We start from the raw sequence: 55,563 nt of genomic DNA, 5'->3' as shown, positions 1-55,563 counted from the left end.
GAACCGGCTTCGCCTGCAGATGGAGCAGTTGCAGCGATAGCTGGGCTGGCTCAGGTCCAGGCCGACTTCAACCTGAACCCGGCTGCAATGGCAGCTGGCACGATAGGATTTCAGCATCTGGCGACCCCCTGTGTTGAGACGGGCTGCCATCGGGATGTCAGCCTTGATCGAAGCTTAGATAGTTCAGATGCTCCTGGCTACGCCAGACCGCACACCATGCATTGATATCGCTGCCGTGGGAGAAAAAGATCTCCCAGCGATGATCGACCTGGTCCTGAAAAACCTGTCTCGCCGCATTGATGAAGCGATGACAATGGACTTGGAGCGGGCCTTGGGCATCTTGCGCATCGATCAGCCAGAGGAAATCCTCTTGCCAGTCGGCGTCGCACGGTACTTCATGCACGGATTTCAGACGCAGCCTGCTGACCACATCGGGCCAATGGGCGAGATCGATCCGGCAGCGCACAGCCAGGCGGTCGTCAATGCCGCTGCCTCCGGCATAAAAGCCCAGCGCATAGTGCAAGTCTTCCTCTGCGGGCGCAAAGCCGATCAGATTGGCAATGAGTGACATGGGCTTTTCCACGCACATGTCTTTGCTGCTGTGTCGATGAGCCAGGCTGTCGTAGTCGCGCATGTCTTTGGCAACCGTCTAGGCAAGAGCAGGCATGAAGAGGTGTGTCTCCTCATGCAGCATGGGTTCGTCCTCCCAGGGAGGACAGCACGGCAGGAGCGATCAGCCTGTGCATGGGTTTGACGGGCAGCATGTAGAGGCGGCCTAGTGCGTTCTTGACATGCACGACGGTGGTGACGGTGATGATGGTGTCCGGGGAACTGATGTCGCTCTTGCGGTGAATGCTGAGCACGACTTTCAGATGCTTGTCGTCGTCGCCGATCAGGGCTTCATCAAAGGTGTTCTCGAACACCGTGAAGATGCCGACCCTATCGCCCGGGCCGTAGCTGGCTGCTGGTTTTCCGGGCTTCAGGGCCGACAAGGTGCCCAGGTTCTTGAGCCCCGCCAGGCTGCCGACCAGATTGCGCGCACGCATGCAGATTTCAATCCAGCGCGGCGTTTTGCGCGCGGCAAGAATGAAGTGCTCCAGTGCAGACAGGCCTGTGGCGTCCGAGACGATGCTCCAGGAGTCGTGAAAGCTGGCTCCGGCCAGTCGATCTGCGATGCGGCTGCCGGGCGGAACGGCGGATTCAACGGGATGATGGTGCATGCTATCTCTGTCAGGATTGAACGGCCCGCGTGCCTGAAAGCCGCAGAGGCTGATGCAGCATATCGAAGAATCCGCCACTCGGCTTGTACAGTCATGGCGTGCAGACCGATTTAGCTCCTGAATTCATAGCTATAGCGCAATGCACTGAAAGCGCAGCAGCTGGAAGTGACTTTGGCTTTCAGGCGCTGCCGCCTTCTCGTCCGCGCAAAAAGGTCTGGCTCATCAGCGCCCGCAGCGCCGGCGGCCTGACCGGCTTGGCCAGAAAGCCCCAACCGCGTTCAGCAGCCTGGCGGCGCAGGGTGCTATCGCCTTCAGCGGTCAGCAGGATGACCGGAGGCTGCTGCCCCCAGCGCTCGCAGAGCTGGGCATAGATATCGGGGCCGTAGAGCTGGCCCAGATGCACATCGAGCAGCACCAGTTGCGGGGCATTGCCGGGCGCTGCATAGGCCAGGGCTTCGGGGGCGTTGGCGGCCAGCGGCACATCGCAGCCCCAGCGCTCGAGCAGGGCGCAGGTGGCGTCGCGGGTGGCGGGGTCGTCCTCCACATACCAGACGGTGCCGCCCTGCAGCGGACTGTCCACACGAGCGCTGGGAGAAGGCTGCTGCGATACCGGCGTCAATGCTGCAGCCTGCCCTAATGGAACCTTGACCCAGAAGACGCTGCCCTTGCCCAGGGTGGAGCGCAGGCCGATCTCATGGTCCAGCAATCTGCCCAGGCGTTCCACGATGGCCAGGCCCAGGCCGGTGCCGCGGTCGTCGGCATGGCCTTCGTCGAGGCGGCGGAACTCTTCGAAGATCTCCTTTTGCAGGCTCTGGGGAATGCCCGGTCCCTGGTCATGCACCTCGATGCGCACCTGGTCGCCCTGGCGGCGACAGCCCACGACGATACGGCCCTTGCGCGTGTAGCGGATGGCGTTGGAGACAAAGTTCTGCAGTATGCGGCGCAGCAGGGCTTCGTCGCTGCGCACGATCAGCCGGCTGGGCATGCAGTGAAGGCTCAGGCCCTCGCTTTCGGCCTGCAGCGCAAAATTGTTGTGCACTACTTCCAGCAAGGAGCTGAGCGCGAAGTCACGTACGCGGACTTCGAGCTGGCCCGATTCCATGCGCGAGATGTCGAGCAGGCTGGTGAGGATGGCGTCCTGAGAGGCCAGTGCCTTGTCCACCCGCTGGGCCAGTTGGCGGCCGGCCTCATCGTGCAGATAGGTGGGCAGCAGGCTGGTGAAAATGCGCGCCGCATTCAGCGGCTGCAGCAGGTCATGCACGGCCGAGGCGACAAAGCGGGTCTTGTAGCGGTTGGCGCGCTCGGCCTCCTGTTTGGCCTGGGCCAGGTCCCGGGTGCGATCGGCAATGCGCTTTTCCAGCGTATCGGCGAGATTGCGCAGCTCGCGCGCCGTGTTCTTGTAGCTGGTGATGTCGGCATAGCTGGTGACAAAGCCGCCATCGGGCAGGGGGTTGCCGCGAATCTCCAGCACCGTGCCGTCGCCCTTGGCGCTTTCGTGCAGATGGGGGCTGCCGCTGCGCAGATGCTGGAGCCGGCGTTGGATCGCAGACTCCACATCGCCCTTGCCCAGCAGGCCGCGCCTGGCGTTGTGGCGTATCAGCGCCTCGATGGGCTGGCCCACATGCATGAGCTCGGGCGGGTAGCGGAACAGCTCCACATAGCGCGAGTTCCAGGCCACCAGCCGCAGCTGTGGATCCACCACCACCACGCCTTGCGGCAGATGCTGCAGGCTGCGCGAGAGTCCGGTGTCGGCCTGCTTGGCGGCCTGGACAATGCCGTCCTGGGCCGTGCGCAGCTCCTGCGCATGCTGGTGCAGCACGGTCTCCAGCTCCTTGCGACTGCGCTGGCGCAGGGCCGCCAGGCGCTGGCGCTGGCGGATGTAGAGCACCAGCAGCGATGCGGCCAGCCACAGGCCGCCGGCGGCCACTGCCGCCCAGTGGCTGGCCGTCTGGCTGTGGACGATGTCGTGCAGCAGGTGTAGCTGCCATTGGCTTTCGGGGAGTTCCATGCGCAGCCAGAGCATGGGGTCGACCAGCGGAGGCTGGCTGAAATGGGCCAGCATTCCGATGCCCGCAGGCTGCCGGCTGGTGCGATAGCCGAGCGGAATCAGGGCCTGGCCCGCGTATTGATGGGTGTCCCGTACCTCCTGCTGGTCGCTGCTGGACAGCGGCTCCAGCAGGCGGTAGCGCCATTCGTCGCGGTTGGAGAGAAAGACCACGCCATGCTCGTCCGAGGCAAAGACGATGTCGGGCGACTGGCTCCACTCGCCTTCGAGCTCCTGAAACAGGATCTTGATGGCGATAAGCCCAAGCACCGAGCCGTCATCATCATGAATGGCCTGGGAGAGAAAGTAGCCGGGCAGTCCCGTGGTCATGCCGATGCCGTAGAAGCGGCCACTGCCCTGGCTCAGCGCCTGGGTCACATAGGGGCGAAAGCTGTAGTCCTCGCCCACATTGCTGTGCGAGTCGCGCCAGTTGCTGGCGGCCAGGGCCTTGCCGCTTTTGTCGATGAGGGTCAGCGTGGAAGCTCGGCTGGCGCCGTTGGCCTGCTCCAGCTTGTGGTTGAGCCTGTCCACCTCGGTGGCGCTGAGCGGGTGGCTGAGCGCGTTCTTGAGTTCGGCATCGAGCGCCAGCACCTCGGGCAGGGTGCGGTAGCGGTCCACGCGCTGCACCATGGCCTGGGCATAGAGCGTGAGCTGGCGTTGCACGCTTTCGCTCTCATCGTGCAAAGAGGTTTGCAGCGCGACGCGACTGGCGACCCACATGCTCAGCAGCATGCCGCTGAGCACGATGACAAGGGTCAGAAACAGTCGGTTTCGGGCAAGGTTTCGCGCAAGACGCATGACGAGAGTGGGTGATCAAGGTGCCCAGTGTGGCTCTGGAGCAGGTTCAGTGCGGATTCTGAAGCCTAGGGATTTCCCTAAGTTGGTGCATGCTCTCCCAGGGAGCGCGTACGGACCTAATACCAATGGGTTATCGGCACAAAAAGGGCGCGGGAGTACAAACGGCAGCAATTCGGCGCACCACGGTGGTGCGCCCGCAATTTTGGAGATGCAGCGTGCACACTCTGCCCACAGAATCTGCTCCGCGCGAGCACTTGCCGTTCTACCGTCAGCTCTACTTCCAGGTGGTGTTCGCCATCATCGTGGGCGTGCTGCTGGGGCATTTCGAGCCCGCCTACGGCGAGGCCATGAAGCCCTTTGGCGATGCCTTCATCAAGCTCATCAAGATGATCATCGCGCCGGTGATCTTCCTGACCATCGTCACCGGCATCGCCAGCATGACGCACCTGAGCGCCGTGGGGCGTGTGTTCGGCAAGGCCATGGCGTATTTCCTGACCTTCTCCACGCTGGCGCTGGTCGTGGGCCTGATCGTGGCCAATGTCATGCAGCCCGGTGCCGGCATGCATATCAACCCCGCCGATCTGGACCAGACCGCCGTCAAGGGCTATGTGGCCAAGTCGCACGAGATGACGCTGACCGGCTTTGTGATGGACATCATCCCCAAGACGCTGATCAGTCCGTTTGTGGGCGACAACATCCTGCAGGTGCTGCTGGTGGCCGTGCTGTTCGGCGTGTCGCTGGCCATGGTCGGCGAGGCCGGCAAGCCCGTGCTGAACTTCTTTGAAGCCCTGACCAAGCCCGTGTTCAAGCTGGTCAACATCGTGATGAAGTTCGCTCCCATCGGTGCCTTTGGCGCCATGGCCTTCACCATCGGCAAGTTCGGTCTGGGTTCGCTGGTCAACCTGGCAGAGCTGGTGCTGACCTTCTACATCACCTCGGCCCTGTTCGTGCTGGTGATCCTGGGTGCCGTGGCGCGCTTTTGCGGCTTCTCCGTGATCAAGCTGATCAAGTACCTCAAGGACGAGCTGCTGCTGGTGCTGGGCACATCGTCTTCCGAATCGGCTCTGCCTTCGCTGATGCACAAGATGGAAAAGGCTGGCTGCAGCAAGTCCGTCGTCGGTCTGGTCGTGCCTACCGGCTACTCCTTCAACCTGGACGGCACCAATATCTACATGACGCTGGCTGCGCTGTTCATTGCCCAGGCGACCGACACGCATCTGACCCTGGGCCACCAGATCGCGCTGCTGCTGGTTGCCATGCTGTCGTCCAAGGGCGCGGCGGGTGTGACGGGGGCTGGCTTCATCACCCTGGCAGCGACCCTGGCTGTGGTGCCCGAGGTGCCCGTGGCCGGCATGGCACTGATTCTGGGTGTGGACCGCTTCATGTCCGAATGCCGTTCGCTGACCAACTTCATCGGTAACGCCGTCGCCACCGTGGTGGTCTCCAAGTGGGAAAACGCGCTGGACTACGAAAAGCTGGATGCTGCTCTGGCAGGCAAGGAAGAAAACGAGGCGGTGTCCGCTCACGCCTGAGCGCGCGCATAGGCCTCAATCCAAAAAGCCCCGATCTGATGGTCGGGGCTTTTTTCATGGGTTTCAGGCTTTAGTCCAAATCGGGGAGAGTGCTGGTAGCTATTGATTTGATTGCATTCAGGCGGAGAGCGGGGACGCTGTCAGCAAGTCATGGGCAGCCAGCACGCGCAGGGTGTCGCGCCCCAGGCTCTTGCTGCGGGGCAGAAAGCGCACCCAGCTCAGTTTGTTGACGGTGCGCTCCAGCACCTGCCGGGCCTCGGCGGGAAGCTGCTGCACAAACTGCTGCCAGGCCTCCCGGGCCTGCTCCAGCGCACCAGCCTGCTGCAGAAACAGCGCTGTGGACTGGGCATAGTTGAGCGCATCGCGCGCCATGCAGACAGCTTGCGGTAAATGGGCTGCAGGGTCGTCTTCAAAGTCAATGAAGCCTATGACTCCGTCGGCGCAGACCACCATATTGCGCGCCACGGCCTGACTCAGCACCTCGCCGCGGGCATGAGCCTGCTGGATGGCCTCCAGGCCTTTTCGCCAGAGCTCCAGCGCGGGCTGCGCGCCCCGGGCAATCGCTTCTTCGATGGCATTGCTCAGCGATGGAGCTTCTTCGCCCGGGCGGCCCAGATGGCGCATCACAAAGGCCTGGTCGTCCGTGGCCAGCACTTGCGGCACGCGCAGCCCCTTGGCCTTGAAACTGCGCAGGCGGCGCACCTCGGTTTGCAGGGACTCGGTCCCTCCGGGGTTGGGCACGGGCTGCAGCACGGCGGCCCTGAACAGCTTGGCCAGCGTGCTCAGCAGCCAGTAGTTGAGGGCCGGGTTGCCTTTGTTGGCGCGCTTGACCCAAAGGGTTTCATGCGCCAGTTCATAGCGCATGATGCTGTAAGGCTGGTCCAGATGCTCGCGCAGAAATGCCTGGTAATCGATGGCGTTCTGCGCAGAGGGCATCTGCTCTTGGGCGGAAATATCCTGAGATGGCACGGCGTGGGATCTGTCGGGCGCGAGGCTCTGGCTTCTCAGGTCCAGATACCGTTGCGTTGGGGAAAAGCTTGCGATTGTGCCGTGTTGTCGGTGCCGCCCGCAGCTGATGGTCGCAATACAGGCTCATGCAGGGGCTGAAAGCTCCGTGCCGTGGCCAGCGGCCAGTAGTTCTGGAAGACCTTGTGCTGGCGCTCCAGGTTCTGGAGCAGGCAGCCTGGTTCCACGCGCAGTATCAGGTTGGACAGCAGACTGACCTGGGTGTCGTCCAGCCGGCGCACGATATGGTGGGCTGTGATCTCGTTGGGATGCCTGAGGCCGGCGGCTTGAACCAGCTCCTGCAGCGCATGCAGGGTGTTGCGGTGGAAGTTGGCGACGCGCGTGGCCTTGTCGGGCACGACCAGCGCCTGCTGGCGCACGGTGTCTTGCGTCGTGACGCCCGTGGGGCAGGTGCCGGTGTGGCAGCTCTGTGCCTGAATGCAGCCCAGCGCCATCATGAAGCCACGCCCCGAATTGCACCAGTCGGCACCCAGGGCCATCATGCGGGCAATGTCAAATGCCGTGATGACCTTGCCTGCCGCACCGATCTTGATGCGTTGGCGCAGGTTCACGCCCAGCAGGGTGTTGTGCACCAGCAGCAGGCCTTCCTGCAGCGGCACGCCCACATGGTCGACAAACTCCACAGGCGCAGCGCCCGTGCCGCCCTCGGCACCGTCGACGACGATGAAGTCGGGCGTGATATCGGTTTCCAGCATGGCCTTGACCATGGCAAACCATTCCCAGGGGTGACCGACGCAGAACTTGAAGCCCGTGGGCTTGCCGCCTGAAAGACGGCGCAGCCTGGCAATGAACTGCATCAGCTCCACAGGGGTGGAAAATGCGCTGTGGCTTGAGGGCGAAATACAGTCCACGCCAATCGGTATGCCGCGTGCTGCTGCAATTTCGGGAGTGACCTTGGCGCCGGGAAGCATGCCGCCATGGCCGGGCTTGGCGCCCTGGCTTAGCTTGATCTCGATCATCTTGACCTGCGGATCGGTGGCGTTGGCGACGAATCTTTCTTCGCTGAACGTGCCGTCCGCATTGCGGCAACCGAAATAGCCCGAAGCCACTTCCCAGATCAGATCGCCGCCATGCATGCGGTGGTACTGGCTGATCGAGCCTTCGCCCGTGTCGTGGATGAAGCCGCCCATCTTTGCGCCCTGGTTCAGCGCCTGGATGGCGTTGCCCGACAACGCGCCAAAGCTCATGGCCGAGATGTTGAAGACGCTGGCGTGATAGGGGCGGGTGCAGGGATCCACTCCTTCAGCTGGTTGCTCCTGCGTGCCGCCAATCCAGAGGCGGAAGTCATGCGAACTGAGCTTGGTGGGTTGCAGGGAGTGGTTGACCCACTCATAGCCCTGCTGACTCACGTCGAGCTGGGTGCCGAACGGCCGGTTGTCGACCTGACCCTTGGCACGCTGATAAACCAGTGAGCGCTGGGCGCGCGAGAACGGCTGGGCCTCGGTATCGCCTTCGATGAAGTACTGACGGATCTCGGGGCGTATGAATTCGAAGATGAAGCGCATATGTCCCATGACGGGATAGTTGCGCAGTATGGCGTGCTGCTTTTGCAGCAGATCCCAGATGCCGAGAAGCACCAGCAGCAAAGACGCAATCAACCACCCAAGCCCCTTGCCTGCCGTGGTCAGCGTGTAGAGCGAGGTGCCCAGCACGAGCGCGGAAATGAAGAGGGCGCCATAGCGCAGAGGCAGACAATTGAAGAAGCGATGCACTGCAGATACTCCCATGGCAGGGTGTGTTGATGGCGGCCCGCTAAAATTCAGCCTGTACGGGGGCATCCATCCTGGATGCTTTGTCCCCTTGATCCATCGCCCGGCCCTGCACTTCGATAGTGATGAAATGATTCGGGCCATCATAAAAGCCTTTCCCTATGCAAGAACAAGCACCTAACTCCGCCGCAGAAGACGCGGCTCTCGCCGACATGCCCGAGGGCGCACTGAGCAATGATCAGCTCGAAGAGCTGGACGCGCTGCTCGACGAGTTGCGCACCCGCGGCGACGAAATTCCCCAGTGGGAATTCTGTGACGGTTTCCTGACCGCTCTGGTCTGCACACGCCGCCCCATCGCCGCTGCCGAATACATGCCCATGTTGCTGGGCGATGGCGAAGCCCTGCAAGTGGCCGAAGGCCAGCCGCTGCCCAAGCTGGAAGCCTTCAAGGACGAGGCCCAGCAGGCACGCTTCATGGAGCTGTTCGAGCTGCGCCTGGCTGAAGTGCGCGAGCAGCTGGACGCCGACATCAAGTCCCTGGCCGACGACGCGGCCTTCCAGCCCGAAGCGCTGGACACGCGTGGTGCCATCGCCATCCTGCCCGAAGCCGAACAGGCCGAGCTGGCTGGCGAAGAAGTGCCCTCGTTCTCGCAAGTGTGGGCGCTGGGCTTCATGTTCGTGGTGGAGAACTGGGCCGACGAATGGGCTGCGCCACGCGACAAGGAAGCAGCCCAGTTGCTGGACGCGGCCATGGAGTTCATCGTCAACCTGACCGAGGACGACACGGACGAGCCGGCTCTGAATCTATACGACGAAGCCGGCCCTGCCTCGACCAGCCAGGAACGTGTGGATGCCTTTGGCGAAGCCATCTGGGCCGTGTATGACCTGTACCGCTTGTGGAAGAGCATGGGCCCACGCCAGGAAACCATCGTCAAGGGCGAGCAGCCCGGCCGTAACGACCCTTGCCCCTGCGGTAGCGGCAAGAAGTTCAAGAAGTGCCACGGAGCCTGACCAGAGCCATCGCCTGAGGCGCTTTGCGCTTTCCCCAAGGGGCGCAGGGCGGTCTTTGCTTGCTGCCACCGAGTTAGGGACAGTGGCGTTGCAAAGGCCTTTTATAAAGCGTCTCGGTTGTTGGGGTGCTCAAAAAGCCGCGCGATATTTGCGCAGGCATTTGCGTGCAGTGTGAGTTAGTGGGATAGATGACGCATTTAGGTGAACGCATACGCGCCCAGCGACAGGCGCTGGGTTTGAGTCAGGGACGCCTGGCGCAGATGGCGGATGTCACCGCATCCGCCATCTCGCAGATCGAGTCGGGAGCCATTCGCACTCTCAAGAATGACACGCTGGCAAGACTGGCCGTCGCGCTGCAGACCACGGCGCTGGAATTGATGGCTGGCCTGCATTCCGAGACCGCATCGCTACCCAGCGATGAGCAGCGCTTGCTCGACTCCTATAGAAAACTGCAGCCACCGCTGCAGGACATTGCTCTCAAATTGATTAAAGCTCTGCAGTGATTTCCGAATCACTTTATTGAGCAATCTCTTTTGTTTCAGAAAGGCCTGCTATCTGCAGGCCTTTTTGTTTTTTCATTTAAAAACAAGGGTTAACCCGATTATTGAATGTAGGACGAAATCTATTAATCTGTAGGAAATAAATGAATATTGCGTAGATTGAACCGGAAGACATATGTGAGGGAAGAGTCAAGAAAATTGCAGATGCGTCTCGGTGTTTTTTGAAGTCTTTGTTTTTATTGGGTTTTTTTTGTGGGAGTACTCGCTTGCACATTGATTGAAATTGCCGAGAACTATGCTGCATAGTTGTTGATAGCTATTTCAAATATTTCAAGATGTTTCTGGCTTCGTAAGATTGGTTCCGCGGTGGTCGAAAACAGCCACAGCGATCTACAAACCTAATTGTTGAAGGAGCTAGTCATGAAAGACCAAATCATCAAATTCTGGCGTGATGAAGAAGGTGCAACGGCGATTGAATACGGTCTGATCGCTGGGCTGATTGCTGTAGGACTTTTAGCTGCTGTAACTGATATTGGGAAATACTTGCAGGTGGTTTTTGAAAAAATAGCAACCTCATTGGAAAAAGTAGGTACAAAAGCTCCTGCATAATAAATTCAAATAGAAATGGGGTTGAGAGATTATTTGAGACTGCTCTTTTTGCTGTGGCTTTGTGTAGCTGCAGTTTCTGATGCTAGATGGCGAAAGGTAAATAATTGGCTGATCGTTTCAGGTTTTGGATTGGGTATTTTTATACTCTCTCTGATTCCTGAAGCTCAACCTTTTGAAATTAATTTAACTGATGGGGTTTTGGGTTTTTGCGCTGTGTTCTTTATATTTCTTATCTTTTATTTCTTTGGGTTGATGGGGGCTGGGGATGTGAAGTTTGCAGCCGCACTTGGCACATGGGTTGGTTGGGAGCTATTGCTTCCAATATGGGCTTTGAGCTGCGGATTCTCAGTGATCCATGGTCTAGTAGTTAGAAATGGTTTGATATATTTACATATACCTTTCATGATTTTTAGTGAAGGTTATCAAAAAAATAAGAAGAGATTCATTCCTTATGTCGCCTATCTTTCGTTATCAACTGTGATTGTTTTGATACTGAATACATAGAAAATGAGAAAAGAGGGGGTCATGCAACTCAAAAAGCAGCAAGGTGCAGCCGCAATTGAATTTGCCATTCTCTTTCCCATCTTCTTTCTGATCTTCTACGCCATCATCACTTATGGCCTGATCTTTGCTGCACAGCAGACTCTGACTTTGGCTGCCGCCGAAGGAGCAAGAGCCGCAGTGCGCTATCCAGCACCGTCCTCTGGCAGTTCGGCGACTAAGGAGAAGCAGTTGCTGGATCGTCTTGCTGCGGCCTGCGCTAGTGCGGCTATAGCGACTGATTGGCTTTCCCAAATCGGTGCAGGCCTTGGCTCTACGACCTGTGGCTCAGGTCTCAGCAATGCAGCGGGCTTGTATGCCACCTCTGGTCTGTGTGGTACCGGATCTGCGTCCTTCACAGCTAGCAGCAATACCAGTCAGGTGAACTGTGTGACCATGCAGGTGAACTACAACTACGCCTCTGCTCCGCTGATTCCGAAGCTGTTTGGACCTTTTCTGGGTCTACCCACTCCAAATCTTTTGCAGGGGCAAGCGGTCGCACAAATTAGCTTGATTGACTGAAAACGATAAAGCCTTGCTCTTTGAGGCAAAGTAAGAAGAGGGGAATCTATGGTGAATGTCGCAAAGATCGCAGTCGGGGTTTTGCTGGCAGTGGCATTGGCCCTGGGCGTTTATGGATGGATGCTCGCCAGGGCTCCTCAGGCTCCGGCCCCTCAGGATCAAGCATCCGCCAGCGACAGCAAACCCAATGCCGGCATGAGCGTGGTGGTGGCCGCGCAGGCTATTCCAGCGGGTCAGACACTCAAGGCAGAGGATCTGCAACTCACGCAGTTGCCCGTCAAGCCCGATGGTGCTTATGGCGAGATTCAGGCTGCTGTTGGCTCCGTTCCTGCGGTGGACGTTCCCAAGGGCGCACCGGTACTCCAAGGACAGATGGTGACCGGTCTGGCGCTAAAGTTGTCGGAGGGCGAGCGTGCGGTCGCGGTCAAGGTCGATGAAAGCATTGGCGCCGGCAATCGCATACGCCCCGGGGACTTTGTCGATGTCTTCTTTGTACTGCGTCGCGATGGCAATGAAATCGACCAGAGCCAGGCGCGCTTGCTGCTCTCGCGCAAGCGTGTGCTGGCCTATGGCGCTGCATCAGTCGATGCACTGACTACGGCTGAGAAAGCAGAAGGCAAGCAGGCCAGTGGCCCTGACAACGCACGCACAGCAGTGCTTGCAGTACCTGTGGCAGAGGTGAGCCAACTGGCCTTGGGAGGCTCCAACGGCAGCTTGGTACTCGCACTGCGCAATCCTACGGATATGACAGAGCCGGATATGGAAAAGTTTGCGCCGCTGCCCGGCGTGCTGACTGTGGCCATGCCCAAAGGCGCTGTTGCAGCGCCGCTGGAAGGTGCTGACGCAGCGCAGGCCGGTGTGGCCATGAGCAGCCTGGCAGGTTCTGCAGGTACTTCGGCAGCGCGCATGAGCGCGGCCAAGCCCATGACGGCCGGGGTTGCCAAGCCTGCTGTGCCGCGCACCCGTACCGCTTCCGCAGACTCTTCCCTGCCCGTTGAATTCGTGCGTGGCGCCAACTCTCAAACCGTGCGGTACTGATCTATGAACAACAAGACTGTTTCAATCGCATCCCGCATCTTTTCGCTGAAGCCGCTGTATCTGCTCTGCGGCCTGCCCTTGAGTGTTGTCACTGTGCCGGCCCTTGCGCAGCAAGTGCCCAATGTGGGCGAAAGCAGAGCGCAGCAAGCGACAGCAGCCAGGGAAATCAAGCTGGTGATGGGCGCTCAGCATGAAATGAACCTGCCCGGCGGAGTGGAGCGCATTGCAATCGGTGACGACACGATTGCGGCGGTGCATATCAAGCGTGCGGGCAAGGGAGCTGCCGCCAAGATCCTGCTGAGCCCGCTCAAGCCTGGCAGTACATCGTTCATGGTCTGGCCGCGCGGTGAAGCGCAGGCGCAGACCTATATGCTCAATGTGCAGCAGCGGGTGGAATTGCGCACGGCCAAGGCTTCCAGCCTGATAGAGCAGCAGTTTGCCGGCGAGCTGGCGAACGCGCAGTCCGCCGACAAGGCTAAGACCGTCGATCTCTCCAGCGTCCAGCTCAAGAGCAATGTGGTGCAGGTCGATGTCAAGGTGGTCGAGTTCAACAAGACCCAGATGAAGAAGGTAGGCCTCAACCTGTTCAGCACGGCGCCCAACAGCTCGGGTTTCAGCTTTGGTATTTTTGGACGTGGGTCCTATGGAACTGGCGGCGGAAGTTCCACGACGGGCGCGGCAGCAAACCCTTTGACCCAGGCCTTCAACTTGCTGATGCAGTTCGACAAGGCCGGCATCGGGGTCAACATCGGCATGCTTGAAGGCAACAATTTGGCGCGAGTACTGGCCGCTCCAACGCTGGTGGCTCTGTCGGGTCAGAGTGCCAATTTCTTGTCGGGCGGGGAAGTGCCAGTTCCCGTGCCAGCGGGCACGGGCATGGTGGCCATTCAGTACAAGCCTTACGGCATTGGCTTGACGGTCTCTCCCACGGTGCTGTCTAACGATCGCATTGTGCTCAAGGTGGCGCCGGAGGCCAGCGAGCTGGATTACGCCAACACCATTGTTCTGAATAGTGCGACTGTCCCCTCGATTACCACCCGCCGTGCCGATACCACGGTGGAGCTGGGCGACGGCGAAAGCTTTGTGATTGGCGGCCTGGTCAGCCGCAACACCACATCAGGTACCGACAAGGTTCCTTTGCTGGGCGATATTCCGATTCTGGGCGTGCTGTTCAAGCGTCAGGAGTTTCAGCAAAAGGAGAGCGAGCTGGCGATTGTGGTGACGCCGCGCCTTGTCAAACCGCTGGCGCGCGATGTGAATGTGGAGCCGCTGCTGCCTGGGCGCACCGAGCAGCGTGATCCTGCGGTGTGGGGTCCATGGGTGGCGGGTGGTCTGTCGTCCAGCGTGGCGCCGGGCTTCTCGCGCTGAGTGTCCGGGTAGAGGCATGAATATGCGCATGGACTCATCCCAACTCAATACCGCACAGCCAGGGGCGGTGAGCGGCAATGCACGAGTGGTGCTGGTCACCCAGTCGCCATCGCACGCTTTCTGGCTGGCGAGTGCTCTGGGTAGCGATGCGGAAGTGATACCGGTGGCAGGCGATCTGGCTGCGCTTCATACTGCGATTTCGGCGCCAGGGCTTGGCGTGGTGGTAGTAGATTTCTCGGCTCCCATGACGGAGGCTGCCATCGCCCTGGTCAGCGATCTGCGCGTCATATTCCCTGGGGTGGTGATCATGGGGGCTGGATCCGCCGTGGAGCCAATGTCCATGCGCGCAGCCCTGCGCTGTGGTGTGGCTGAATTCATTGACTGGGATGCGTCCGAAAGTGAGGCCAGCGTCGCCATCAGGCATCAGATGCATGTACGCAGTCAGCTGCCTGCGGCTGTAGCTCTGGAGCAGGAAACAAAAGGTTTCTCCCTGCCTTTGCTGGGGGCACGTGTAGGGATGGGAGTGACTACGCTGGCAACGCATCTGGCCGTGATGTTCCAGGAGATGCATGCCTATGACGTGAGAGGCGCCAAGAACAAGAAACAGCTTGCCAGGCCTTTTGGCGCAAGTCAGTTGCCGCTGGATGAGTCCGCACATGCGGTATTGCTGGATCTGGGCTTGCCTGCACGCGATGGCTTGCTGTATCTGGGCATCGCTGGTGACTTCAGTTTTGTGGATGCGGTTCAGAACACGCGCCGCCTGGACGCGACATTGATCGAATCGGCCTTTGCCAAGCACTCCACGGGCACTGTGACTCTGGCCTGGCCTTCCGATCTGGGCATGCTGCGCGAAGTCAGCCCTGCAGCTGCAGCGGGCGTAGTCAACACGCTCAAGAGCTTGCTTGGGGTGCAGGTGATTGATCTGGGCGGCATGGTGCAGGCTGATTTTCTGGCGCCTTTGCTGCGCGAGAGCGGACAGGCCTGGGTGGTTTGTGACCAGTCGCTGGGAGGCATTGTGTCTACGGCACAGATGCTCAAGGAGCTTGATGCCAAGGGCGTGAATCGCAGCACGCTCAAGCTGGTGCTCAACCGTTTCAATGCGCAGGCCGGCCTGCCCGCCAAAGAGGTCGCGCAGCGCCTTGGTCTGGAGTTGCTGCATGTGGTTCCGGACCGGTCCACGGTTTTGCTGAATGCCGCCAGCTGTGGACAGTTGTTGTCGCAGTCGCTGCGCGGTGATCCCTATGTGACCTGTGTCAGAAGCATGGCCAGAGCATTGTTCAGCGGAGCGGTTGCGGCCGACAAGGTCGCGGCGCCAGCGTCGGGCGTTCTGGGGCAATGGGCCAAGCGATTGAGGAGAGGCGAATGAGCATGGACATTGTTTTCGCCGAAAAAGGTAGTCATTTTTCGGACTCGAAGCAACTGCTGCTGATCAAGAACGTCGCACACGAGCATTTGCTGACGCGTGTGGAGGAGCTGGGCGCGGTGTTTGCCAAATGGTCAACCAGTCGTGTGCGCCAGTTTGTACACCAGGAGCTGGAGCAGTTTGTGCGTCAGCAGCGGTTTCCCGTCAATGACGAGGAGGTGCAATGGATTGCGCAGGCTCTGAATAAGGAGCTGTCCGGGCTGGGGCCGCTTGATGACCTGATGGCCGACCCGGAGGTCGAGGACATTCTGATCAACGGCTATCAGCGCGTCTTTGTCTCGCGCAAGGGAATTTTGCAGCAGGAGGCCTTGCATTTCACCGACAACGCCCATGTGTTGCGCATCGTGCGCCGCATCATCTCTCCCTTGGGTCGCCGCCTCGATGAATCCACGCCCATGGTCGATGCGCGCTTGCCGGATGGAGGGCGTATCAATGTGGTGATAGAGCCCTTGTCGCTGGACGGGCCGGCGGTGTCGATACGCAAGTTTCGCAATGATCCTCTGCGGGTTCAGGATCTGGTCGATTTCGGCACCATGGACGAAGGCATGGCCCGCTTGCTCGAGCTGGCGGTGCGTGAGCGCTGCAATATTCTTATCAGCGGCGGCACCAGTTGCGGCAAGACCTCCATGCTCAATGCGATTGCGGGTTTTATCCCCGCCAATGAGCGGGTGGTGACGATTGAGGATACGGCCGAGCTGACGCTGCCTCATCCGCATGTGGTGCGCATGGAAAGCCGTCCCGGTGGCTTTGAAGGCGCGGGAGTGGTTTCCATTCGGGATCTGCTGCGCAACAGCTTGCGCATGCGCCCGGATCGCATTGTGGTGGGCGAGGTGCGCGGCGCGGAAGTGCTGGAGATGTTGCAGGCCATGAACACCGGCCACGACGGCTCCATGGCCACCATCCACGCAAGCTCTCCGCGTGAGTGTCTGCACCGCATGGAGATGCTTGCCGGTTTTGCGGGCTTTCAGGGCAGCGAGGTCAGCCTGCGCCGCCAGATTGCCAATGCGCTCGACTTCATCGTGCAGATCAGCCGCCTGCCTAATGGCAAGCGGCGCATCACATCAATTACCGAAGTCACGGGCATCATCGATAGCGTGATTGCCACGCAGGAGCTCTATCGTCACGAGCTGCTGCCGCAACCCGACAGCGAGGATCTGGAGCGCTGGACCACGCTGGGCATGGTGCCGCATACGCCCAAGCTGACACGCTATCGCGCGGTGCTGCAGCACGCCGGAGGCAACGGCGCAAACCATGCGGGACTGCGCCATGGCTAGCAATGCGTTTTTGCTCCTGAGTCTGGCGCTGCTGATTGCGGCTGCCGCGATTGCGCTGTGGATGCTTGTCGGCCGGCAGCAGAAGACGCGCCGTATGACCAGGCATCTGGAGCAGAGCCTGGAAAAAAGCGCAGCCGCTGCGGCCGGGTTTGTCGCCAAGGATGCGACATCGGCTTTTGATGGTTCAGTGGCGGATGCCTTACTGGGCAACGAGAAAAGAACAGGCTGGCCGGTTCCCGCCATTTTGTTGGGGACGGCCAGTGCCAGACTTTTCTATGGCAGTCTGGCCTTGATTGTCGCGGCGTTTCTGATCGTTGGCTTTGCTGCTGGCTGGCTGGCCGGTAGTGCGGCGCTGGTGGTATTGGGCATTGGCTTTTTCTTTTTGCTTTACACGCGGGCACAAAAGTACCGCACCAGGCTCACGCAGCAACTACCCGGTTTTCTCGACAACACGGTGCGCCTGGTGACCATTGGCAACTCCGTTCAGGCCGCGTTCCAGATGGCTGCAGCCAGCACCAAAGACCCGTTGCAGTCGGTCATGGAAAAAGCCGCCAGTCTGGCCCGCGCGGGCATGGATCTGGAAAATGCGGTGGCCCATGTAGCGAGGCAGACCAGGCTGGACGAGCTGCACTTGCTGGCAGCTATTCTGCGCATCAGCGTGCGTTATGGCGGCCGAGTCGATCTGCTGCTGGAGCGTGTGGCCAATTTCATGCGCGACCGCGAACAGGCCGAGCAGGATCTCTCTGCCATGACGGCCGAAACGCGTCTGTCCGCCTGGGTGTTGAGCCTGCTGCCGGTGGCCGTGTGCTGTCTGATCATTTCCTTCAATGCGAGCTACTTTTTGAATATGTGGAATGACGCCAGTGGCCGCAACATCATCTGGGCAGCAGCTGCTTTGCAGGTCTTTGGTGTGCTGCTGCTCTACCGCATGGCCAAGCTCGATGAGGGGGCAGATTGATGGAGACATCCCGTCTTTTGCTGATGCTGAGCGTGGCATTTCTGGCTTTGGCGGCGCTGATCAGTGCGGCTTTGATTGCCTATGCACATCAGCGACGCGAACGTAGCAGTCAGGTGGTGCAGGATGCACTGAGCCGCAGCGGCGCGGCTGCGGCGAATGAGGCTGCTACGCCTGCCAGGCCCGCAGATCTGCTGCGCTCGCTCAATGGCGATGGCGAGCTGCCTGCGCACTGGCTCAATACCTCGCTTGGCAAGGCGTTGGTTGCACAGGAAGACCGGGTTTTGCTGGGCAAATGCGGCTGGGGGTCGACTCGCGCGCAGCTGCAGTATTTGATAGCGCGCTGCGTGGTCTCTGTATTGTTTTCGCTGCTTGCTGCCTTTGTTTTTTCGGGTAGTAAGCAATTTCTGCTCTACCTGTTTGCGGCGTTCACCATAGGCTTTCTGCTTCCCAAATGGGTGCTGCGCAGCGTGGCTCGCCGCCGCAGGGCCAGCGTCGCCCGCGAGCTGCCTTTGCTCGTCGATTTGCTGGGCTTGCTGCAAGGCACGGGCATGAGTCTGGACCAGACTCTGCAGGTCATAGGCTCTGACTTTGGCAACGTCATGCCCGTGCTTTCGCGAGAGATACAGCTGGCCAACCAGCAGTACAGCCGGGGCAGCACGCGTGAGCGTTCCTTTGGGCGCATGAGCGAGGTCTATCAGAACGACAACCTGGCCAATCTGACATCGCTGATGATTCAGATCGACAGATACGGCGGAGCCGTGCAGGAGCCGCTGCGCATTTTTGGCGAACGTCTGCGGGAGCAGCGCAAGGCCAAGATGAAGGAGTTGATAGGAAAGATCTCGGTCAAGATGACTGCCGTCATGGTGGTGACGCTGCTTCCGGCCCTGATCATCATTACAGCCGGACCGGGGTTCCTTGCCGTGATTCGGGCGCTGGGAGGGATGACGAAATGAAAAAAGAAAGCCGATATCTGATGCTGCCATTGGCCGCTGCAACCATGGCCCTGCTGTCGGGCTGCTCCAGCATGGGTAATCTGCTGGGGCAGAACCAGCCCGTGTTGTCGCCCGCAGCCAAGGCCGCAGCAGACAGACCGCTGGAGAAGGAGGCGGTGGTCGACACGCAGGACACTTACCTCGCTCTGGTCAAGCAGATGCAGTCCAAGTCGCTCTGGTATGCCTCCATTGCGCACCTGGATGCGCTGGACAAGCAGTGGGGCGCTTCCAGCGATTCGCGGCTGCTGCGCGCCGATGCATTGCGTCAGGTGGGGCAGCTCAGTGCGGCCATCCCCATTTACCAGGGCCTGCTGGGCAGCGCCAAGGACGGAGCCGCACGCTACGGCCTGGGCCGCGTGGCCGCAGAGCAGGGCGACTTTCGCAGTGCCGCTCTGCAGATGGAGCAGGCGCGCATGAGCAATCCCGTGGACTCGCGCCTGTTGACCGATCTGGGCTATGCCTATCTGCGTGCGCGTGATCTGAATGCAGCGCGCATCCCTTTGATGCAGGCGGCGCAGCTCAACCCCGAGGACGCTCAGGCCAGTGTCAATCTGAGTCTGTTCATGATGGTCAGCGGCCAGGGCGCACAGGCCGAGGAATTCATGCGCCAGCGCAAGCTGGATGCACAGACCCAGCAACTGGTCAAGGAGCAGGCTGGGGAGTGGTTGAGGACTGCAAGCCTGGCCGCGGCAAAGCCTGCCGCGGCTGCGACCGGAAAGGTCGTCAACCTCTCTCGTCCGGAAGTGAAGACCGCCCCCGAGGCCGTGGCCAGCTCCGGGAAATCCGCCGAAGTGCCGGAGTCTGCTGCAGTGCAGGAGGTACCCGCAGCAAAAAAGCCCGCACCGGAGCCTGAAGCCGCAAAGGCTCCGGTAGTGGTAGTCAAGGCAGCGGAGTCTGTGCAGCCTCCTGCTCAAACGTCCCAGTCCCCGTTGCCGCTGCCCGCAGCTGCGCCCATGATGGCGCGGAATGTGGAGCGGGGGCTCAGTGGTGGTCAGTGGATGGTCTCTGGCGGCAGCTTCGATGCAGGGCGACCACGTCACCCTGGTCAGGGGGCGAGCCAATTGATGCCAGCAGCTACGCAAACTTATGCCTACGCGCTGCCTGTGCCTGTGCAGACAATTGACGCTCCTGTCGATGTAGCGGCTGCCGCTCCATTGGAAAGGATTCAAGAGTCAAATCGACCTGAAGTTTCTATACTTAAAGCGCAACAAGCTCCTGCATTGATAGCAAAAGTGGCGCCGCCCCTGGAGGTGGCCGTGGCGACGGCTTCTCAGTCCGCGAAGCAGGAGACGCCCAAGCCTGCGCAGCCTCTACTTACCGAGGCGATGCCCGTAAAACTGCAGCAGACGCAGGCGGTACCGGCTCCGCGCGCCGAGCCTGCACCGCAGCCCGTGATCTCGCGCCAGCCCGTGCGCCCGACAAGATCAGTGCCGGACGCTGCGGTGGTAATGGCGGCGGCACATCCTGCCGCTGTTCGCCAGGCCGGTGAATCCGGTAGCAAACAGGCTGTGCAAGCCCTGCTGCCCCAGCGCGCAGCGGCGGGCGGCTTGTTTTTCGAGACGCCCGATGAAGATGCCGGCAGCAAGCCTGTAGCTTCTGCCAAGAAGAGTGCACCCGAGCGTGCCTGGCCCTGAACCCTCAAGGAGTCCCCATGAATACGCAGACAGCATTCACCCAACGGGCCCGCGCATTCACCCTGGCGTTGATGGCACTGGGCACGGCCTCGGTCGCCATGGCGCAGGCCGGCAGCAGTACCGGCTCCAGCACAGGCGTGACCAATATGAGTGCGCCCCGAAGTGCGGCGGTGACGCCCACTGCAACAGCTCATGCAGCAGTGACGCAGACACCGGCTCCCGGCAACGCTTCCCTGACACCACCCGCAAGCAATCGTGTGGGCGATGCCACCAGCTATCTGCTGGCGCTGCAGGCCAGTGGGCAGTACGCATCGCGCAATGCCTATCCCGTGACAAGCGATGTGGCCCAGCGTAGCTATCAGCGCTATCTGGAGAGCTTTACCCACAAGATCCCGGAAAGCGCGGAAACACAGGTGGGCAGCAAGACAGGTGGTAGCCGCTAAGCGGTCAGAGAGGTTCTCTGCATGCAGTCTTTTGCCAAAGGCCTGAGCCGTGTTCGCATCCGTCGCCAATCGGGCTCTGTGGCGACGCTGGGGGCGTTGTGGCTGATGATTGCCGTGATCTGCCTGGCAACCATCGATATCGGCAATGTGTTCTGGCAGAAGCGGGAATTGCAGAAGATTGCGGATCTGGCCGCGTTGGCGGGGGCTTCCGTGAGCAGCATGCAGGACTGTGCCGCCAGCGCGCAGAACAATGCCTTTCAGAATGGCGCGAAAACCCAGGAGATCACAGCCGAGTGCGGGAACTGGAACAAGAACCGTACAGGAGCTACCGCCAGCGACATGTTTGCTGTGGGGCAGAACCCCTTCAATGCGAGCCGGGTGCAGTTGAGCCGGAGCGTGCCTTTCTTCTTCGTCTGGGAGACCGGCGCAAATGGCTCCAGAGTGGTGACGGCCAAGGCTGTGGCCTGGCGCCCTCAGCAGGCGGCGGCCTTGACCATCCGCACGACCCTGGCCCAGATCAGCACCACGCAGTCGTCCGTTCTGAACGCGCTTCTGGGCGGCCTGCTGGGCTCCAATATCAACCTGGACGTAGTGGGCTGGAATGGGCTGCTGGGCACGCAGGTCAATCTGCTGCAGTTTCTGGATCTGCTGGCTCCGCGCCTGGGGATCCAGGCAGGGAACTATGATCAACTGGTCAACGCCGATGTGACCGTGGGCGTATTGTTGCAAACCATGGTGGACGCCGTGCAGCAAAGTGCGGGCACTGCCAGCGTGACGCTGCAGGCGCTCAATCAATTAGTGGGAGCCACACTGGGCGCTCCGGCATTGACGCTCAGGCTTTCGCAACTGCTCAATTTGCAGACCGGGCTGGATTCGTCGGCGCTGAATCTGGGTCTGAATGCCTTTGATCTGGTGCAGGGCTTCATACAGGTCGGCAACGGCAATAGCGCCGTCTCTGCAGCCGTGGCGGTGCCCATTCCCGGCCTGCTGAATCTCAATGTCTTTGCCAAGGTGATAGAGCCGCCACAGATGTCATCCGTGGGGGATCCGGCACGGGCCAAGCTCGCCCCTCTGGGCGCCGATCGCATCTATGTGCGCACCGCACAGGTGCGTGTGCTGGCATCGGTGAATATGCCGGGGCTCAGTATTCTGCAGCCCGTTGATGCGTTGCTCAAAACATTAGGCCCGGCCATCAGTCTGGTGAATCTTTTGCTTGGCAATGCGGATGGATATGTCGATCCGGTCACTCTGCTTTCGCCTTCGCTGGCTCCTTTGCGGCTGGATCTGAGCCTGGACCTCGGCGGAGGCCAAGCCTATGTGACGGATTACAGCTGTGCTGCGGGCAGCAAGAAACTGGTGACCAATGCGCGCACGGCGGCGGCCGATATCCATCTCGGCCGTTTGGGCAACTCTCTGACTGAGGCCAAAAATCAGGTTTTTGGCAGCAAGGCACCGCTCCAGAACGCGGCCCTGCCGGTGCTGCGCCTGGACTGCATAGGGTGCGACGGTTTTGGCAAGCCCACGCCCCAGTATTTTGGCGGGCTAGGTATCAAGGTCGATACTCCCGTAGCCGAAAACACCAACCCGCAATTCACCTTCGACAACCCACCGCGCCTGGGCGACAGTCCCTTGTGGCAAGCGTTGCCCGCCAACAATATTGTGGGCAGCCTGGGGGCTACGGTCAGCAGCCTGAATCTGCTGCAGACTCTGCCCAGTGATCCCCGGGCCAGCCCTGGCGGAATCCAGGCGCTGCTTGGTGTCGTAAGTGGGGTGCTGAGCACCTTGCTAGGCTTGTTGCAAGGCATTGTCCAGGGCTTGCTGTCCCCGTTGCTGGACCCGCTGCTCAATGCACTGCTCAAGGCCCTGGGTATCAATCTGGCGCAGACGGAGATCGACGCGCAGCTCAGCTGCGGCCTGCAACCGCAACTGGTGTACTGAGGTCGTCAACCGCCTATGAGTTTGAGCAACTGCTGCAGCGCATGACGTACGGACGACCGGCGCACCTGCACCCGACCGCCTTCGAGCAGCAGCGCATGGGATTGAACCTCGGCGTTCAAGCTCCAGCTGAACCAAACCGTCCCCGCCGGCTTTTCGACCGATCCACCTCCAGGCCCGGCAATCCCCGTCACGGCAATGCTGACCTGGGCGCGTGAGTGACGGATGGCGCCTTCAGCCATGGCGCGCACGACTTCCTCGCTGACGGCACCGTGCTTTGCGATCAGCCCGGCAGGCACGCCCAGCATCTCGGTCTTGGCCTCGTTGGAGTAGGTCACGAAACCACGTTCGAACCATTGGCTGGAGCCTGCGAGATCGGTGCAGGCTGCGGCAATCATGCCGCCGGTGCAGCTTTCGGCGGTGGCCAACATCCAGCCTTTTTCGGTCAGTCTGGCCGCCAGCTGCTGAACCAGTTCTTCGATATTGGCTTCTTGTTTGCTCATCGTCTCCTCCAGGACTCATGCGGTCAGAAGAAATGTCGCCAGAGGGCCACGACCAGCAGGGTGCAGAAGGCAGCAACCAGGTCATCCCACATGATTCCCCAGCCGCCGCGCGGGCCGAAGCCTTTGAACAGGCGGTCGGCCCATTTGACGGGCTGGGGCTTGACGGCATCAAAAAAGCGGAACAGCGCAAAGCAGGTCAGCTGACCCCAGAAACCCATGGGCATGCACAGCCACAGAACAATCCACATGGCGACCACTTCGTCCCAGACGATATGGCCGGGGTCGGCCACGCGCATATGCTTTGCGGTGACGGTGCAGGCCCACCAGCCCACGGGAATGCTGGCGGCAATCAGCCAGCCGATCTGTGCCGGGCTCAGCCACAGTGCCAGCACCAGATAGGCCAGCCAGGCCCACAGGCTGCCCACCGTGCCGGGGGCGACGCGGGGCAGGCCGGAGCCAAAGCCCAGAGCAATCAGATGGGCCGGGTGTTGCAGCATGAACTTCACGCTGGGGTGGGCGATTCCCGCCGCATTCATGCCGGGACGTGCTTTGTTATTGATAGCTGCTTGCGCAATATCGGCAGGCGCTGCAGCGCTGTTTGATGAGTCATCCGTCATGGCGTGATGATAAGCGCAGGCTTATTGCAGTCCGGTGATGGGCTGGTTTTCGGGAAAGCGGATCTGGTGCGTGGCCTGGAACTGCGCCGTGCTGCGGGCGGCCAGATTCTGCTCCCAGGCAACCATGCCGTTTTGCGCATTCCAGCTGGTGGTGGCTGGCTGCGGGCTGTACTGCGACTGCACCTTGATCTGCTCATTGCGCGAAACAGGGGCCGAGTCCAGCACCTGCAGCGCGATGGGCTGGTTGTGACGGTTTTCGACGGCGTAGCTGCGCACGATGCTGCGCTCAGTCTTGCTGCTGACCCAGCCGCCGCTGCCGGTATGGCTTTGCGCAGGCAGGCGGCGTACCACCACGTTGTCATCGCGGCCAAAAGACAGTCCTTGCGCCAGTGCCTGGGCATTGCCAAAGTCCAGTCTGCCATTGCCAACCAGCGCCTCGTCACGGAACAGTGCTACCGGGCCCGCCGGCCAGATGCCTGGCGGAGCCTGTAGCGTGGCAATCAGATAGGCCGCCTCTTCCATGGCCGGCGCGGTGCGGGTCAGCAAGCTGGTGGCCAGATTTTCCTGACCTAGCGACAGCGTGATGCGCTCGGCGCTGGAGGGCACGCTGATCTTGTACGGCACGATGAATTGCGTGCTGTAGGCCGTGTTGATGCTGGAGACATCGAGCACCGGCAAGTCCGGTGCCACTGCCTCTTCGCGCATTGCCCGGGCTCCGCTGCGCGCCATCATGGTGACGGGGGCTGGTGCCGGTGCGGCGGGGGGCAGTGGCTGGGCGATATCCACCGACCAGGGGCGCGGCATGACACCCTGGGTGCTGCGGCTGGGTTGGCCGGTGGACAGGCGCAGGCGCACATTGCTCCAGTCCTCGCCACTGGCCTGCACGACCAGGGCCTGGCGCTCCAGCTGCACCTGCTGCTTGGTGGTGTTCAACTGAGCGCGGTAGCTAGGCTGCCAGCTGGGGCCACGCACCTGATAGCTCAGGCGCACATTGGCAGCGCGTGCGCTGGCCAGCTGCACGCTGACTTTCATGACCTGAGACTGCTCGGAGCCCGTGCGATCGCGCTCCTGGCGCAGAGGCTGCAACTGCGCCAGCAGATCCTGCTTCTGGCGCTGAATCTGGTGAGCACGCAGGCTGTTGTCGCGGCTGGTCTGGCGCAGGGCCTGACTGGTGCCGGCGATCTGAGCGGGGCTGATTCTGGCTTCGTCGCCGGGCTTGCTCATGCCCTGCAGAAAATCGCCCACCAGCCTGGCTGCTCCTTCTTCGGCCTCGATGTTTGCGAGCTGATCCTCAAGACTGCGAATCTGCTGGTCCAGCGGGCTGGTGCATTCCTTGGCAGCCATCTGCCTGGACTGCATCAGGGTCTTGATCTCACCCACGCGCACGCCTTCGTCTCCGCTGATCTGCAGGCTTTGCGTATCCACGCTGGCGGGCAGGCATTCAAAGCTGAGCAGGCGGATCTGGGCTTCGATGCGTGCCTCGCGCTGTACGGCGGCGATGCCGGGATAGAGCGTAACTTCTGTGATGGGCGCGCGATTGCCAGAGACACTGAGGCTGCTGGCGTCGGCCAGGGCGAGCCCGGGCAAAGCAGCTGCGACACAGACCATGGATACGGGCAGAAGACGGCTTGAACGCATTGGGCAGCTCTTGTGGATAGCGAGGGCTTGAGCTTAACCCAGGGCTCTTGGCGCGCCGCTTGTCAGGTGCCGGCCGCCTCCTGCCCGCGTGCTCGGCGTTCAGCTGCCGAAGTGGTCGAAGGATTTCCAGCGGTTTTGCAGCAGGGCTCCGTCTGCGTCGATCACGCGCAGGCCCGGCTCGGCATCGATGCGGCCTATGCGATGCACAGTCGTGCCGCTGGCAGCGCCTGCAGCCAGCACGTCGGCATGCCGGGCTACGGGGGCAGTAAAACACAGCTCGTAGTCATCGCCGCCGGCCAGTGTGCATTGCAGTTGCAGCTTTGAATCGAATTGCCATGCATCGCTTTGCGGATAGGCGGCTGCGGCCATCAAGGGCGTGGTGCAGCGGCTGTCTACCGTGGCGCCGACGCTGGACAGCTCCAGGATATGGCCGAGATCGCCGAGCAGACCGTCGCTGACATCCAGCGCGCTGCTGGCAATGCCGCGCAGCGCCAGGCCCAGGGCCACGCGCGGCGTGGGCGCTTCCAGCCGCTGGCGGGCCTGCTGCAGCAGCTCGGCAGGCAATTGCACGCGGCCCAGCATGGCCTCCAGTGCTAGGCGTGCATCGCCCAGATTGCCGCTGACCCAGATCTCATCGCCGGCCCTGGCGCCGCTGCGCAACAAGGCCTGGCCGGCAGGGACTTCGCCGAACACGGTAATACAGATATTGAGCGGTCCGCCCGTGGTGTCGCCGCCGATGAGTTCGCAGTCATGGGCATCGGCCAGGGTCAGCAGGCCAGTTGCAAATTCGCTGATCCAGGCCTCGTCGGCACGGGGCAGAGACAGGGCCAGCGTGAACGCCAGAGGCCTGGCGCCGCTGGCGGCCAGGTCGCTGAGATTGACGGCCAGAGCCTTGTGACCCAGCAGGCGCGGGTTCACGTCGGCAAAGAAATGGCGGCCCTCGACCAGCATGTCGCTGGAGATGGCCAGCTGCATGCCGGGGGCCGGGGCCAGCAGCGCGCAATCGTCGCCCACGCCCAGGGCGGCGCGACGTACGGGGCGTTGGAAGTAGCGGCGGATCAGATCGAATTCACCCATGAAGTCTCTGGCCGCCCGCGATGCTGCGGCCTGGTGGCCGCTGGTCGGCGGCGGTTAAAGGTCAAGGCCAGAAAAAGCTCAGCGGCCTGCGCCAGAAGCGCTGGCGTATCGCCTTGTAGATGCGCGAGCGGTCCACGCCGCTGACGTTGTGGGCACGCAGGGCGACGCGGAAAGCCAGATAGAAGCTCACCCCCACATTCAGCGCCGCATTGAAGGGCAGCATGGCCACGGCCCACCACAGCAGATCGTCATGCAGCACCTCCCAGCCCAGCGATGCTACGGCGACGCCGATCTGGCCCGTGGACAGGGTGACGTGGCGCACTTCCAGTCCCAGGCCGAAGAAGGCCGCAAATGCAGGCACCAGGCCCAGCATGAAACCCAGCGAGATATTGGATGCCAGGCTGGAGACATTCTTGCGCAAGAAGCTTGCCCAGCGATCCGCGCGGCCCGTGCCCAGAAAGCGAGTGATGCGCGGGTTGTAGCGAATCACCGAATCGATGTTGCGCAGCACAAACCAGTTCTCCGCACCGCCGGCAATCAGGCTGCTGACAAACAGCAGCACGCCGGTAAAGGCGGCGAAGAGCACCGACGGCCCCAGCAGACTCAGCGAGTCCAGCACCTGGCGCGCATGCGGGGTGCTGAGCGCCTGATGACCGACAAGATAGGCATAGCCCAGCGACAGCAGCAACGCACCGGGGAAGACGATGAGCACGTTGCCCAGAATGGCCGCCACCTGGGAGCGCACCAGATGGGCGACTTCGTCGACGAACTCCTGGATGGAGCCATCACTTTGGATGTCCTTGAGCTTGGCCGCCATGGCCGGCGCCGTCATGGCCGGCTGCTTGGTGGCCACCGTGAAGTGCAGCATCTGGATCAGCACAAAGCTGATGGCGTAGTTGAAGCCCGCAGCCAGTCCCGACCAGAAGACGGACAGGCCCAGCGCATACAGTGCAAACTTGGCCAGCGTGGTGAAGGCCATCACAAAGCCGCCACCCGCGGCCTTGGCAACCATCTTGCGGTATTCGCTGCCGTCGCGGGTGATGTAGTGCTCGCCGGTTTCGGCACTGCGCTCGGCCACCTTGGCGGCCAGCAGCGACGAGTTGGTGGACATCAGCGCACGCACGCTGCGCCGCTCTATGCCCACGGCCACCAGGTTGGAGAGCAGCTCTGACGTTTCGTAGGCGCGGTCTTCTGCCAGCAGGCAATCGAGCAGGCGGCGAATGCGCAGAATGCGCGCACGCACCTGGCGCAGGCGGAAGATCAGGCCGACTGAAATGCCTTCGGCCTCGACATAGGAGTAGACCGACGATACGGCGGCGCGGCAGGCCTCGAGCCGTTCGCGCAGCTGGGCGGCTGCGGCGTCGCGCCTGTCGGTGGTGCGCAGCGGCAGCATGACCTCCACACGCAGGTTCTCCACATCGTGGATCAGCGCATGAAACGGTTTTTCCTCGCGTGCCTGCTCACTCATGCGCAGACGCAGCTCTGGGGCAAACCCCGTGGAGAGAATCTGGCCCGCGCAATAGGTGATGGCATCCAGCAGGTTGCGCTCCCAGAAGCTCACACCTTCTTCGAGCTGTTGCGGGGTCAGCAAGGTGGTGATGCGGGCCATGAGTTGGCTGTCCAGCGCATGCAGCCAGCGGGCGTCGAAACGGTCGGGAAAGACCAGCATGAACAGCTCGGAGGCATCCTCGGTCTCGGGCGTGCTGGGCAGCAGCTTGTAGCGCAGGCGTTCGGCCACTTCGCTGGCCATAGCGGTGCGCGGGGCAAAGCCGAAATCGGCCAGCAGGGCGGTGATGTCCACCGTCTCCATCAGCGTCTGGCTCCAGCGGCGCAGCCGGGCCAGGGCCTCGGGATCGGCCTCGAAGGCCTCGACGATCTGTTTTACGCGCTGCACGGCGCCTTCGACAGAGGGTTCGGCTGCGCGTATCCATTCGGCCAGATGGATCAGCCACAGATGGCGTTGCGCAAGGCCTGCATCGGGGTCCAGGGACGCCAGCAGGCCGGGCAGGTCAAGAGTGCTTTTCTTCATGCAAATGTGGGTGCTTGCCTCAGTGCAGAACGCGCTTCTCAGGCATGGGCATGGGGTCGCCGGACTCATTCATCTGCAATACGAAGAGCGGAATCTCGCACTCGAAGGTCTCGCCCTCGTGGTTCACGCAGAGATAGCTGCCGCGCATGGTGCCCGTGGGCGTGCGCAGTTGGCAGCCGCTGCTGTATTCAAAGGATTCACCAGGCTGCAGCAGCGGCTGTCGGCCCACCACGCCCAAGCCTTTGACCTCTTCGACATGGCCCAGCTCGTTGGTGATGATCCAGTGCCGCGCAATCAGCTGCGCCGGCACCTCACCCGTGTTGGTGACGGTAATGGTGTAGGAAAACACATAGACGCCGGCGGCCGGGGCAGATTGCTCAGGCAGGTAGGCGGGCTGGACTTGGACCAGAAACTCATTCATCGGCATGAGCTAATGGTAACTGCGACAATTGCAATCCATGAGCCCCACCTACCGTATTGCCCCCTCCATCTTGTCAGCCGACTTCGCCCGTCTGGGTGAAGAAGTGCGTAATGTCATTGCGGCCGGCGCCGACTGGATCCACTTTGACGTGATGGACAACCATTACGTGCCGAATCTGACCTTCGGCCCCATGATCTGTCAGGCTTTGAAGCCCCATTCGGTCACACCCGATGGCAAGCCCGTGCCCATCGACGTGCATCTGATGGTGCAGCCCGTGGACGATCTCGCCACGGCCTTTGCCAAGGCAGGAGCGGACTACATCAGCTTCCACCCCGATGCATCGCCGCATGTGCACCGCAGCGTTCAGAACATCAAGGCCCACGGCTGCAAGGCCGGTCTGGTGTTCAATCCCGCCGCGTCGCTGGAGGTGCTGGACTGGATGATCGAAGACATCGACCTGATCCTCTTGATGAGCGTGAACCCTGGCTTCGGCGGTCAAAGCTTTATTGATAGCACGCTGCGCAAGATCGAAAAGGCCCGCAAGTTGATCGATGCTTCTGGCAAAGACATTCGCCTGGAAGTGGACGGCGGCATCAAGGAAGCCAATATCCGCGCCGTGGCCGATGCCGGTGCCGACACCTTTGTGGCTGGCAGCGCCATCTTCGGCAAGCCGGATTACAAGGCTGTCATCGACACCATGCGCAAGAATCTTGCCTGACTCCCGCTTAAGGCGCTGCGCCCCGCAGCTCCTTTGCACTGAGGCGGCGAAGCCGCCCAGGTCTGGCTCGATGTCCTGGCTTCGGCTGCGCTCGATGCAAGAGCGCGGCTTTTGGAGTCGGGGCATGGAAGTTTTAGTGTTTTTGGCTGCAAGCCCAGTATTGAAAAGCGCATGCAGCTATTGAATTGATAGTTGTATGAAGCTGAATCTGCCTGCTCCCGCCGCCGCCCTGGAACTGGATGCCGTCATGGTCGACCTCGATGGCACCATGGTGAATACGCTGGGCGACTTTGCCGAAGCGCTCAACCGCATGCTGGCCGATCTGCAACTGCCGGCCATCAAACCGCAGATCATCGAAAACATGGTGGGCAAGGGCAGCGAGCATCTGATCCGTTCCGTGCTGGCGCATGTGGAGGCCATGGATATCGATGCCCTGTATCCTCGGGCTTGGCAGCGTTACGAACACCATTACCTGGCCATCAACGGCCAGTTTGCCGATGTCTACCCTGGCGTGGCCCAGGGTCTGCAGGCTCTGCGCTCCCGGGGCCTGCGCATGGCCTGCCTGACCAACAAGCCTCTGTCCTTTGCCCAGCCCCTGCTGGCCGCCAAGGGGCTGGACGGCTTTTTCGACTGCGTGTTCGGTGGCGACTCCTTCCCGCGCAAAAAGCCCGACCCCATGCCGCTGGTCGAAACCTGCAAGGCCTTGGGCAGCGAACCCGCGCGCACGCTGATGGTGGGCGACTCCAGCAACGATGCCCAGGCTGCCCATGCCGCCGGCTGCCCCGTGGTGCTGATGACCTACGGCTACAACCACGGCCAGCCCATCACGGCTGTCGAGGCCAGGGCTCATCTGGATTCCCTGGCGCAACTTGCAGTGTGATGCTGTCTGTTGGTCTGCATATCTGGCAAGAAAGAGTGCGGATAAGCATATTTGCTAGAGTCATTTGCTTTGTTTGAACCAATGTCGGCTCGTGCATCGCCTTGCAGCCGGCAGAGAACGAAGGGGGACTCACGCCACATGCACGGACTGCACCTGACTGCTGACCTTTACCAATGCGCAGGTTCCGAGCGCTACATGCTCGATGCCGATGCCATCGCCGGGCTTTGCCGCGAACAGACTGCGGCCTCGGGGCTGACCCTGGTGGATGACACCTGGGTAAAGTTCCCGCCCTATGAAGGCCAGCCCGGTGGGGTGACGGGTACGGTGCTGCTGGCAGAGTCCCATCTGGCCATACATACCTGGCCCGAGACGGGCAGTGTCACGATTGACGTCTATGTGTGCAATTTTTCCGCCGACAACTCGGGCAAGGCCCGTAGGTTGATGGAAGGCGTGATCGACGCTTTCGCGCCCCGAAAGGTGTTGCGCCAGCAATTGATGCGCGGCGACATCGGCATGGCGCAGCCGGCAGACCACGACGTGGGCCCCGCACCCGAGCCCGAATCCGGCTGGGCCATGGAGCAGCTCACGCCCCATGCGCGCTTTGGTTACCGCGCCACGGCGCTGCAGACGCAGCAGACGCCCTATCAGAAGCTGGATCTATTGCAGACGCCGCAGTTCGGCAAGGTGCTGCGTCTGGATGATTGCTTCATGACCTCCGAGGGCGAGGAGTTTTTCTATCACGAGGCGCTGGTGCATCCGGCCGCCATGGCCCACCCCGCGCCGCGCAAGGCCTTGATTCTGGGAGGCGGCGATGGCGGGGCCGCGGAGGAGCTGCTCAAGCACCCGAGCATCGAGCGCGTGGTGCTGGCCGAGCTGGACGAGGCCGTGGTGCAGTTCTCGCGCCAGCATCTGCAAGCCGTACATCGCGGCGCGCTCGATGATGCCCGTGTTGAGGTCTGCATAGGCGATGGTCTGGCACTGATGGAGGCAACGGATGAGCGCTTTGATCTGGCACTGATGGATTTGACCGATCCCGATACCCCGGCCAGCGCCTTGTATGCGCCGGACTCGCTGGCACGCATGAAGCGTGTGCTGGCGCCGGGCGGCGCGCTGGTGCTGCATCTGGGTAGTCCCGTTTTCCACGGCCCGCAGGTGGCCGAGCTGGTGCGCAGCCTGCGTCAGCAGTTTGCCGTGGTGCGCTGCTACGGCCTCTATATTCCGCTTTACGGCGCTTACTGGGGGCTGGCCGTGGCCTCCGATGAGCTCGATCCGCTGGAGCCGAAGGCGCAGCAGCTGGCCGAACGCCTCAGGCAGCGCAAGGTGCGGGATCTGCAGTATTACAACGAGCAGGTGCACGGCGCGCTGTTTGCGCTGCCCAACTATTACCGCGAGCTGCTCAAGTGAGTCAGCCGGCCTCGCCCAGCAGTGCTTTCTTGAGCTGCTGATCGGCGGGCTTGGGACCCAGCCAGATGCCCAGCAGGGCGTTGAAGAACTCGGGCTCCTTGAAAGCCTCGCCCTGAGGCTGGCCCTTGACGGTCACGATGGCGCCCTGGCCGGGCAGCCAGTCCACCATGAAGCTCTCGCCCGCAAGCAGTTTTTTGTGCTGGGTGAAGATCTCGCTCATGCGCATCACCCCCGGAATCAGCTTGGAGAAGGCGGCGCGCTCCATATTGTCTTCCATGCCGCGCGAGAACAGCTTGCCCAGCTCGGCCGAGTCGATATCGCGCAGCATGGTCACGCTGATACGCTTGGGGCCGGGCAGGGCGGCGATCTCCTGCAGGCTGCGCGCCGGCTTTTCCAGGTACAGGCCGGCGGTATAGACCTTGAAAACAGCCTTGTAGCGGGTTCCTGCGCCATTGAGTTCCAGCGTCCTGCCCTGGGACTGCAAGCTGGGGGCATAGATGACACCGTGAAGTTTCACGGGCTCGGAGGGCATGCCTTGTGCCTGAGCGGCCGGGCAGGCAAGAGCGGCTGCCAGCAGCAAGGCTGGCATCAAACGGGCACTGGGCATGGCGGTCTCCTCGTGATTTCCGGTCGAGCAGTTCTGGTGACCGCTTCGCTTGCACGCCGTGGGCGAGCGTTCCGGTAAAAAACGGTATGTTTGTTTTTGTCCGCGATGGCTGCAATCAGGTCTGTCCCCAGCAAAGGGGGAGTTGCACGGCATCGGAGCGCTATTGTTTGCGCGGCGGCGCTATGCGCTACACTGTCCGCATCATGTTCATTCATCGCACGTTCAATGCAGGTTGTGGAGACCGGGGAGCCTGGCCCTGGCGTAAGCCTGCACATCCGAACTGCTGAAGCACCCGGCACGAGCCCGGCGTGCACCCCGCGGCCCCATGCGTTGCATACTTCGGGCCAATTGGAATGAACCGGCGCATCCTCTCTTCAAACGCGTCATCTGCCCGTAATCAATCCGTGCAGATGCACCATGCGCCATGACTACCGGAGCTTCTCCCGTGATCACGGAACTGGAATTCAAATCGCTTGCGGCCCAAGGCTATAACCGCATCCCCCTGCTGATCGAGGCCTTTGCCGACCTCGAAACCCCGTTGTCCCTCTATCTCAAGCTGGCCCATGCCAATGGCGACGGCAAGTACAGCTTCTTGCTGGAATCCGTCGTCGGCGGCGAGCGCTTCGGCCGCTACAGCTTCATCGGCCTGCCGGCACGCAGCTTTGTGCGTGCCTCGGGCTTTGGCACTGAAGCCAAGACCGAAGTCGTGACCGATGGCAAGGTGGTGGAGACAGCAGGCGGCAATCCGCTGGACTTCATCGCGGCCTATCAGCAGCGCTTCAAGGTTGCCGTCACGCCCGGCATGCCGCGTTTTTGCGGTGGTCTGGCCGGCTATTTCGGCTATGACGCCGTGCGCTACATCGAGAAAAAGCTGGAGAACAGCTGTCCGCCCGACAGCCTGGGCACGCCCGACATCATGCTGCTGCAGTGCGAAGAGGTGGCCGTCATCGACAACCTCTCGGGCAAGCTTTACCTCATCGTCTACGCCAATCCCGGCGAGGCCGAAGCCTATACCCGCGCCAAAAAGCGCCTGCGCCAGCTCAAGGACCAGCTGCGCTATTCCGTCAGCGCGCCGCAGATCCGTGCCGGCGAGAGCTATCCCGCAGAGCGCAGCTTCGACAAGCAGGACTATCTGGACGCCGTGCAAAAGGCCAAGGAGCTGATTGCGGCGGGCGACTTCATGCAGGTGCAAGTGGGCCAGCGCATTCACAAGCGTTTCACGGCCTCGCCGCTGTCGCTGTACCGCGCGCTGCGCTCGCTCAACCCCAGCCCCTATATGTACTTCTACCATTTCGGAGATTTCCATGTGGTGGGGGCCAGCCCGGAGATTCTGGTGCGCCAGGAGCGCACGCCCGATGGCCAGAAGGTCACGATTCGCCCCCTGGCCGGAACCCGTCCGCGCGGCAATACGGTGGAGGCCGACAAGGCCACCGAGCAGGAGCTGATTGCCGATCCCAAGGAGCGTGCCGAGCATGTGATGCTGATCGATCTGGCGCGCAACGATATCGGCCGCATTGCCAGGACCGGCAGCGTCAAGGTGACCGAAGCCTTTGCCGTGGAGCGCTACAGCCATGTCATGCATATCGTGAGCAATGTGGAAGGCATCTTGCAGGACGGCATGGACAATATGGATGTCTTCAAGGCCACCTTCCCCGCAGGCACGCTGACGGGCGCTCCCAAGGTGCATGCCATGGAAATCATCGACCGGCTCGAACCCAGCAAGCGCGGCATCTACGGCGGCGCCTGCGGCTATCTGAGCTTTGCCGGCGACATGGATCTGGCGATTGCGATCCGTACCGGCGTCATCAAGGACAACGTGCTCTATGTGCAGGCCGCTGCCGGCGTGGTGGCCGACTCCGTGCCCGAGCTGGAGTGGAGAGAGACCGAGCACAAGGCCCGCGCCCTGCTGCGCGCCGCAGAACTGGTTGAGGAAGGTCTGGAATGAGCCAAGCCATTGATCTGGTGCAGCACTGCACCACCATGGAAGATGTGCGCCGCAATGTGAATGCGCTCGACGATGTGCTGGTACCGCTGCTGGTCACCCGCATCGGCTATATGCAGCAGGCAGCGCGCATCAAGGGTGATGCGAGCCAGGTGCGCGATGAGGCGCGTATCGAAGCCATCGTCAGCCGCGTGCGTGAGCGCACGGCGCAGGAGGGCGGCCAGCCCGATGTGATGGAGACCGTCTATCGCGCACTGATGGAAGCCTGCATCGACTACGAACACCAGGAATTTGCGCGTCTGCGTGAACCCAGGAAATCAGGGGAGTAAGACCATGAAACTGCTGATGGTCGATAACTACGACAGCTTTACCTACAACATCGTCCAGTACTTTGGCGAGCTGGGCGCGGAGGTGACCGTGGTGCGCAATGACGAAACCACGGTGGCCGAAGTCGAGGCGCTTATCGCGCGCGAAGGCATCGAGCGGCTGGTAATCTCGCCCGGCCCCTGCTCGCCCAACGAGGCGGGCATCTCGGTGGCGGCGATCAAGCATTTCGCGGGCAAGCTGCCGATTCTGGGTGTCTGCCTGGGTCACCAGAGCATTGGCGCGGCCTTTGGCGGCGACATCATCCGGGCGGGCCAGCAGATGCATGGCAAGACCAGCGTGATCAGCACCGACCAGAAGGGCGTGTTTGCCGACCTGCCAAGGCAGTTCACGGTCAACCGCTATCACTCTCTGGTCATAGACCGCAGCACGCTGCCCGAGTGCCTTGAAATCACGGCGACCAGCGAAGATGGTGAAATCCAGGGGGTGCGCCACCGCGAGCTGGCCATCGAGGGAGTGCAGTTCCACCCCGAGAGCATTCTGACCGAGCATGGTCATGCCATGCTGAAGAACTTTCTCGATCAGAAATAACAGCCGATTTATTGATAGCTGCTAGCGCATGTAATTGCTTGATTTCAGATTGAAAACAATAGGAATGCAAGTGAAGGAAAGCGTAAGCAGCTCTCAAAAATATAGAGAGATATTGCAATGATCACTCCCCAGGAAGCGCTGCAGCGGACCATCGAGCATCGTGAAATCTTCCATGACGAAATGCTGCATCTGATGCGCATGATCATGCGCGGCGAGCTCTCGCCCGTGATGACGGCCTCCATCATCACCGGCCTGCGCGTGAAGAAGGAAACCATTGGCGAGATCTCGGCTGCGGCCGAGGTGATGCGTGAGTTCTCCAACAAGGTGAACGTGCACGACAAGAGGAATCTGGTCGATATCGTCGGCACCGGCGGCGACGGCGCCAACACCTTCAACATCTCCACCTGCTCGACCTTTGTGATTGCGGCGGCGGGCGGCAAGGTGAGCAAGCATGGCGGACGCAGCGTCAGCAGCAAGTCGGGCAGCGCCGATGCCATGGAGGCGCTGGGCGTCAACATCAACCTCAACGCCGCACAGATCGCCGATTGCATACGCGATGTGGGCATAGGCTTCATGTTTGCGCCCAACCATCATCCGGCCATGAAGAACGTGGCACCTGTGCGCAAGGAACTGGGCGTGCGCACCATCTTCAACATCCTGGGCCCGCTTACCAACCCGGCATCTGCGCCCAATATCCTGATGGGCGTGTTCCACGAAGACTTGGTCGGCATTCAGGTGCGTGCCCTGCAGCGCCTGGGTGCCGAGCATGCGCTGGTCGTCTACGGCCGCGACGGCCTGGATGAGATCAGCCTAGGCGCGGGCACGCTGGTCGGCGAGCTCAAGGACGGCGTGGTGCGCGAGTATGAAGTCCATCCCGAGGACTTTGGTCTGCGCATGGCTGGCACGCGTTCGCTCAAGGTCGAGAATCCCGAGGAGTCCAAAGCCATGCTGATGGGCGTGCTGCAGGGGGACCAAGGCCCGGCACGCGATATCGTCTGTCTCAACTCCGGCGCCGCCCTGTATGCCGCCAATGTGGCAGGCTCTATCGAAGAGGGCCTGGAGCGTGCGCAACAGGCCATCGATAGCGGCGCGGCACTGGCCAAGCTCAAGGAGCTGGTGGCCTATTCGCAAAAGCTCGGCCAGGCAGCGGCATGAGCCTGCTGGATGCGCCCATCTGGAGTGATGCCGGCACCTGGGTCGTGCTGGGCATCTCCCTGCTGTTCATCGTGGTGGGCATAGGCATGCACCGCGTCATCGTGAAGGTCTTGCGCGGCCCGGCAGATGCCGCCACCAACAAGGAAAACCATGTCTGACATTCTCAAGAAAATCTGCGACGTCAAGGTCCAGGAAGTTGCTGCCGCCAAGAAGGCCGTGCCGTTTGCCGAGATGCGCCGCGATGCGGAAAGCCGTGTCTCCACGCGCGATTTCGTGGGCGCCATCCGTGCCAAGATTGCCAAGGGACAGGCCGGCGTGATTGCCGAAGTCAAGAAGGCCAGCCCCAGCAAGGGCGTGATCCGTCCCGACTTCGATCCTGCCGATATCGCCCAGAGCTATATGGTGGGCGACGGCAAGATCAGTGCGGCCTGCCTGTCGGTGCTGACTGATCGCCAGTTCTTCCAGGGGCAACCCGACTATCTCAAGCAGGCCCGCGCGAGCACGCTGCTGCCGGTGCTGCGCAAGGACTTCATGGTCGACCCCTATCAGATCTACGAATCGCGGGTGATGGGCGCCGACTGCGTGCTGTTGATCGCTGCCTGCCTGGACGATGCGCAGATGGCGGAGATGGAGCAGATTGCGCACAGCCTGGACATGGATGTGCTGGTGGAAGTGCATGACGGCGAGGAGTTGCAGCGCGCTCTCAAGCTCAAGACGCCGCTGGTGGGCATCAACAACCGCAATCTGCGTACATTCGAGGTCGATATTCAGACCACGATTGCGCTCAAGAAGGATGTGCCCGCCGATCGCCTGCTGGTGACCGAGTCCGGTATCCTGAGCCGCGACGATGTGAAGACCATGCGTGACGCCGGCATTGACGCCTTCCTGGTGGGCGAGGCCTTTATGCGTGCCCGCGAGCCGGGCGAGGCCCTGGCCCAGTTGTTTCAGTGAGCGATTGGCTGCTGTGCAGGTTCAGCGCAGAACCTGCACATCGGCATCCAGAAAATAGCCGGCACCACGCTTGGTCTTGAGCAGCGTGGGCGCGCGGCTCGATACTTCGACCTTGCGGCGCAAGCGCAGCATCTGCACATCAATGGCACGGTCAAAGACATCGTCTTCGGCCTGCGTCAGATCCATGATCTGCTCACGGCTCATGATTTGCCTGGGACGTTTGAGCAGGGCCAGCAGCAGCGCGAACTCGCTCTTGGTCAGTCCCACCTCATGCCCGGCAGCGCTGATGAGGCTGCGCGAGCGCAGCCTCAACTCCCAGTCGGCAAACTTGAAGCCCTGGGGACTCAAGGTGAACGCAGGGCGGGCGCAGGAAAAGAAGGCCTGCGCGGCAGAGGCTTGTGAGTGACTGGCAGAAGATGTGTGCATGAATAACTCCTTGTGAGCCTGAGCCGCCAAGTGGTCAGCTATGTTGGAATCGATTCTTTGCAAATTGTCAGAATGTGTCACTCACTGAAATCAGGTATTTTGAGCCTCAAAATAGGTAGGAACCCTTGAGGAAATCATTCGAGGTGACTCTGGAAGTTGAGAGAATCCACGCATGAACTTCACTAGTCAGAGCATGAGTGCCAACACCGCTGCGCCTACCCAGTTGATGAGTGCAGATCCGCAGGACTGGCCTGTCTCGCCAGACTGGCAAGCCGTTGTCGACTCTTTCTTTGCAGGGAGCACAGGCCAGGGCTTGCTGCAGTTTTTGCAGCAAAGACTGGGTGCAGGGGCCGTGATTTTCCCGCCCAAACCTCTGCGGGCCCTGGAATTGACACCCGCCGAGGAGGTGCGTGTCGTGATCCTGGGGCAGGACCCCTATCATGGTCGTGGGCAGGCCGAGGGTCTGGCATTTTCTGTAGCACCCGGGGTGCGCGTTCCGCCATCGTTGCAGAACATCTTCAAGGAAATGCAGCGCGAACTGGGCACGCCGTTTCCGGCGTTTCCCCAGCCAGGCGGCAGCCTGGTGAGCTGGGCTCAGCGTGGTGTACTGCTGCTCAACACCAGCCTGACGGTGGAAGAAGGGCAGGCCGCAAGCCATGCCAAAAAAGGCTGGGAAGAGCTGACCGATGCCATCATCCGACATGTCGCCGAGCAGGGGCGGCCCACGGTCTTCATGCTCTGGGGCTCGCACGCCCAGTCCAAGCGTGTGTTCATTCCTCAGGATCGTGGTCATCTGGTGCTGATGAGCAATCACCCTTCACCGCTATCGGCCCTGAGGCCTCCCGTGCCCTTTATCGGTAACGGACACTTCGGCAAGGCCAGGGAGTTCAAGCTCAGACACGGCTATTGAGATGGCCAGATTGGGCTGTCTCAGCGCTTTTCCCTGATTCCAAGCCAGACGCCCGTCAGGCCGCTGAGCGTCACCACCGTCATTCCGAGCAGCGATGTGCTGTCGGGAAGCTGCCCGAAAAACAGCCAGCCCATCAGCATGGCAAAGCCGATCTGGCTGTAGAGGAAAGGTGCCACGGTTGCGGGCGTGGCGTGGGTGTATGCCTGCAGCAGCATCAGGTGGCCAATGCCGCTGCAAAGGCCCATCACAGCTGCTGCTGCGTAGATCTGCCAGTCATCGATGGGCTGCCATACAAAGCCTATGAGAGGCGTGGTCAGCAGCAAGGGCAGCCAGGTCGAGTAAAGCTGGGTGGTTGGAGGTGAATCCAGGCGCGACAGGCGACTTCCTAGGACCTGGTAGGTGGTGCCAGATACCAGCAGACCAACCGGCCACAGGGCGGCCAGGCCCAAGGGCTGTCCATCGTTTTCCGGTCGGACGATGGCAATCACTGCCAGCAGACCGATCACCAGCAGCGACCAACGGGCAGGACTGACCTGCTCTTTGAAAAATAGCGCCGAGGCCACCACGATAAAGAGCGGCGCTGCTGACCAGATGGCCGTGAAATTGGCCAAAGGCATGTTCTTTATGCAGAAGAAGGCGCAGACCGTGGTCAACAGCCCCGAGATCGCGCGCAGCAGCTGAAACCTCAGGTTCCGGGTTTTCAGTGCCGAAAGGCCGTGCCGAGGCAAAACCAGCACGCTGGTGACCAGAGCCTGGGCCGTGAAGCGCAGCCACAGAACCATGAGAACCGGAAGCAGCGTTCCCGTGAACTTGGTGGCGCTATCCAGAACGGCAAACAGCGCACAGGCGAATATGGTGAGCAGAACACCGCGGATGGCTGATTGCGCTGACGTGGAAAGTGTGGGAGAGAGCCAGCTGGGAAGCATGTCCGTAGCGATTTGCGACAAGAGAAGCGAGGAATTCTAGGGGGATGAAGTTGTCGGCTCTGGTTGTGACGCCCATAAAAATGCCCGCACTGTTAGATGCGGGCACTGGATGGGGTGAAGAAGGATTACCAGGGCATGGCGTTACGAATACGCGCAATTTTTTCGGCCTGCTCGGTCGAGGACTCCTTGGCGGTGCGCAGCGCTTGTCGGATGAAGACAAACAGCAGCAGCAGGAAACCGGTACCCACGGCCGCACCAATGGCCAGCATGGGCTTCTTGGGCTTGATGGAGCGCTCGGGCAGGGTCGGCATCTGGATCACATCGTCGTTGTCCAGGCCGCCGAGGCGACGCTCCATGTCCAGAATCCCCTTCTGGCGATTGCTGTTGGCTGTCAGCAGTTCGCCATAGAGGCGGCTGGTGGCTTCGGTGACACTTTTTCCAGAAGAGAGATTGGCAGAAGTGTCATGCTCCAGCTTGAGCGATTCCTCCAGGCGTGTCTTCTCGGAGGCCAGTTGCACCTCCAGCTGCTTTTTTTCCAGACCGCGTGGCTTGCTCAGAGGAAACAAGGTGTCCAGCAGTGCCTGGTTGAGCTTTTGAGCCGCTTCGGGCGATTTGGCCTGGGTTGAAATATTCAGCAGCTTGTCCTGCTTGCCGACATTGACGGTGATGCGCTTGCTGAGTTTTTTATAGATTTCTTCCTTGGTCAGGCCATCGTCCAGGCCTGCAACGGGGGCAAGCTGATGCAGCACGTCAGCAGACATGACCAGGCTGGCGGCCATGGGGGCGGTAAAGCTGGAGCCGGGACGCTCCACCTGAACCGATGCGCTGCTCTCGTAGGTCTTGGGGATCACCAAGCCGATTCCGTAAGCCGCAATGCCAGCCAATAGCGGGCCGAAAATCAGAATTTTCCAGTTTTCTGCGAGTGTGACCAATAGATCCAGCAGATCCAACTCTTCATCTTGTGGGGTTTGAACTTCCATTGATTTTTTCTAAATGAATAAGCACTTTGACAAAACGATGAAATCTACCACTAAGAAAAGATTGGACCCAGTGTTTCTGTAACTCCTTATGCCAGGAGCCGGCACGGCGGCTCCAGTGTGTTGCAGATCAGCGCTGGCGCTCCAGCAGCATGGAGTCTCCATAGCTGAAGAAGCGGTAGTGCTGGGCAATCGCATGCTGATACATGCCCATGATGTGCTCATAGCCCGCAAAAGCGCTGACCAGCATCATCAGCGTGCTTTTGGGCAGATGGAAGTTGGTGATCAGCATGTCCACCACCTGGTACTGAAAGCCCGGTGTGATGAAGATGCTGGTGTCGCCGCTGATATTGCCGTACTTGGCCCAGGACTCCAGCGTGCGCACCGTGGTGGTGCCCACGGCAATGATGCGGCCACCGCGCTGGCGGCAGCGCTCCATGGCAGCCAATGTGGGCAGGGGAATGTCGTACCACTCGCTGTGCATGGTGTGGTCGGCAAGGTTTTCGGTCTTGACGGGCTGGAAGGTGCCGGCTCCCACATGCAGGGTGACGCTGGCGCGTTCCACGCCCTTGGCTTGCAGGGCGGCCAGAACGGTCTCGTCGAAATGCAGGGCGGCGGTCGGTGCGGCTACGGCACCAGGGTGGGCTGCGAACACGGTCTGGTAGCGCTCGCTGTCTTCTTTCTCATCGGGATCATGCTCGGCGTTCTGCTGGCGCTCGATATAGGGCGGCAGCGGCAGATGGCCGAACTGCTCCAGCAATTCATAGGGCGATTCGCCCTGGTTGCCCTTGAAGGAAAGATGGAACAGCGGCCCGTTCTCGTCCGGCCAGCGGCCCAGCAGGGTGGCTTCGAAACCGCCGTTCTTGAGGCCGCCGCAAAGATGGATCTTGGCACCAGGCAAGGGCTTTTTGCTCACTCGCATATGGGCCACGACCTCGTTGTTCTGCAGCACGCGCTCGACCAGCAGCTCGATCTTGCCGCCGCTGGCCTTTTCGCCGAAGACGCGCGCCTTGATGACCTTGGTGTCGTTGAAGACCAGCAGGTCGCCGGGCTGCAGCAGATCGGGCAGTTCGCGGAAGATGCGGTCGGTGGCAGGGAGGCTGCGGCCGTCAAGCAGGCGCGAGGCGCTGCGAACGGCGGTGGGATGCTGGGCAATCAGGGATTCGGGCAGGTCGAAGTCGAAATCGCTGAGTGTGAATTCACGGGTGCAGGAAGACATGCGGTGCTTGAGGGCCGTACGAGGCCCGTTCCAAGTTCAATCAAACAAGTGGGCGATTGTCGCAAATCGCCATTAGGGCTGCCGGCTTCAGGGCTGAGCAGCAGCTGGATTCCAGAGCTCGTTGAGATTCCTGAAGGGCCAGTCGGCAGGGTCTTCGCGCCCGACTATGCTGTCGTTGGCATGTGGGCAGGCCAGGTCGAGAATCTCGGGCGTGATGCGGCGCTGCTGGCTGAGGCAGTAAAAGCGCCGCACTTTCGGGGTCAGCAAACAGGTCGGCGAGACATCCAGCACCACGGCAAGATGCTGCGACTGCAGCCGCACCAGCGAGCCCAGCGGGTAGATGCCCACCGTCTGGACAAACTGCTCGAAGATGGCCTTGTCGAAATGATGGGGCGCCCATTGCGCCATGCGCTGCAGCGCGATGGCCGGGTGCCAGCCCTGCTTGTAGGGGCGATCCGAGGTGATTGCGTCATAGACATCGCAGACTGCCGTCATGCGCGCCATCAGACTGATCTCGTCCTGCTTCAGTCCGTCGGGATAGCCCGTGCCGTCGACTTTTTCGTGGTGATGCAGGCAGGCGTCGGTAACGGCGTCGTCCAGCCCCTGAGGCAACAGGATTTCGTAGCCCCAGCGAGGGTGGGACTTCATGATGACCCATTCCTCGGCATCCAGCGGCCCAGGCTTGTTGAGAACATCCGGCGGCACTCTGCTTTTACCGATATCGTGCAGCAGGCCTGCGATACCGGCCTGATGCACCTGGTGCTCGTCCAGACCCATGCGGTGTGCCAGACCAATCATCAGCGCGCACACCGCAATGCTGTGCATATAGGAGTAGTTGTCCGCAGTCTTCAGACGCGCCAGGCTGATCAGGGCGTGGGGGTTGCGCTTGATCGACTCGGCCATCTTGTCGACCAGCAGACCTGAGGCAGGCAGGTCCAGCGGACGGCCCAGGCGAACGTCCTTGAACATGGTCTTGAGCACATCACGTGCCTGCCCAATGATCTGATGGGCCTGCTGCAACTCCACGTTGGTTCTGGTGGGCCGTACCGGCGAGCTGGGCACAGCTTCGTCGCCTGGCGACTCCAAGACTTCTGCGGGCGTGATGTCGGGGGCGATGTCGGCCCCCTTGCCGGTGTCTATCCACACCTGGCGGATGGTGGTGGCAAGCAGGCGTTCCAGGTCCCTGGGCTGATCGAGCAGGAGGCGGGTACGCAAAAAGGGGTGCTCCATCCACGAGCCGCAGAACTCGTGCACAAACATTCCCGGGCGCAGGTGCTCGACATCAACTCGCTTCAACATGGATTTACGAGGAAACACATAGTAACAAATTGGGAATGGTAGCGATTTTGACGTTATTGCGCTGGCGGCAGTTGTTTGCAAACCTGAATATGCTGTATATACATACATTGCTTTCCCTGTCGCGGGGAGTGTAGTCAAGGAGTCTCAGTTGTCTGTGTCAAAAAAGCCTGTTACCGAGCCGAAGTCTGCTGTCAAGCGCGCTGCCGCTCGTGAGAAAAAGGCGGGCATGGACCAGGATGCCGCTCCCAAAAAGACCGTCAGTCCTGCGCAGCAGGCCTTGCAGAAGATGGGATTGACGCGCGATATCGATCTGGCTTTGCATCTGCCCCTGCGCTATGAGGACGAAACCCGCATCGTGCCGCTGAAGAACGCGCGTGATGGCGAGACGGTGCAGATCGAAGCCACGGTCACGCACAGCGAGGTGCAACTGCGCCCGCGGCGTATGCTCAAGGTCACCGTGGATGATGGCAGCAGCACTTGTCTGCTGACTTTCTTCAGCTTCTACCCCTCGCAGCAAAAGACCATGGCGCCCGGGGCGCGTCTGCGCATTCGCGGCGAGGTCAAGGGCGGTTTCTGGGGGCGGCAGATGATGCACCCCGCATTTCGGGTGGCGGGCGGCGAGCTGCCCACGGCGCTGACACCGGTCTATCCCGCCACTGCCAGTCTGCCCCAGGCGTATCTGCGCCGGGCCATCGCCTCGGCGCTGTTGCGTGCCGATCTGTCCGAGACTTTGCCACCGGGGCAGTCGCCTCCCATCGCGCAGTCCTATGGTCAAAATGGACTGCAGCCGGCATATGACTTGCGCAATGCGCTCATTTTTCTGCACCATCCAACCCCTGACGTGGCCTTGGTCACGCTGGAGGACCATTCGCACCCGACCTGGCAAAGACTCAAGGCGGAAGAGTTGCTGGCCCAGCAGCTGTCCCAGTACGAGGCCAAGCGCGAGCGCGCCCGCTTGCGTGCGCCCGTGCTCAGGCCGCAGGCCGGCATGGCGGATTTGACGCAGCAGTTTCTGGCGCAACTGCCATTTGGCCTGACGGGGGCGCAGCAGCGAGTGGTGGGAGAGATTCGGGCCGATATGGAGCGCCGTATTCCCATGCATCGTTTGCTGCAGGGCGATGTGGGCTCGGGCAAGACGGTGGTGGCAGCACTGTCTGCCGTGGCCTGTATCGAGGCCGGCTGGCAATGCGCGTTGATGGCTCCGACCGAAATCCTGGCCGAGCAGCATTTCGGCAAGCTGGTCGGCTGGCTGGAGCCGATTCTGGCGCCGCTGGGTAAAAAGGTCGCCTGGCTGGCTGGCGCCCAGAAGAAGAAGGAGCGCGCCGCGATGCTGGCGCTGGTGGAAAGCGGCGAGGCGGCGCTGGTCGTGGGCACGCATGCCGTGATTCAGGAGCAGGTGCAGTTCAAGAACCTGGCCCTGGCCGTGATCGACGAGCAGCACCGCTTTGGCGTGGCCCAGCGTCTGGCGCTGCGGCAAAAGCTCGCGGCCACGGGTATGGAGCCGCATTTGCTGATGATGAGCGCCACACCGATTCCCCGTACCTTGGCCATGAGCTATTACGCCGACCTCGATGTCTCCACCATCGACGAGCTGCCGCCAGGGCGCACGCCTATCGTCACCAAGCTGATCTCGGACAGCCGCAAGGACGAGGTGATCGAGCGTATCGGTGCCCAGGTCGCCAGCGGGCGTCAGGTCTACTGGGTCTGCCCGTTGATCGAGGAGAGCGAAGCGCTGGATCTGTCGAATGCCACGGCTACCCATGAATATTTGAGCGAAATGCTGCCTGGTGTCATGGTGGGTCTGCTGCACTCGCGCATGCCCACGGCCGAGAAAAAGGCCGTGATGGAGCTGTTTTCTGCCGGCGTCATGGGAGTGCTGGTATCCACCACGGTGATCGAGGTGGGTGTGGACGTGCCCAATGCCTCGTTGATGGTCATTGAACACTCGGAGCGTTTCGGCCTCTCGCAGCTGCACCAGTTGCGCGGCCGTGTGGGGCGCGGCGCTGCAGCCTCGGCCTGTGTGCTGCTGTATTCGGTCAATGACAACGGGCGACTGTCCGATACCGGCAAGGAGCGCCTGCGTGCCATGGCCGAGACCAATGACGGTTTCGAGATCGCGAGGCGGGATCTGGAGATTCGCGGCCCGGGCGAGTTTCTCGGCGCCCGGCAGTCGGGCGCACCCATGCTGCGCTTTGCCGATCTCGAGCAGGACGTGCTCCTGCTGGACTGGGCGCGCGAGCTGGCACCGCTTATGCTTGAGCAATTTCCTGCGCTGGCGGCACGCCATGTCAGCCGCTGGCTGGGTGGCAAGGCCGAGTATCTGAAGGCCTGAAGTACCGAAAATTGCGTCTGTAGACGTAAATAGTTACGTTTTTGCAGGAATATATGTAATCTTTTGCCTTGGTAATATGTGATTGAATGCAAAAACAGGATGAATCAATGCCGTTATTGATGATCCGAAAGACCCCCTCTCTATGACTCTTACCGAATTGAAGTACATCGTGGCCGTTGCGCGGGAAAAGCACTTTGGCCGCGCCGCCGAAGCCTGCTATGTGTCCCAGCCTACGCTGTCCGTGGCGATCAAGAAGCTGGAGGAAGAGCTGGATGTCAAGATTTTCGAGCGCAGTGCCGGCGAAGTCTCGGTAACCTCGCTGGGCGAGGAGATCGTGCGCCAGGCCCAAAGCGTGCTCGAGCAGGCCAACGAGATCAAGGAAATCGCCAAGCGCGGCAAGGACCCGCTGTCAGGCGTTCTGACCCTGGGCGTGATCTACACCATAGGCCCTTACCTGCTCCCCGATCTGGTGCGCAACTCCATCAATATGACGCCGCAGATGCCGCTGATGCTGCAGGAGAACTTCACCGTCAAGCTGCTGGAGATGCTGCGCACGGGCGAGATAGACTGCGCCATCATGGCCGAGCCCTTCCCCGATACCGGTCTGGCACTGGCGCCGCTGTACGACGAGCCCTTCATGGCCGCCGTGCCCAGCACCCACCCGCTGGCGCAGAAGAAAAGCCTGTCCACCACGGATCTCAAGAACGAGACCATGCTGCTGCTGGGCGCGGGTCACTGCTTCCGCGACCATGTGCTTGAGGTCTGCCCGGAGTTCGCGCGCTATGCCAGCAACTCCGAAGGCATTCGCCGCACGTTCGAGGGCTCGTCGCTGGAAACCATCAAGTACATGGTGGCCGCCGGCATGGGCGTGACCCTGGTGCCGCGCCTGTCTGTGCCCGAAGATGCGCTGGCTCCCATTGAGCGCCGTCGCCGCGCTGACGAACCTCATATCCGCTATCTTCCGATTCATGAGGAAGACGGCATTGCACCGCCCACCCGCCGTGTGGTGCTGGCCTGGCGGCGCAGTTTCACGCGTTATGAGGCGATTGCCGCACTGCGTAATGCCGTCTACGCCTGCCCGCTGCCAGGAGTACAGCGCCTGTCGCAATAAGCGCTGCTGCAGTGGCTCGAAGAGGGCGGGAGTCTGGATCCGTTAAACCTGAAAGGTGAGTGCATGACCAAGCAAGGCAAGGACAAATCGCAGAAACACAAGCCGGATGCCACGCCGCAGGTGCCCGCAGGCATCCACATCGGCATCAGCGACGAGGACCGTGCTGCCATCGCCAAGGGACTGTCGGTGCTACTGGCCGACACCTATACGCTGTACCTGACCACGCACAACTTCCACTGGAACGTCACGGGGCCCATGTTCAACACGCTGCACACCATGTTCATGGCGCAGTACACCGAGCTGTGGAATGCCGTCGATCCCGTGGCCGAGCGCATCCGCGCACTGGGCCACCATGCACCTGGCTCCTATGCCCAGTTCGGCAAGCTCACCAGCCTGCCCGATGCCCCGGCCCAGCCGCCCAAGGCCCTGGAGATGGTGCGCATTCTGGTACAGGGTCATGAGGCCGTGGCGCGCACGGCACGCCAGCTGTTCCCACGTGCCGACAAGGCAGGCGATGAGCCCACGGCCGATCTGCTGACCCAGCGTCTGGCCGTGCACGAGCAGACCGCCTGGATGCTGCGCTCCCTGCTCGAGGAGTGAGCCGCGCCGCGGCAGCCGCTCGTCCCGGTCTCCCCAAGCCCTGACGGGCTGGCCTCCAGAGGCCCGTCAGGGCTTTTTCGCTTTTGCTTTGAAAGGAATGCCTGTGTTTTCTGCAGCGACTCCCGTGGTCCTGCTGGCGCAATGGGTGGACAGACATGTCATCTGGGTGTTGCTGCTGCTGTTGCTGGTTGCGGCCTGCATGCTGCGTTGCCGTGTGCAGGGCAGGGCCGAGTGGCTGTGGCAGGACCGCAGCGCGGACTTCAGGCCGGATGGCGGTCGCTTGCTGGCGGTGGCGGCACTGGCCGCTGTGCTTCTGGCCCTGCTGAGCGTCGGCGTGCACCAGTCCCAGTCGGTGCAGCTGCCTCAGGGGCTGATGGCCCTGGACCTGAAGCTGCAGCGCGCGGTGAGCGCGGCACTGCCGCACATGATGCAGCCTCTGGTGCGGGCATGGACCCAGCTCGGGGATTTGCGCGTCATGGGGTTGCTGAGTCTGGTCGTGGGCCTGTGGCTGCTGTGGCGGCGCCAGGGTCTGCAACTGCTGAGCTGGGTGGTGGCGGTGGCCGGCACCGGACTGTGGGTGCGTTTCATCAAGGGGTCCATGCAGCGCGCCCGCCCGCTGGACGGGCTGGTGCATGAGGCCGGCTTCAGCTTTCCCAGCGGCCATAGCGCGGGCACGGCAGCGATTTTCGGCATGCTGGCCTGGCTGGCCGCTCGTCGCCTGCCGCGGCGCTGGCGGGCTTGGGTCTTTGCGGCGGCGGCGCTGCTGGCCTTGAGCACGGGCTTGAGCCGCGTGCTGCTGTCCGTGCACCATGCCAGCGATGTGCTGGCGGGCCTGTGCCTGGGCCTGGGCTGGACGGCCCTGGTGCTCTGGTTGACAGACCGTGTCGAGCATGGGGGCGGCGCCATCGGGCCGCCGCAGGCCGAGGCACAATTACCGCTGCGCTGATCGTGGCCTGGGGGCCCGGTCGTGATCTCCTGCCTTTCGGAACCCGTCTCATGTCCGCCTCCATCCCTGCTTCGCCGCGCTCCAAGCTGTCGCTGTATCTTGATCTGATCCGCTTCAACCGCCCCGCAGGCTGGCTGGTGCTGGTCTGGCCCACGCTGGTGGCGCTGTGGGTGGCAGGCCAGGGCTTTCCGGGCTGGCATCTGCTCGTGGTCTTTGTGCTGGGCACGGTGTTGATGCGCAGCGCGGGCTGCACCATCAACGATATTGCCGACCGCGACTTCGACAGGCATGTGAAGCGCACCACCCAGCGCCCCATCACCAGTGGCCAGATCTCGGTCAGGGAGGCGGCCATGGTCGGCCTGGTGCTCACGCTGGTGGCCTTCGGCCTGGTGTTGTCCACCCGCTGGGAGGCCGTGGCCTGGTCGGTGCCAGCCGTGCTGTTCACGATTCTCTATCCCTTCACCAAGCGCTTTTTTGCCATGCCTCAGGCCTTTCTGGGCATTGCCTTCAATTTCGGCATCGTGATTGCGTTTGCGGCGGTGACCGGTGAGGTCAGCGCCACGGCCTGGACGCTGTGGCTGGCGAATATGTTTCTGGTGCTGGCCTATGACACCGAATACGCCATGGTGGACCGCGATGACGATCTCAAGATCGGCATGAAGACCTCGGCCATCACCCTGGGCCGTTTCGATGTCACGGCGATCATGCTGTTCTTTGCCCTGTGCTGGGGGCTGATCGCCTGGGTGCTGGCTCCTTATCAGCTGGGCTGGCCCTTCTGGCTGGGCATGGGCGTGGCAGCGGCACAGATCGTCTGGCATTTCAGCCTGATCAAGGACCGCACGCGCGAAGGCTGTTTTGTCGCCTTCAGCAAGAGTCACTGGATTGGTGCCGCGATCTTTGCAGGCGTGGCGCTAGGGTTTGCGTTGAAATAGTCCTGTTTTAATAGCTCAAAGCGCTTGACTGATAAGCGATAGATTCTTGAAAGACTAAAAAAGAAACCGGCCGAGGCCGGTTTTTTTATTTGCCGAACTCGGCAGCCAACTCCTGTGCGCGGATCTGGGCCTTGCGCATGGCTTCGATAAAATGCTCGGGCAGCTTCTGCTCCTGCATATGAGTGATGGCAGCGTAGGTGGTGCCGCCCTTGCTGGTCACGCGCTGGCGCAGCACTTCGGCGCTTTCGCTGGAGCGTGCCGCCAGTTCCGAGCCGCCCGCAAAAGTGGCCACGGCCAGCTTGTAGCTTTGCTCGGCGCTGAGGCCCATGTCGACGCCTGCCTGGGTCATGGCTTCGAGGAACAGGAATACATAGGCGGGGCCGGAGCCGGAGATGGCCGTCACGGCATCCAGATGGGCTTCCTTGTCTACCCAGGTGAGTTCGCCGGTGCTGCCGATCACGGTCTCGATCAGGGCCTTGCCCTGGGCATCGACTTCGGGGCGGGCGAACAGGCCCGTCATGCCCTTGCCCACCAGGGCCGGTGTATTGGGCATGGCGCGCACGATGCGGTGGGTGCCGGTCCAGGCCGCAATGCTGTCGGTGGTGATGCCGGCAGCCACGCTCAGGTGCAGGGCGTTGCGGGTGTGGGTGGCAACGGGAGCGGTCGCTTCCTTGAAGCTCTGGGGCTTGACGGCCCAGACCACCAGTTGGGCGCTTTGCAGGGTCTCGGTGGCGGCGGGCAGGGCGTCGATGCCGAAGCTGGTCTTGATCGCAGCGCGCGTGGCTTCAAAAGGCTCGACCACGGTGATGCTGCTGGCCGGAACGCCCTGGCGGATCAGGCCGCCGATGATGGCGCTGGCCATGTTGCCGCCGCCGATAAAGGCGATGGGAGGGAAAACGGAGGTCGAGTGGTCGGTCTGGCTCATGATGGTTCGATTCGCTCTGCGATGCAGCAAGTGGGCAAGCCTGTATTCGGATTCCAGGCGCAGAACGGCACTATAAACCTGCGCCGCAGCGGCCGCGTTCCTCGCTCAATGCGACGAACTGGGTGACTTCGGCGGGATTGAAGTTGTTGTCGCTAACCAGCAGTAGCACGCGTCGGCCATCGGGCAGCAGCGGTCCCCAGCTCATGCCCTCCAGGTTGTCCACGGACCGCAGGCCGGCATCTGCCAGGTCCAGCAGCAATTCCTTGTCTGCAGGGCGGTAGCTGCCCGGCACGAGCCGGGTTTGGCCCAGCGTATCGCTGCTTGCATCGGCACGGGTGCTGATGCGGTAGATGCGGGCGCCAAAGCGCAGCGGTGGCGCAAAGGAGCGCTCCAGCACCAGCAGGTGTTCAGGGCCGTCGGCCAGCACGGCGCTAATGCCGTTGATGGCACCGCGTTGCAGCCACAGGTCGGCAGGCAGGGCATCGGGCAGATAGGCAAGCTGGCGCGCGGGCTGCTGCGTGCCCATGTCATAGGCGGTAATGCGCACCGGGCCGCCCGAGTGCTCAGCTGCGGGCAGGGCCCCGTCCTGTCTGAGCGCTGCCTCCATGGCCAGCCAGAGCGTTCGGCCATCCTGGCTCAGCGCCAGACCTTCGAGCGTGAAGTTGCTGCGCGGCCCTTGGGTCTTGCTGCTCGGCAGGTGCAGCTCGGGCGGCAGCGGCCATTCGCGCAGCCAGTGTCCATCCTTGCCTGATTGCAGCAATTGCGGGCCGAATCCGCGTGAGAAGTCGCCCTCGCTGCTCCACAGCAGGGACTGACCTCCTGGCAGCACGCGCAGGGCTTCCGCGTCGGGTGTCGCGATGCCGGGCACGGGCTGGCGGTGGCTGGGGTAGGGGGCCTGGGCGGGGCTGAGCAGCGGTCGGGCATTTTGCAGTCTGACCTGATGCAGACCGCTGGCGTCGTATTCGATACGCGCCGTGTAAAAGCGCGCCGGCCCATGGGCGGAGCGGTCGTCGCTGACCAGGTAGTACAGATTGCTGCCCGCGTCGTAGTCGATCGAGGACAGGCCGCCCACTGGCGTGTCGGCAAACAGCTTGTCGTGCTGCCAGCGGATTTCCCCAAACAGGGACCAGGGCCGGGCCTCGGATGTGCTGCAGATGCGGTGGGGTGCGAGCGACGCCGTCGTGCAGGCAGCGAGACTGGCGCAGATCAACGAGAGGACCCAAAGGCAGAGCTGTCGTGGATTGTTCACATTTGTGCCTTGTACTTTTCGCTGATCGCTTTCTAAGATGCCAGCATTTCTGTGCCGCGCGGGGCTGCACGGACAACGCCATCGGAAATAGGGAGCAATCATGGCATCCAATGTCAAAAAATGGTCGGCGGAGTTTCTGGGTACTTTCTGGCTGACGTTTGGCGGTTGTGGCAGCGCGGTGCTGGCAGCGGCCTTTCCCGAAGTGGGCATCGGCCTGCTGGGCGTGTCCTTTGCCTTCGGCCTGACGGTGCTGACGGGCGCTTACGCCTTCGGTCCAGTCTCCGGCGGTCACTTCAATCCAGCGGTCTCCGTCGGTCTGGCAGTTGCGGGGCGTTTTCGCTTTGCCGAGCTGCCCGGTTACATCATTGCCCAGGTGCTGGGTGCCATTGTGGCGGCCGCCGCGCTGTATTTCATTGCCAGTGGCAAGGCTGGCGCCCAGGTGGCCGATCTGGCCACCAACGGCTACGGGGATCACTCGCCGGGCAAGTTCAATATGGCTGCGGCGCTGGTGACCGAAGTGGTGCTGACCGCAGTGTTTCTGCTGGTGATCCTGGGCTCCACCACCAAGAAGGCTGCCGTGGGCTTTGCGGGCATGAGCATCGGCCTGTGCCTGACGTTGATCCACCTGATCTCCATTCCCGTGACCAACACCTCGGTCAACCCCGCCCGCAGCACTGGCCCGGCGCTGTTCGGGCCGGCCATCGCGCTGGAGCAACTTTGGCTGTTCTGGCTGGCTCCCATCGTGGGCGCCATCATCGGCGCCGTGATCCACAAGGCGCTGCTGGGTGACGAAGACTGAGCGTTCAACGCGGCCGCTGTCCAAGCAAAAAGGGATGCCTTGGCATCCCTTTTTTGATGGCTTTTCTGAGGGCTTGAGCGCTTGCCTGGCCAGCGCCCAGTGCAGCGGCTTTACTGCGCCGTGGTCTGGCGCACGGCCTGTTCCCAGCGCTGCATCAGCTCGTCGGCGCGGTCCTTGCCCAGCGTGGGCAGGAAGCGGCGCTCGGCCTTCCACAATGCCGACAGCTCCTCGGTGCTCTGATAGACGCCGCTGGACAGGCCGGCCAGATAGGCTGCACCCAGGGCCGTGGTTTCCACGCAGGCCGGGCGCACCACGGGAATGCCCAGCAGATCGGCCTGGAACTGCATCAGCAGATTGTTCACGCAGGCGCCGCCGTCCACGCGCAGCTCGCTGACCGGCGTACCGCCCGTGGCCACGGCGTCGCGGCTCATGGCGCCGAGCAGGGCAGCACTCTGGTAGGCAATGGATTCCAGGGCCGCGCGAGCGATATGGGCCATCGTCGTGCCGCGCGTCAGTCCGGTGATGGTGCCGCGCGCATCGGGCTTCCAGTAGGGGGCGCCCAGGCCGGTAAAAGCGGGCACCAGCATCACGCCGCCGCTGTCGGGCACGCTTTCGGCCAGTTGCTGGACCTGGCCGCTGTGCTCGATGGCCTGCAGGCCGTCGCGCAGCCACTGCACCACGGCACCGCCTACGAAGACGCTGCCTTCCAGCGCAAACTGGGGCTGGCTGCCCGCCTGGGCGGCCGATGTGGTCAGCAGGCCGTTGCTCGAGGTCTGGAAGCTGCTACCCGTATGCATGAGCATGAAGCAGCCCGTGCCATAGGTGTTCTTGGCCATGCCGGCGTCGAAGCAGGCCTGGCCGAACAGCGCACTTTGCTGGTCGCCGGCCACGCCGCCGATCTTGATGGAGCCGCCCAGCACCTCGTCGGCTGTCTGGCCGAAATCGGCGGCCGAGGGCAGGACTTCGGGCATCAGGCTCGCAGGGATGTCGAGCAGGGCCAGAAGATCGGCGTCCCACTGGTTGCTGTGCACATTGAAGAGCATGGTGCGGCTGGCATTGCTCACATCGGTGACATGGCGCTTGCCGCCCGTCAGCTGCCAGATCAGCCAGCAATCCACTGTGCCGAAGGCCAGCTCGCCGGCCTGCGCTGCGGCGCGTGCGCCGGGCACGTTGTCCAGCAGCCACTTGAGCTTGGTACCTGAAAAATAGGCATCGATGCGCAAGCCGGTCTTGCGCAGAATGGTGTCGCTGTGGCCGGCTTCGCGCAGCTGCACGCAGGTGGGTTCGGCGCGGCGGTCCTGCCAGACGATGCCGTGGTGGATGGGCGCGCCGGTCTTGCGGTTCCAGACGATGGTGGTCTCGCGCTGATTGGTAATGCCCACCGAGCGGATATCGCCCGCCTTGAGGCCCGCCTTGGCCAGCGCCTCCTTGGCGGTGCTCAGCTGGGTGCGCCAGATCTCGCGCGGGTCATGCTCCACCCAGCCCGGCTGTGGGTAGATCTGCGGCAGCTCCAGCTGGGCCGACGCCACAATGCGGCCTTGCTTGTCGAAGACGATGGAGCGGGAGCTGGAGGTGCCCTGGTCCAGGGCGAGCAGATAGGTTGTCATGGGTTGTCCGTGATTCAGAGGGGGAGCACAAAGCGCGCCATTTCGGTCTGCTCGCTCCAGCCCTGCCGGGAATAAAAGCCGCGCACATAGGAAGGACGTTCGCGGTTGTTGACCAGCCAGATGCGTATGCAATGGCGCTCGCGCGCAGCCTGGGTGGCTGCGTCCAGCAATTGCTGGCCCAGGCCTGCACCGCGCGCTGCCTCGGCGACAAACAGCTCGCTTACATAAGCCTCCCAGCCTTGCAGCACGGCGACCGGCAGCCAGTGCACGGCGCAGTAGCCGTGAATATGCTGCTGAGCATCTTGCGCCACCAGCATCAGAGAGCGCTCTGGCCCGGCCTGCAGCTCGTCCAGCAGCGCCTTCACGGCCTCGGTGTTCTGGGATGTGGAGTGACTTTCGTAGGCCTTGAACCAGCCGATGTCATGCAGCAGCCCGGCAATGCCTGCGGCATCTTCGGGCAGCGCAGGGCGAATCAGATAAGGGGGGGCAGCATTCATTGGGCGATGGTGCATTGCACCTCGGCATCGCGCAACAGGGCATCGAATGGCGCGGAGGGCGCAACGTCGGTGAACAGGCGGTCGATCTGATTCAGTCGGGCCAGCTCCACCATGGCCTGGCGGCTGAACTTGCTGTGGTCGGCTGCCAGCCAGACTTCGCGCGACTGGCCGATGATGGTCTGGGCCACCTTGACCTCGCGCAGGTCGAAGTCGCGCAGGCTGCCGTCCGACTCGATGGCCGAGATGCCGATCACGGCAATGTCCACCTTGAACTGCCGCATGAAGTCCACGGCCGCCTCACCGACAATGCCGCGGTCGCGTGTGCGCACCACGCCGCCGGCGACGATGACCTCGCAATCGGCGTTGCTGCTGAGGATGGCTGCAACATTGAGGTTGTTGGTGATGACGCGCAGACCTTTGTGCTGCAGCAGGGCCTGGGCCACCGCTTCGGTGGTGGTGCCGATGTTGAGAATCAGCGAGCAGCCGTTGGGAATGGCTTCGGCAATGGCGCGTGCGATGCGCATCTTGCCTTCGGCGTGCAGCACCTGGCGCTGGGTATGGGCCAGGTTCTCCACGGTGGCGCTGGGCACGCGCACGCCGCCATGAAAGCGCACCAGCAAGCCGGCATCGGCCAGCTTCTGTATATCTCGGCGCACGGTCTGCAGCGTGACCCCGAGGATTTCTGCCAGTTGCTCCACCGAGGTGGACTGGCGGGCGCGGACTTCTTCGACAAGCTGCAACTGGCGGGGATTGCTGTTCATGACTGGTGACTGGTTATATAGGTGCTATTGGCGCATGGACGGGCTGCAGGTGAAGAGCTCTATAGGGGAGAGCGCCAGCCGCAGCGGGCAGTGCAGGGATTGTGAGCGAATCCAAACGAACCTCTAATAGGGTGATTTTCTATGGAATTGCCCGGTAAAAAACAAAAATGAATCCACGCCGAGTCTGAAGTCTGACAGCAAGCTGCGGTTATATGTCATCGTGGCGAGTTGTTGCAGCAGTAACAATTGGCGCTGCAAGAAGAATGCAGTTCATGCATTGAGAGTGTGCAAGCGCGCCGATTGCCGATGTTGCGGCCTGGCCGGGGTGGCGCCGGGCCAGCGGTTTGGGCTCGAATCGCGCTAAAACGAATCGATATTTGGGATTTGCAATGCACTAAAAGCGAAAAAGAGCGAAAATATTCGATCTGAAATTTGTTCTTTGCTGTGCGCGTCTCATCGCTGGATGATGGCGGCGCGGCGACCACCGCAGAAGTCGTTCCATGAACCAGTCCACTCAACCCTTGGCTACAACGCGTGCTCAACTGCTGGAGCGCCTGGCGCAGACCGAAAGCTTCGATCTGGCCATCGTGGGCGGCGGTGCCACGGGGCTGGGTG

55 protein-coding genes (2 of these 55 running past the window's edge) are annotated in these 55,563 nt (G+C 61.7%); 32 read left to right on the top strand and 23 right to left on the bottom strand.

The features are described from left to right. The 4 genes from Cth01_RS07305 to Cth01_RS07290 all read right to left on the bottom strand — a co-directional run. On the bottom strand, positions 1-117 hold the start of the coding sequence (locus Cth01_RS07305; RefSeq protein ID WP_034377426.1) for a GFA family protein. The gene continues 285 nt to the left of window position 1, outside the view; only the first 117 of its 402 coding nucleotides appear in the window; its start codon is at positions 115-117; the stop codon falls past the left edge of the window. Positions 118-157: 40 nt separating this feature from the next. Then, complete coding sequence (locus tag Cth01_RS07300; protein ID WP_233425122.1) at positions 158-571, bottom strand: hypothetical protein; 414 nt, start codon at positions 569-571, stop codon at positions 158-160. Positions 572-683: 112 nt separating this feature from the next. After that, positions 684-1,220, bottom strand: a complete 537-nt coding sequence (locus Cth01_RS07295; RefSeq protein ID WP_045838834.1) for a DUF2867 domain-containing protein — start codon at positions 1,218-1,220, stop codon at positions 684-686. 178 nt (positions 1,221-1,398) lie between these two features. Next, positions 1,399-4,062 (bottom strand): hybrid sensor histidine kinase/response regulator, encoded by a 2,664-nt coding sequence (locus Cth01_RS07290; protein WP_045838833.1) that lies wholly within the window; start codon positions 4,060-4,062, stop codon positions 1,399-1,401. A 215-nt stretch (positions 4,063-4,277) separates the two neighbouring features. Here Cth01_RS07290 and Cth01_RS07285 point away from each other — a divergent pair, with 215 nt between their 5' ends. Then, on the top strand, positions 4,278-5,594 hold the full coding sequence (locus tag Cth01_RS07285; RefSeq protein WP_003068289.1) for a dicarboxylate/amino acid:cation symporter: 1,317 nt from the start codon (positions 4,278-4,280) through the stop codon (positions 5,592-5,594). A 117-nt stretch (positions 5,595-5,711) separates the two neighbouring features. Here Cth01_RS07285 and Cth01_RS07280 read toward each other — a convergent pair whose 3' ends face one another. Further along, entirely contained in the window at positions 5,712-6,530 is an 819-nt protein-coding gene (locus Cth01_RS07280) for an RIO1 family regulatory kinase/ATPase domain-containing protein (protein ID WP_045838832.1), read from the bottom strand. Between the two features lie 68 nt (positions 6,531-6,598). Then, positions 6,599-8,347 carry an FMN-binding glutamate synthase family protein gene (locus Cth01_RS07275; RefSeq protein ID WP_045838831.1) on the bottom strand — a complete coding sequence of 583 codons (1,749 nt, stop codon included), beginning with the start codon at positions 8,345-8,347 and terminating at the stop codon, positions 6,599-6,601. A 194-nt stretch (positions 8,348-8,541) separates the two neighbouring features. Here Cth01_RS07275 and Cth01_RS07270 point away from each other — a divergent pair, with 194 nt between their 5' ends. The 14 genes from Cth01_RS07270 to Cth01_RS07205 all read left to right on the top strand — a co-directional run bounded on the left by Cth01_RS07270 (position 8,542) and on the right by Cth01_RS07205 (position 22,578). Continuing rightward, entirely contained in the window at positions 8,542-9,339 is a 798-nt protein-coding gene (locus Cth01_RS07270; protein ID WP_003068296.1) for a YecA/YgfB family protein, read from the top strand. A 188-nt stretch (positions 9,340-9,527) separates the two neighbouring features. Further along, on the top strand, positions 9,528-9,842 hold the full coding sequence (locus Cth01_RS07265; RefSeq protein WP_045838830.1) for a helix-turn-helix domain-containing protein: 315 nt from the start codon (positions 9,528-9,530) through the stop codon (positions 9,840-9,842). A gap of 417 nt (positions 9,843-10,259) precedes the next feature. Continuing rightward, on the top strand, positions 10,260-10,448 hold the full coding sequence (locus Cth01_RS07260; RefSeq protein WP_072248228.1) for a Flp family type IVb pilin: 189 nt from the start codon (positions 10,260-10,262) through the stop codon (positions 10,446-10,448). Positions 10,449-10,463: 15 nt separating this feature from the next. Then, positions 10,464-10,952, top strand: coding sequence for an A24 family peptidase (locus Cth01_RS07255; RefSeq protein WP_072248227.1), 489 nt, complete (start codon positions 10,464-10,466; stop codon positions 10,950-10,952). A gap of 21 nt (positions 10,953-10,973) precedes the next feature. Continuing rightward, complete coding sequence (locus tag Cth01_RS07250; RefSeq protein ID WP_045838867.1) at positions 10,974-11,510, top strand: TadE/TadG family type IV pilus assembly protein; 537 nt, start codon at positions 10,974-10,976, stop codon at positions 11,508-11,510. A 48-nt stretch (positions 11,511-11,558) separates the two neighbouring features. After that, positions 11,559-12,548 (top strand): Flp pilus assembly protein CpaB, encoded by a 990-nt coding sequence (cpaB, locus tag Cth01_RS07245; protein ID WP_045838829.1) that lies wholly within the window; start codon positions 11,559-11,561, stop codon positions 12,546-12,548. Positions 12,549-12,551: 3 nt separating this feature from the next. After that, positions 12,552-13,916 (top strand): type II and III secretion system protein family protein, encoded by a 1,365-nt coding sequence (locus tag Cth01_RS07240; protein WP_045838828.1) that lies wholly within the window; start codon positions 12,552-12,554, stop codon positions 13,914-13,916. A gap of 28 nt (positions 13,917-13,944) precedes the next feature. Continuing rightward, positions 13,945-15,282, top strand: coding sequence for a CpaE/TadZ family protein (locus tag Cth01_RS07235; protein WP_233425121.1), 1,338 nt, complete (start codon positions 13,945-13,947; stop codon positions 15,280-15,282). After that, entirely contained in the window at positions 15,279-16,613 is a 1,335-nt protein-coding gene (locus Cth01_RS07230; protein ID WP_034355119.1) for a TadA family conjugal transfer-associated ATPase, read from the top strand. The genes Cth01_RS07235 and Cth01_RS07230 overlap by 4 nt, the downstream gene beginning before the upstream one ends. After that, the gene (locus Cth01_RS07225; protein WP_045838865.1) at positions 16,606-17,571 is read left to right on the top strand and encodes a type II secretion system F family protein; all 966 of its coding nucleotides are present in this window, start codon (positions 16,606-16,608) and stop codon (positions 17,569-17,571) included. The genes Cth01_RS07230 and Cth01_RS07225 overlap by 8 nt, the downstream gene beginning before the upstream one ends. Beyond that, complete coding sequence (locus tag Cth01_RS07220; protein ID WP_045838827.1) at positions 17,571-18,524, top strand: type II secretion system F family protein; 954 nt, start codon at positions 17,571-17,573, stop codon at positions 18,522-18,524. Before Cth01_RS07225 ends, Cth01_RS07220 begins: the two co-directional genes overlap by 1 nt. Next, positions 18,521-20,197: a tetratricopeptide repeat protein gene (locus Cth01_RS07215; RefSeq protein ID WP_045838826.1), complete on the top strand. Its 1,677-nt coding sequence runs from the start codon at positions 18,521-18,523 to the stop codon at positions 20,195-20,197. Before Cth01_RS07220 ends, Cth01_RS07215 begins: the two co-directional genes overlap by 4 nt. Before the next feature lie 17 nt (positions 20,198-20,214). Next, positions 20,215-20,640, top strand: a complete 426-nt coding sequence (locus tag Cth01_RS07210; RefSeq protein ID WP_045838825.1) for a DUF3613 domain-containing protein — start codon at positions 20,215-20,217, stop codon at positions 20,638-20,640. 21 nt (positions 20,641-20,661) lie between these two features. Next, positions 20,662-22,578, top strand: a complete 1,917-nt coding sequence (locus Cth01_RS07205) for a pilus assembly protein TadG-related protein (RefSeq protein ID WP_045838824.1) — start codon at positions 20,662-20,664, stop codon at positions 22,576-22,578. Between the two features lie 5 nt (positions 22,579-22,583). Here the strand turns inward: Cth01_RS07205 and Cth01_RS07200 are convergent, their stop codons facing one another. From Cth01_RS07200 to apaG, 6 genes are all read right to left on the bottom strand, one after another. Further along, positions 22,584-23,078, bottom strand: a complete 495-nt coding sequence (locus tag Cth01_RS07200) for a CinA family protein (RefSeq protein WP_045838823.1) — start codon at positions 23,076-23,078, stop codon at positions 22,584-22,586. Positions 23,079-23,101: 23 nt separating this feature from the next. Further along, positions 23,102-23,695 carry a phosphatidylglycerophosphatase A family protein gene (locus tag Cth01_RS07195; protein WP_080745842.1) on the bottom strand — a complete coding sequence of 198 codons (594 nt, stop codon included), beginning with the start codon at positions 23,693-23,695 and terminating at the stop codon, positions 23,102-23,104. A 21-nt stretch (positions 23,696-23,716) separates the two neighbouring features. Next, a complete protein-coding gene (locus tag Cth01_RS07190) occupies positions 23,717-25,333 on the bottom strand; it encodes a DUF4139 domain-containing protein (protein WP_052703271.1) in 1,617 nt (538 codons plus the stop codon). 99 nt (positions 25,334-25,432) lie between these two features. Continuing rightward, positions 25,433-26,410 (bottom strand): thiamine-phosphate kinase, encoded by a 978-nt coding sequence (thiL, locus tag Cth01_RS07185; protein WP_045838821.1) that lies wholly within the window; start codon positions 26,408-26,410, stop codon positions 25,433-25,435. Positions 26,411-26,471: 61 nt separating this feature from the next. After that, positions 26,472-28,439: a transporter-like protein TlpB gene (tlpB, locus tag Cth01_RS07180; RefSeq protein ID WP_012840120.1), complete on the bottom strand. Its 1,968-nt coding sequence runs from the start codon at positions 28,437-28,439 to the stop codon at positions 26,472-26,474. Between the two features lie 19 nt (positions 28,440-28,458). Next, positions 28,459-28,866 (bottom strand): Co2+/Mg2+ efflux facilitator ApaG/CorD, encoded by a 408-nt coding sequence (apaG, locus tag Cth01_RS07175; protein WP_019043152.1) that lies wholly within the window; start codon positions 28,864-28,866, stop codon positions 28,459-28,461. Positions 28,867-28,897: 31 nt separating this feature from the next. Here apaG and rpe point away from each other — a divergent pair, with 31 nt between their 5' ends. The 3 genes from rpe to speE all read left to right on the top strand — a co-directional run bounded on the left by rpe (position 28,898) and on the right by speE (position 31,862). Beyond that, a complete protein-coding gene (rpe, locus tag Cth01_RS07170) occupies positions 28,898-29,578 on the top strand; it encodes a ribulose-phosphate 3-epimerase (RefSeq protein WP_034355083.1) in 681 nt (226 codons plus the stop codon). A 196-nt stretch (positions 29,579-29,774) separates the two neighbouring features. After that, the gene (locus tag Cth01_RS07165; protein ID WP_034377360.1) at positions 29,775-30,458 is read left to right on the top strand and encodes a phosphoglycolate phosphatase; all 684 of its coding nucleotides are present in this window, start codon (positions 29,775-29,777) and stop codon (positions 30,456-30,458) included. A gap of 138 nt (positions 30,459-30,596) precedes the next feature. Beyond that, entirely contained in the window at positions 30,597-31,862 is a 1,266-nt protein-coding gene (speE, locus tag Cth01_RS07160; RefSeq protein ID WP_034377359.1) for a polyamine aminopropyltransferase, read from the top strand. Between the two features lies 1 nt (position 31,863). Here the strand turns inward: speE and Cth01_RS07155 are convergent, their stop codons facing one another. After that, positions 31,864-32,469: a chalcone isomerase family protein gene (locus Cth01_RS07155; protein ID WP_034355074.1), complete on the bottom strand. Its 606-nt coding sequence runs from the start codon at positions 32,467-32,469 to the stop codon at positions 31,864-31,866. A 445-nt stretch (positions 32,470-32,914) separates the two neighbouring features. Here Cth01_RS07155 and trpE point away from each other — a divergent pair, with 445 nt between their 5' ends. The 6 genes from trpE (at position 32,915) to trpC (ending at position 37,432) form a co-directional block, all read left to right on the top strand. Next, positions 32,915-34,414, top strand: a complete 1,500-nt coding sequence (gene trpE, locus Cth01_RS07150) for an anthranilate synthase component I (RefSeq protein WP_034377358.1) — start codon at positions 32,915-32,917, stop codon at positions 34,412-34,414. Beyond that, positions 34,411-34,740: a chorismate mutase gene (locus Cth01_RS07145; RefSeq protein WP_034377357.1), complete on the top strand. Its 330-nt coding sequence runs from the start codon at positions 34,411-34,413 to the stop codon at positions 34,738-34,740. Before trpE ends, Cth01_RS07145 begins: the two co-directional genes overlap by 4 nt. A 4-nt stretch (positions 34,741-34,744) precedes the next feature. Next, complete coding sequence (locus Cth01_RS07140; RefSeq protein ID WP_034355070.1) at positions 34,745-35,326, top strand: anthranilate synthase component II; 582 nt, start codon at positions 34,745-34,747, stop codon at positions 35,324-35,326. Positions 35,327-35,437: 111 nt separating this feature from the next. Further along, a complete protein-coding gene (gene trpD / locus Cth01_RS07135; protein ID WP_122974404.1) occupies positions 35,438-36,481 on the top strand; it encodes an anthranilate phosphoribosyltransferase in 1,044 nt (347 codons plus the stop codon). Beyond that, positions 36,478-36,639: a hypothetical protein gene (locus tag Cth01_RS23955; RefSeq protein ID WP_165572356.1), complete on the top strand. Its 162-nt coding sequence runs from the start codon at positions 36,478-36,480 to the stop codon at positions 36,637-36,639. The genes trpD and Cth01_RS23955 overlap by 4 nt, the downstream gene beginning before the upstream one ends. Further along, complete coding sequence (gene trpC, locus Cth01_RS07130; protein WP_034355065.1) at positions 36,632-37,432, top strand: indole-3-glycerol phosphate synthase TrpC; 801 nt, start codon at positions 36,632-36,634, stop codon at positions 37,430-37,432. The genes Cth01_RS23955 and trpC overlap by 8 nt, the downstream gene beginning before the upstream one ends. A gap of 21 nt (positions 37,433-37,453) precedes the next feature. On the opposite strand, the gene Cth01_RS07125 is transcribed toward trpC, so the two are convergent. Next, a complete protein-coding gene (locus Cth01_RS07125; protein WP_045838864.1) occupies positions 37,454-37,858 on the bottom strand; it encodes a winged helix-turn-helix domain-containing protein in 405 nt (134 codons plus the stop codon). Positions 37,859-38,030: 172 nt separating this feature from the next. Here Cth01_RS07125 and Cth01_RS07120 point away from each other — a divergent pair, with 172 nt between their 5' ends. Next, positions 38,031-38,768: a uracil-DNA glycosylase gene (locus tag Cth01_RS07120; protein WP_080745841.1), complete on the top strand. Its 738-nt coding sequence runs from the start codon at positions 38,031-38,033 to the stop codon at positions 38,766-38,768. A 20-nt stretch (positions 38,769-38,788) separates the two neighbouring features. Here the strand turns inward: Cth01_RS07120 and Cth01_RS07115 are convergent, their stop codons facing one another. The 4 genes from Cth01_RS07115 to Cth01_RS07100 all read right to left on the bottom strand — a co-directional run bounded on the left by Cth01_RS07115 (position 38,789) and on the right by Cth01_RS07100 (position 43,189). Next, positions 38,789-39,715: a DMT family transporter gene (locus tag Cth01_RS07115; protein ID WP_233425120.1), complete on the bottom strand. Its 927-nt coding sequence runs from the start codon at positions 39,713-39,715 to the stop codon at positions 38,789-38,791. A 104-nt stretch (positions 39,716-39,819) separates the two neighbouring features. Further along, complete coding sequence (locus Cth01_RS07110; protein WP_034377353.1) at positions 39,820-40,674, bottom strand: Wzz/FepE/Etk N-terminal domain-containing protein; 855 nt, start codon at positions 40,672-40,674, stop codon at positions 39,820-39,822. Between the two features lie 127 nt (positions 40,675-40,801). Next, the gene (queA, locus tag Cth01_RS07105; RefSeq protein WP_034377352.1) at positions 40,802-41,890 is read right to left on the bottom strand and encodes a tRNA preQ1(34) S-adenosylmethionine ribosyltransferase-isomerase QueA; all 1,089 of its coding nucleotides are present in this window, start codon (positions 41,888-41,890) and stop codon (positions 40,802-40,804) included. Positions 41,891-41,977: 87 nt separating this feature from the next. Continuing rightward, the gene (locus tag Cth01_RS07100) at positions 41,978-43,189 is read right to left on the bottom strand and encodes an HD-GYP domain-containing protein (RefSeq protein WP_034377351.1); all 1,212 of its coding nucleotides are present in this window, start codon (positions 43,187-43,189) and stop codon (positions 41,978-41,980) included. 148 nt (positions 43,190-43,337) lie between these two features. On the opposite strand from Cth01_RS07100, the gene recG reads away from it, so the two are divergent. The 5 genes from recG (at position 43,338) to ubiA (ending at position 49,110) form a co-directional block, all read left to right on the top strand. Beyond that, positions 43,338-45,521 (top strand): ATP-dependent DNA helicase RecG, encoded by a 2,184-nt coding sequence (gene recG, locus Cth01_RS07095; protein ID WP_034377350.1) that lies wholly within the window; start codon positions 43,338-43,340, stop codon positions 45,519-45,521. Positions 45,522-45,663: 142 nt separating this feature from the next. Continuing rightward, the gene (locus Cth01_RS07090) at positions 45,664-46,632 is read left to right on the top strand and encodes a LysR substrate-binding domain-containing protein (RefSeq protein ID WP_003050465.1); all 969 of its coding nucleotides are present in this window, start codon (positions 45,664-45,666) and stop codon (positions 46,630-46,632) included. A gap of 63 nt (positions 46,633-46,695) precedes the next feature. After that, positions 46,696-47,232: a Dps family protein gene (locus tag Cth01_RS07085; RefSeq protein ID WP_034377349.1), complete on the top strand. Its 537-nt coding sequence runs from the start codon at positions 46,696-46,698 to the stop codon at positions 47,230-47,232. Positions 47,233-47,329: 97 nt separating this feature from the next. After that, positions 47,330-48,178 (top strand): phosphatase PAP2 family protein, encoded by an 849-nt coding sequence (locus Cth01_RS07080; RefSeq protein ID WP_045838819.1) that lies wholly within the window; start codon positions 47,330-47,332, stop codon positions 48,176-48,178. A gap of 50 nt (positions 48,179-48,228) precedes the next feature. After that, on the top strand, positions 48,229-49,110 hold the full coding sequence (gene ubiA / locus Cth01_RS07075) for a 4-hydroxybenzoate octaprenyltransferase (protein ID WP_034377347.1): 882 nt from the start codon (positions 48,229-48,231) through the stop codon (positions 49,108-49,110). Positions 49,111-49,195: 85 nt separating this feature from the next. Here ubiA and proC read toward each other — a convergent pair whose 3' ends face one another. Next, complete coding sequence (proC, locus tag Cth01_RS07070; RefSeq protein ID WP_034377346.1) at positions 49,196-50,035, bottom strand: pyrroline-5-carboxylate reductase; 840 nt, start codon at positions 50,033-50,035, stop codon at positions 49,196-49,198. A 70-nt stretch (positions 50,036-50,105) separates the two neighbouring features. Further along, the gene (locus tag Cth01_RS07065; protein WP_045838818.1) at positions 50,106-51,284 is read right to left on the bottom strand and encodes an esterase-like activity of phytase family protein; all 1,179 of its coding nucleotides are present in this window, start codon (positions 51,282-51,284) and stop codon (positions 50,106-50,108) included. Between the two features lie 100 nt (positions 51,285-51,384). Between Cth01_RS07065 and aqpZ the strand changes: the two genes are divergently transcribed. After that, complete coding sequence (aqpZ, locus tag Cth01_RS07060) at positions 51,385-52,083, top strand: aquaporin Z (RefSeq protein WP_003068393.1); 699 nt, start codon at positions 51,385-51,387, stop codon at positions 52,081-52,083. A gap of 110 nt (positions 52,084-52,193) precedes the next feature. Here the strand turns inward: aqpZ and glpK are convergent, their stop codons facing one another. The 3 genes from glpK to Cth01_RS07045 are packed head-to-tail and all read right to left on the bottom strand — an operon-like array spanning position 52,194 to position 54,948. Then, positions 52,194-53,690, bottom strand: coding sequence for a glycerol kinase GlpK (gene glpK / locus Cth01_RS07055; RefSeq protein WP_034377344.1), 1,497 nt, complete (start codon positions 53,688-53,690; stop codon positions 52,194-52,196). Positions 53,691-53,704: 14 nt separating this feature from the next. Then, the gene (locus Cth01_RS07050; RefSeq protein WP_034377343.1) at positions 53,705-54,187 is read right to left on the bottom strand and encodes a GNAT family N-acetyltransferase; all 483 of its coding nucleotides are present in this window, start codon (positions 54,185-54,187) and stop codon (positions 53,705-53,707) included. After that, positions 54,184-54,948 (bottom strand): DeoR/GlpR family DNA-binding transcription regulator, encoded by a 765-nt coding sequence (locus Cth01_RS07045; protein ID WP_003068405.1) that lies wholly within the window; start codon positions 54,946-54,948, stop codon positions 54,184-54,186. The genes Cth01_RS07050 and Cth01_RS07045 overlap by 4 nt, the downstream gene beginning before the upstream one ends. Positions 54,949-55,448: 500 nt before the next feature. Between Cth01_RS07045 and Cth01_RS07040 the strand changes: the two genes are divergently transcribed. Next, positions 55,449-55,563, top strand: the 5' end (the start) of a protein-coding gene (locus Cth01_RS07040; protein ID WP_034395855.1) for a glycerol-3-phosphate dehydrogenase/oxidase. Its footprint extends 1,481 nt past the window's final position; only the first 115 of its 1,596 coding nucleotides appear in the window; it begins with the start codon at positions 55,449-55,451; its stop codon lies off the right edge, out of view.

Origin of the sequence: Comamonas thiooxydans (assembly GCF_000964545.1) — a bacterium.
Lineage (GTDB): Bacteria > Pseudomonadota > Gammaproteobacteria > Burkholderiales > Burkholderiaceae_C > Comamonas > Comamonas thiooxydans.
The sequence above is the reverse complement of the archived record's forward strand: the minus strand, read 5'-3'. Positions and strand labels throughout refer to the sequence as shown.

What these genes read in the sequence shown, in the direction of transcription:
- Cth01_RS07300 (WP_233425122.1), bottom strand. Translation starts at nt 571, where the DNA reads ATGTCACTCATTGCCAATCTGATCGGCTTTGCGCCCGCAGAGGAAGAC.
- Cth01_RS07295 (WP_045838834.1), bottom strand. Translation starts at nt 1,220, where the DNA reads ATGCACCATCATCCCGTTGAATCCGCCGTTCCGCCCGGCAGCCGCATC.
- Cth01_RS07290 (WP_045838833.1), bottom strand. Translation starts at nt 4,062, where the DNA reads ATGCGTCTTGCGCGAAACCTTGCCCGAAACCGACTGTTTCTGACCCTT.
- Cth01_RS07280 (WP_045838832.1), bottom strand. Translation starts at nt 6,530, where the DNA reads ATGCCCTCTGCGCAGAACGCCATCGATTACCAGGCATTTCTGCGCGAG.
- Cth01_RS07275 (WP_045838831.1), bottom strand. Translation starts at nt 8,347, where the DNA reads ATGGGAGTATCTGCAGTGCATCGCTTCTTCAATTGTCTGCCTCTGCGC.
- Cth01_RS07270 (WP_003068296.1), top strand. Translation starts at nt 8,542, where the DNA reads ATGCCCGAGGGCGCACTGAGCAATGATCAGCTCGAAGAGCTGGACGCG.
- Cth01_RS07265 (WP_045838830.1), top strand. Translation starts at nt 9,528, where the DNA reads ATGACGCATTTAGGTGAACGCATACGCGCCCAGCGACAGGCGCTGGGT.
- Cth01_RS07260 (WP_072248228.1), top strand. Translation starts at nt 10,260, where the DNA reads ATGAAAGACCAAATCATCAAATTCTGGCGTGATGAAGAAGGTGCAACG.
- Cth01_RS07255 (WP_072248227.1), top strand. Translation starts at nt 10,464, where the DNA reads ATGGGGTTGAGAGATTATTTGAGACTGCTCTTTTTGCTGTGGCTTTGT.
- Cth01_RS07250 (WP_045838867.1), top strand. Translation starts at nt 10,974, where the DNA reads ATGCAACTCAAAAAGCAGCAAGGTGCAGCCGCAATTGAATTTGCCATT.
- cpaB (WP_045838829.1), top strand. Translation starts at nt 11,559, where the DNA reads ATGGTGAATGTCGCAAAGATCGCAGTCGGGGTTTTGCTGGCAGTGGCA.
- Cth01_RS07240 (WP_045838828.1), top strand. Translation starts at nt 12,552, where the DNA reads ATGAACAACAAGACTGTTTCAATCGCATCCCGCATCTTTTCGCTGAAG.
- Cth01_RS07235 (WP_233425121.1), top strand. Translation starts at nt 13,945, where the DNA reads ATGGACTCATCCCAACTCAATACCGCACAGCCAGGGGCGGTGAGCGGC.
- Cth01_RS07230 (WP_034355119.1), top strand. Translation starts at nt 15,279, where the DNA reads ATGAGCATGGACATTGTTTTCGCCGAAAAAGGTAGTCATTTTTCGGAC.
- Cth01_RS07225 (WP_045838865.1), top strand. Translation starts at nt 16,606, where the DNA reads ATGGCTAGCAATGCGTTTTTGCTCCTGAGTCTGGCGCTGCTGATTGCG.
- Cth01_RS07220 (WP_045838827.1), top strand. Translation starts at nt 17,571, where the DNA reads ATGGAGACATCCCGTCTTTTGCTGATGCTGAGCGTGGCATTTCTGGCT.
- Cth01_RS07215 (WP_045838826.1), top strand. Translation starts at nt 18,521, where the DNA reads ATGAAAAAAGAAAGCCGATATCTGATGCTGCCATTGGCCGCTGCAACC.
- Cth01_RS07210 (WP_045838825.1), top strand. Translation starts at nt 20,215, where the DNA reads ATGAATACGCAGACAGCATTCACCCAACGGGCCCGCGCATTCACCCTG.
- Cth01_RS07205 (WP_045838824.1), top strand. Translation starts at nt 20,662, where the DNA reads ATGCAGTCTTTTGCCAAAGGCCTGAGCCGTGTTCGCATCCGTCGCCAA.
- Cth01_RS07200 (WP_045838823.1), bottom strand. Translation starts at nt 23,078, where the DNA reads ATGAGCAAACAAGAAGCCAATATCGAAGAACTGGTTCAGCAGCTGGCG.
- Cth01_RS07195 (WP_080745842.1), bottom strand. Translation starts at nt 23,695, where the DNA reads ATGACGGATGACTCATCAAACAGCGCTGCAGCGCCTGCCGATATTGCG.
- Cth01_RS07190 (WP_052703271.1), bottom strand. Translation starts at nt 25,333, where the DNA reads ATGCGTTCAAGCCGTCTTCTGCCCGTATCCATGGTCTGTGTCGCAGCT.
- thiL (WP_045838821.1), bottom strand. Translation starts at nt 26,410, where the DNA reads ATGGGTGAATTCGATCTGATCCGCCGCTACTTCCAACGCCCCGTACGT.
- tlpB (WP_012840120.1), bottom strand. Translation starts at nt 28,439, where the DNA reads ATGAAGAAAAGCACTCTTGACCTGCCCGGCCTGCTGGCGTCCCTGGAC.
- apaG (WP_019043152.1), bottom strand. Translation starts at nt 28,866, where the DNA reads ATGCCGATGAATGAGTTTCTGGTCCAAGTCCAGCCCGCCTACCTGCCT.
- rpe (WP_034355083.1), top strand. Translation starts at nt 28,898, where the DNA reads ATGAGCCCCACCTACCGTATTGCCCCCTCCATCTTGTCAGCCGACTTC.
- Cth01_RS07165 (WP_034377360.1), top strand. Translation starts at nt 29,775, where the DNA reads ATGAAGCTGAATCTGCCTGCTCCCGCCGCCGCCCTGGAACTGGATGCC.
- speE (WP_034377359.1), top strand. Translation starts at nt 30,597, where the DNA reads ATGCACGGACTGCACCTGACTGCTGACCTTTACCAATGCGCAGGTTCC.
- Cth01_RS07155 (WP_034355074.1), bottom strand. Translation starts at nt 32,469, where the DNA reads ATGCCCAGTGCCCGTTTGATGCCAGCCTTGCTGCTGGCAGCCGCTCTT.
- Cth01_RS07145 (WP_034377357.1), top strand. Translation starts at nt 34,411, where the DNA reads ATGAGCCAAGCCATTGATCTGGTGCAGCACTGCACCACCATGGAAGAT.
- Cth01_RS07140 (WP_034355070.1), top strand. Translation starts at nt 34,745, where the DNA reads ATGAAACTGCTGATGGTCGATAACTACGACAGCTTTACCTACAACATC.
- Cth01_RS23955 (WP_165572356.1), top strand. Translation starts at nt 36,478, where the DNA reads ATGAGCCTGCTGGATGCGCCCATCTGGAGTGATGCCGGCACCTGGGTC.
- trpC (WP_034355065.1), top strand. Translation starts at nt 36,632, where the DNA reads ATGTCTGACATTCTCAAGAAAATCTGCGACGTCAAGGTCCAGGAAGTT.
- Cth01_RS07125 (WP_045838864.1), bottom strand. Translation starts at nt 37,858, where the DNA reads ATGCACACATCTTCTGCCAGTCACTCACAAGCCTCTGCCGCGCAGGCC.
- Cth01_RS07120 (WP_080745841.1), top strand. Translation starts at nt 38,031, where the DNA reads ATGAACTTCACTAGTCAGAGCATGAGTGCCAACACCGCTGCGCCTACC.
- Cth01_RS07110 (WP_034377353.1), bottom strand. Translation starts at nt 40,674, where the DNA reads ATGGAAGTTCAAACCCCACAAGATGAAGAGTTGGATCTGCTGGATCTA.
- queA (WP_034377352.1), bottom strand. Translation starts at nt 41,890, where the DNA reads ATGTCTTCCTGCACCCGTGAATTCACACTCAGCGATTTCGACTTCGAC.
- Cth01_RS07100 (WP_034377351.1), bottom strand. Translation starts at nt 43,189, where the DNA reads ATGTTGAAGCGAGTTGATGTCGAGCACCTGCGCCCGGGAATGTTTGTG.
- Cth01_RS07090 (WP_003050465.1), top strand. Translation starts at nt 45,664, where the DNA reads ATGACTCTTACCGAATTGAAGTACATCGTGGCCGTTGCGCGGGAAAAG.
- Cth01_RS07085 (WP_034377349.1), top strand. Translation starts at nt 46,696, where the DNA reads ATGACCAAGCAAGGCAAGGACAAATCGCAGAAACACAAGCCGGATGCC.
- Cth01_RS07080 (WP_045838819.1), top strand. Translation starts at nt 47,330, where the DNA reads ATGCCTGTGTTTTCTGCAGCGACTCCCGTGGTCCTGCTGGCGCAATGG.
- ubiA (WP_034377347.1), top strand. Translation starts at nt 48,229, where the DNA reads ATGTCCGCCTCCATCCCTGCTTCGCCGCGCTCCAAGCTGTCGCTGTAT.
- proC (WP_034377346.1), bottom strand. Translation starts at nt 50,035, where the DNA reads ATGAGCCAGACCGACCACTCGACCTCCGTTTTCCCTCCCATCGCCTTT.
- aqpZ (WP_003068393.1), top strand. Translation starts at nt 51,385, where the DNA reads ATGGCATCCAATGTCAAAAAATGGTCGGCGGAGTTTCTGGGTACTTTC.
- glpK (WP_034377344.1), bottom strand. Translation starts at nt 53,690, where the DNA reads ATGACAACCTATCTGCTCGCCCTGGACCAGGGCACCTCCAGCTCCCGC.
- Cth01_RS07050 (WP_034377343.1), bottom strand. Translation starts at nt 54,187, where the DNA reads ATGAATGCTGCCCCCCCTTATCTGATTCGCCCTGCGCTGCCCGAAGAT.
- Cth01_RS07045 (WP_003068405.1), bottom strand. Translation starts at nt 54,948, where the DNA reads ATGAACAGCAATCCCCGCCAGTTGCAGCTTGTCGAAGAAGTCCGCGCC.